General features: G+C 45.0%; 39 protein-coding genes and 2 tRNA genes. 26 read left to right on the forward strand and 15 right to left on the reverse strand.

The features are described 5' to 3' along the window. Positions 1-535: 535 nt before the first annotated feature. From AS194_RS04980 to AS194_RS05015, 9 genes are all read left to right on the forward strand, one after another. Complete coding sequence (locus AS194_RS04980) at positions 536-1,768, forward strand: acetate/propionate family kinase (RefSeq protein WP_058024373.1); 1,233 nt, start codon at positions 536-538, stop codon at positions 1,766-1,768. 134 nt (positions 1,769-1,902) lie between these two features. Further along, positions 1,903-4,050, forward strand: a complete 2,148-nt coding sequence (gene pta / locus AS194_RS04985) for a phosphate acetyltransferase (RefSeq protein ID WP_058024374.1) — start codon at positions 1,903-1,905, stop codon at positions 4,048-4,050. A gap of 359 nt (positions 4,051-4,409) precedes the next feature. Next, positions 4,410-5,330: a nicotinate-nicotinamide nucleotide adenylyltransferase gene (locus AS194_RS04990; protein ID WP_058024375.1), complete on the forward strand. Its 921-nt coding sequence runs from the start codon at positions 4,410-4,412 to the stop codon at positions 5,328-5,330. Positions 5,331-5,461: 131 nt separating this feature from the next. Continuing rightward, entirely contained in the window at positions 5,462-5,875 is a 414-nt protein-coding gene (gene rsfS / locus AS194_RS04995) for a ribosome silencing factor (protein WP_058024376.1), read from the forward strand. A gap of 210 nt (positions 5,876-6,085) precedes the next feature. Then, a complete protein-coding gene (locus AS194_RS05000; protein WP_152978603.1) occupies positions 6,086-6,835 on the forward strand; it encodes an MOSC domain-containing protein in 750 nt (249 codons plus the stop codon). A 98-nt stretch (positions 6,836-6,933) separates the two neighbouring features. Then, complete coding sequence (locus tag AS194_RS05005) at positions 6,934-7,809, forward strand: N-acetylmuramoyl-L-alanine amidase (protein WP_058024377.1); 876 nt, start codon at positions 6,934-6,936, stop codon at positions 7,807-7,809. Between the two features lie 171 nt (positions 7,810-7,980). Further along, positions 7,981-8,727 (forward strand): pyridoxine 5'-phosphate synthase, encoded by a 747-nt coding sequence (locus AS194_RS05010; protein ID WP_058024378.1) that lies wholly within the window; start codon positions 7,981-7,983, stop codon positions 8,725-8,727. A 235-nt stretch (positions 8,728-8,962) separates the two neighbouring features. Further along, positions 8,963-9,097, forward strand: coding sequence for a hypothetical protein (locus AS194_RS13485; protein WP_256713940.1), 135 nt, complete (start codon positions 8,963-8,965; stop codon positions 9,095-9,097). Positions 9,098-9,218: 121 nt separating this feature from the next. Then, entirely contained in the window at positions 9,219-9,407 is a 189-nt protein-coding gene (locus tag AS194_RS05015) for a hypothetical protein (protein WP_058024379.1), read from the forward strand. 150 nt (positions 9,408-9,557) lie between these two features. Here AS194_RS05015 and AS194_RS05020 read toward each other — a convergent pair whose 3' ends face one another. The 4 genes from AS194_RS05020 to purL all read right to left on the reverse strand — a co-directional run bounded on the left by AS194_RS05020 (position 9,558) and on the right by purL (position 15,231). Next, on the reverse strand, positions 9,558-10,004 hold the full coding sequence (locus AS194_RS05020; protein WP_058024380.1) for a hypothetical protein: 447 nt from the start codon (positions 10,002-10,004) through the stop codon (positions 9,558-9,560). Between the two features lie 455 nt (positions 10,005-10,459). Next, positions 10,460-10,741 (reverse strand): NadS family protein, encoded by a 282-nt coding sequence (gene nadS / locus AS194_RS05025; RefSeq protein ID WP_058024381.1) that lies wholly within the window; start codon positions 10,739-10,741, stop codon positions 10,460-10,462. Next, complete coding sequence (locus AS194_RS05030; protein WP_025643795.1) at positions 10,731-11,066, reverse strand: type II toxin-antitoxin system RelE/ParE family toxin; 336 nt, start codon at positions 11,064-11,066, stop codon at positions 10,731-10,733. Before AS194_RS05030 ends, nadS begins: the two co-directional genes overlap by 11 nt. Before the next feature lie 151 nt (positions 11,067-11,217). Beyond that, positions 11,218-15,231 (reverse strand): phosphoribosylformylglycinamidine synthase, encoded by a 4,014-nt coding sequence (gene purL / locus AS194_RS05035; protein ID WP_058024382.1) that lies wholly within the window; start codon positions 15,229-15,231, stop codon positions 11,218-11,220. 442 nt (positions 15,232-15,673) lie between these two features. Between purL and AS194_RS05040 the strand changes: the two genes are divergently transcribed. Continuing rightward, positions 15,674-16,168 carry a pyridoxamine 5'-phosphate oxidase family protein gene (locus tag AS194_RS05040; protein WP_058024383.1) on the forward strand — a complete coding sequence of 165 codons (495 nt, stop codon included), beginning with the start codon at positions 15,674-15,676 and terminating at the stop codon, positions 16,166-16,168. A gap of 345 nt (positions 16,169-16,513) precedes the next feature. Continuing rightward, positions 16,514-17,011, forward strand: coding sequence for a pyridoxamine 5'-phosphate oxidase family protein (locus AS194_RS05045; RefSeq protein WP_058024384.1), 498 nt, complete (start codon positions 16,514-16,516; stop codon positions 17,009-17,011). A 106-nt stretch (positions 17,012-17,117) separates the two neighbouring features. Here the strand turns inward: AS194_RS05045 and pgsA are convergent, their stop codons facing one another. The 3 genes from pgsA to acs all read right to left on the reverse strand — a co-directional run bounded on the left by pgsA (position 17,118) and on the right by acs (position 21,956). Beyond that, positions 17,118-17,798, reverse strand: a complete 681-nt coding sequence (gene pgsA / locus AS194_RS05050; RefSeq protein WP_058024385.1) for a CDP-diacylglycerol--glycerol-3-phosphate 3-phosphatidyltransferase — start codon at positions 17,796-17,798, stop codon at positions 17,118-17,120. Positions 17,799-18,560: 762 nt separating this feature from the next. Then, entirely contained in the window at positions 18,561-19,718 is a 1,158-nt protein-coding gene (locus AS194_RS05055) for an NAD(P)/FAD-dependent oxidoreductase (protein WP_058024386.1), read from the reverse strand. Positions 19,719-19,994: 276 nt separating this feature from the next. Next, the gene (gene acs / locus AS194_RS05060) at positions 19,995-21,956 is read right to left on the reverse strand and encodes an acetate--CoA ligase (RefSeq protein ID WP_058024387.1); all 1,962 of its coding nucleotides are present in this window, start codon (positions 21,954-21,956) and stop codon (positions 19,995-19,997) included. Positions 21,957-22,393: 437 nt separating this feature from the next. On the opposite strand from acs, the gene AS194_RS05065 reads away from it, so the two are divergent. Beyond that, positions 22,394-23,677, forward strand: a complete 1,284-nt coding sequence (locus tag AS194_RS05065) for an NAD(P)/FAD-dependent oxidoreductase (RefSeq protein ID WP_058024388.1) — start codon at positions 22,394-22,396, stop codon at positions 23,675-23,677. An 88-nt stretch (positions 23,678-23,765) separates the two neighbouring features. Further along, the gene (locus AS194_RS05070; protein ID WP_413771706.1) at positions 23,766-24,809 is read left to right on the forward strand and encodes a pirin family protein; all 1,044 of its coding nucleotides are present in this window, start codon (positions 23,766-23,768) and stop codon (positions 24,807-24,809) included. Between the two features lie 106 nt (positions 24,810-24,915). Here AS194_RS05070 and AS194_RS05075 read toward each other — a convergent pair whose 3' ends face one another. Together AS194_RS05075 and AS194_RS05080 are read right to left on the reverse strand one after the other, a co-directional pair. Beyond that, positions 24,916-26,019, reverse strand: coding sequence for an alkene reductase (locus AS194_RS05075; protein ID WP_058024390.1), 1,104 nt, complete (start codon positions 26,017-26,019; stop codon positions 24,916-24,918). A gap of 241 nt (positions 26,020-26,260) precedes the next feature. Then, complete coding sequence (locus AS194_RS05080) at positions 26,261-27,190, reverse strand: DMT family transporter (RefSeq protein WP_058024391.1); 930 nt, start codon at positions 27,188-27,190, stop codon at positions 26,261-26,263. A 604-nt stretch (positions 27,191-27,794) separates the two neighbouring features. Here AS194_RS05080 and AS194_RS05085 point away from each other — a divergent pair. Both AS194_RS05085 and AS194_RS05090 read left to right on the forward strand, forming a co-directional pair. Then, positions 27,795-28,208: a hypothetical protein gene (locus tag AS194_RS05085; RefSeq protein WP_152978604.1), complete on the forward strand. Its 414-nt coding sequence runs from the start codon at positions 27,795-27,797 to the stop codon at positions 28,206-28,208. A gap of 247 nt (positions 28,209-28,455) precedes the next feature. Further along, entirely contained in the window at positions 28,456-28,695 is a 240-nt protein-coding gene (locus AS194_RS05090) for a hypothetical protein (RefSeq protein ID WP_058024393.1), read from the forward strand. A 95-nt stretch (positions 28,696-28,790) separates the two neighbouring features. On the opposite strand, the gene AS194_RS05095 is transcribed toward AS194_RS05090, so the two are convergent. Continuing rightward, on the reverse strand, positions 28,791-29,108 hold the full coding sequence (locus AS194_RS05095) for a hypothetical protein (protein ID WP_058024394.1): 318 nt from the start codon (positions 29,106-29,108) through the stop codon (positions 28,791-28,793). A gap of 79 nt (positions 29,109-29,187) precedes the next feature. On the opposite strand from AS194_RS05095, the gene AS194_RS05100 reads away from it, so the two are divergent. Both AS194_RS05100 and AS194_RS05105 read left to right on the forward strand, forming a co-directional pair. Next, positions 29,188-30,192: a lipoate--protein ligase gene (locus AS194_RS05100; protein ID WP_058024395.1), complete on the forward strand. Its 1,005-nt coding sequence runs from the start codon at positions 29,188-29,190 to the stop codon at positions 30,190-30,192. Between the two features lie 104 nt (positions 30,193-30,296). Then, positions 30,297-30,860, forward strand: coding sequence for a hypothetical protein (locus AS194_RS05105; protein ID WP_058024396.1), 564 nt, complete (start codon positions 30,297-30,299; stop codon positions 30,858-30,860). 174 nt (positions 30,861-31,034) lie between these two features. Here AS194_RS05105 and AS194_RS05110 read toward each other — a convergent pair whose 3' ends face one another. Continuing rightward, entirely contained in the window at positions 31,035-33,170 is a 2,136-nt protein-coding gene (locus AS194_RS05110; protein WP_058024397.1) for an NADPH-dependent 2,4-dienoyl-CoA reductase, read from the reverse strand. A gap of 393 nt (positions 33,171-33,563) precedes the next feature. On the opposite strand from AS194_RS05110, the gene AS194_RS05115 reads away from it, so the two are divergent. Then, complete coding sequence (locus AS194_RS05115) at positions 33,564-35,228, forward strand: AMP-binding protein (protein WP_058024398.1); 1,665 nt, start codon at positions 33,564-33,566, stop codon at positions 35,226-35,228. A gap of 207 nt (positions 35,229-35,435) precedes the next feature. On the opposite strand, the gene AS194_RS05120 is transcribed toward AS194_RS05115, so the two are convergent. The 4 genes from AS194_RS05120 to hemA form a co-directional block, all read right to left on the reverse strand. After that, entirely contained in the window at positions 35,436-35,855 is a 420-nt protein-coding gene (locus AS194_RS05120; protein ID WP_058024399.1) for a DUF6691 family protein, read from the reverse strand. Positions 35,856-35,950: 95 nt separating this feature from the next. After that, a complete protein-coding gene (locus AS194_RS05125; RefSeq protein WP_058024400.1) occupies positions 35,951-36,388 on the reverse strand; it encodes a YeeE/YedE family protein in 438 nt (145 codons plus the stop codon). Between the two features lie 195 nt (positions 36,389-36,583). After that, on the reverse strand, positions 36,584-37,720 hold the full coding sequence (locus AS194_RS05130; protein ID WP_058024401.1) for an aminotransferase class V-fold PLP-dependent enzyme: 1,137 nt from the start codon (positions 37,718-37,720) through the stop codon (positions 36,584-36,586). A 516-nt stretch (positions 37,721-38,236) separates the two neighbouring features. Beyond that, complete coding sequence (gene hemA / locus AS194_RS05135) at positions 38,237-39,628, reverse strand: glutamyl-tRNA reductase (RefSeq protein WP_058024402.1); 1,392 nt, start codon at positions 39,626-39,628, stop codon at positions 38,237-38,239. A 551-nt stretch (positions 39,629-40,179) separates the two neighbouring features. Here hemA and AS194_RS05140 point away from each other — a divergent pair. From AS194_RS05140 to AS194_RS05175, 8 genes are all read left to right on the forward strand, one after another. Then, positions 40,180-42,117 (forward strand): tetratricopeptide repeat protein, encoded by a 1,938-nt coding sequence (locus AS194_RS05140; protein ID WP_058024403.1) that lies wholly within the window; start codon positions 40,180-40,182, stop codon positions 42,115-42,117. Positions 42,118-42,295: 178 nt separating this feature from the next. Next, complete coding sequence (gene lolB / locus AS194_RS05145; RefSeq protein ID WP_058024404.1) at positions 42,296-42,928, forward strand: lipoprotein insertase outer membrane protein LolB; 633 nt, start codon at positions 42,296-42,298, stop codon at positions 42,926-42,928. Between the two features lie 90 nt (positions 42,929-43,018). After that, positions 43,019-43,981, forward strand: coding sequence for a 4-(cytidine 5'-diphospho)-2-C-methyl-D-erythritol kinase (gene ispE, locus AS194_RS05150; RefSeq protein ID WP_058024405.1), 963 nt, complete (start codon positions 43,019-43,021; stop codon positions 43,979-43,981). Between the two features lies 1 nt (position 43,982). After that, the gene (locus AS194_RS05155; RefSeq protein WP_152978605.1) at positions 43,983-44,561 is read left to right on the forward strand and encodes a hypothetical protein; all 579 of its coding nucleotides are present in this window, start codon (positions 43,983-43,985) and stop codon (positions 44,559-44,561) included. Between the two features lie 171 nt (positions 44,562-44,732). Continuing rightward, positions 44,733-44,808 (forward strand) — tRNA-Gln (locus tag AS194_RS05160). A 239-nt stretch (positions 44,809-45,047) separates the two neighbouring features. Beyond that, positions 45,048-45,123 (forward strand) — tRNA-Gln (locus tag AS194_RS05165). Positions 45,124-45,233: 110 nt separating this feature from the next. Beyond that, positions 45,234-46,181 carry a ribose-phosphate pyrophosphokinase gene (locus AS194_RS05170; RefSeq protein ID WP_057758042.1) on the forward strand — a complete coding sequence of 316 codons (948 nt, stop codon included), beginning with the start codon at positions 45,234-45,236 and terminating at the stop codon, positions 46,179-46,181. A 407-nt stretch (positions 46,182-46,588) separates the two neighbouring features. Next, the gene (locus AS194_RS05175) at positions 46,589-47,278 is read left to right on the forward strand and encodes a 50S ribosomal protein L25/general stress protein Ctc (protein ID WP_058024407.1); all 690 of its coding nucleotides are present in this window, start codon (positions 46,589-46,591) and stop codon (positions 47,276-47,278) included. Positions 47,279-47,404: the final 126 nt, after the last annotated feature.

A 47,404-nucleotide genomic window follows, 5' to 3' on the forward strand; every position in this document is an offset into this window, starting at 1 on the left:
TCCCTATGACAGCATGAATAATGTCCATTACACCTAATTTGCGCATAAAAACATGTCTGATAGGAATTTGGACAATATTTCTTACAATTTTTGATATTCATAAGGTAGCTCTACAACAGCCAATAATCAATGGCTAAAGTACCTAGGAGCCACTAGCTATAACAGATGTACCAATATTTTGAACGCTTGATAGACACCAATTTTAAACCTTACCATTATCGCGGTATAGCTACAAAAATATGTTACATTATACCGCGTCCTTACGGCTATGATGAGGCTCAGGCCTACGATTCAGCGGTACTGCTATATAGTAATAAGATACAACCATCAGCCTCAGTATGACTAAGATCGATCATATACTTGTTTGATAGATCAGCATGGATATGGCTAATTTTGTGTTAAATACGATCAATCTATCATCACCTTAATATGAGCACGATGCGATGTCAGTGTCGTTTTTATCATAGTAATCTGACGATATGATGATTTTCGACCTACAAAAACCCACCTATAAAAACCAATCTAAGGATAGAGTATGAGCGCCAGCCTGACCACCACTTTTGATGATAAGAACTCTGAAACATCAACCCTGACCAGCCCAACCTTGGTTTTAAACTGCGGCTCGTCTTCCATCAAATACGCGTTGATTAGTGATGACAACTCTACTCGTATCACCGGTCTTGCCGAAAACCTAGGTCTCGATACCGCCCGTATTAAGCACACGACCTTAAACGGTGAAAAACTTGAAATCTCTATTCCTGGTGGTCGCCACAAGCTGGCGCTACAAAAAATCCTTGAGCTACTAGAGCAGTACCACTTCATCGCCGTTGGGCACCGCGTGGTACATGGTGGCCGCGAATACTCCAAAGCCGTTCGCGTTGATGAGCATGCGTTAGAAGAAGTGAAGCGTCTCAAAATATTAGCTCCGCTACACAACCCTGCAAATGCACTGGGGATCGAAGCGGTTCAGGCGATCTATCCTGATATGCCGCAAGTGGTGGTGTTTGACACCGCTTTTCACCAAACCATGCCGCCCGTTGCTTTTCGCTATGCGCTACCAAAATATCTATACGAAGAACATAAAATCCGTCGCTATGGCTTCCATGGCACATCACATGCTTACGTCTCAGAACGCACCAGCCAAATCACTGAGGCAAAAGGGCCACATGGCTGGCTAACAGCACATCTAGGCAATGGTTGCTCAGCCGCCGCAGTATACGATGGCAAAAGTCTCGATACCAGCATGGGTCTGACCCCACTTGAGGGCCTTATGATGGGTACGCGTAGTGGCGATGTGGATCCTAGCTTGCACATGCACCTGAAGCGTCAGCTCGGTATGAGCTTAGAAGAGACCGACAAAATGCTTAATAATGACAGCGGTCTACTTGGTATCTCAGGACTGTCTAACGACTTGCGTACCATCGAGCAAGCAGCCAGTGAAGGTCACGAAGATGCGCAGCTCGCTATCGAGATGTTCTGCTATCGTGCTGGTAAATATCTGGCCAGCCTTAGCTGTGCGCTACCAGAGTTTACCGGTATTGTCTTTACTGGCGGTATCGGTGAGAACTCCGACATTACACGTAACAAAATCCTGGCAGTGATGCGTCATTTCGGTATCAAAATAGATGCTGACAAAAATGCCAGTTTGGTTCGTGGTAAAGAAGGCAGCTTCCACGCAGATGACAGCAGTATCGAGTTATGGGTCGTCCCAACTGATGAAGAGTGCCGTATTGCTCAAGAGACTCGTCAGGCATTGAATTTAATATAAGCGTGAGCGTGTTTGATACGCCATATCTATATAATTAACATTTGCTATAAGGCTATGGCGTACATACTCAGCACATTGCTCATTCTGCCAAGGATGAATTGAACTTAATAATAAAATAAACCGTAGGATACACTATGCAGACCATTTTACTTGTTCCCATTAGCCGCGGTATCGGTGTGACATCAGCCGCGCTTGGACTGATTCGCGCCTTTGATTATAACGGTATCAAAGCGGGCTTTATGAAGCCGTTTTTGCAAGACGATACACTAGATAAGCAGCACAGCTTAGACAGCTCAAGCGCATTGACCATGCATGCCTTTGGTCTAAAGCCGCCCAAATCGATCAGCCGTCAGCACGTCGAGCGGATGTTGGGCGATGGCAACCTTGATGATTTAATGGAAGAAGTGATTGCCAATTATCACACAATAGATGATGGCCCTGACGTCATCATCTGTGAAGGTCTGGTGCCGACCACTGAGACCTCTTACGCCTCACAAATCAACCGCGCCCTCGCCCATGCTTTAGATGCCAAGATCATATTTGTTGGTGCCGCTGATATCGGTCAACCAGCGGCGTTGGCGGACAAGCTTGATGTGCATGCGCGCGAGTTCGGCGGTGTCATGGATGCACGTACATTAGGCGTGATATTGATGCGGGTACAAGACGTGCCTAATACCTTTGAAAATCAACCAGTCGCTCCGGGTGAGGCGGTCGTCAGCTTAGATCCAACCTTTTTGCAAGAAGTGCAGCGTCTATCGCCTTCGTTCAATACCGACGCGTTTCGCCTCATCGGCGTGGTGCCCTTTAGCGATTCGTTGTCTGTACCGCGCACTTGGGACATTGCCACTGAGCTTGATGCCACTTGGCTTAACGTTGGTGAAGCAAAAACACGTCGTATCAATCGCATCAGTCTAACGGCGCGCTCAGTCGCTCGTGTCAATCAAGTGTTCAAACGTGGTACGTTGATGGTGGTCCCTGGTGACCGCGATGACTTGCTACTGGCCGCAGGATTGGCCTGTATCAATGGTATTCCACTGGCAGGATTGGTCTTGACAGGTGGTATCCTACCAGGCGAGACCGTAACGGAGCTGTGGCAGTCGGCGCTCAAAACGGGCATCCCTATCATGAGCGTCGAGAGTGACAGCTATCAAACGGTACAGAGCCTTGTCCATATGAGCTCAGAGATTCCAAGTGATGACACTGAGCGTGCGGAAGAAGTAGCGCGTTACGTAGCAGCGCATTTGGATTTGAGCTGGATTAAAGAATACTTTAGCCGTAATCATGAACCGCGCTTGTCCCCATCGGCTTTTCGCCATCAGTTGGTCAAAAAATCACAGCACGCTAAAAAACGTATCGTATTGCCAGAAGGTTCTGAACCACGTACCGTCGAAGCGGCCTGTATCTGTCAGAGCCGCGGTATCGCTGATTGCGTACTGCTCGCAAAACGCAGCGAAGTAGAACAAGTCGCCAAAAATCGCGATTTGACGTTGCCAGAAGGTCTAGAAATCATCGACCCTGACACCCTTGATATGAGCAAATATATCGCTGCTGTCGTTGAGCGCCGTAAAGGCAAGACTGGCGCAGACGTCGCCGCTGAATATCTAAAAGATACGGTGTATCTTGGCACCATCATGCTACAGCTAGATGAGGTCGACGGTCTGGTTTCAGGTGCGATTCATACCACTGCCAATACCGTACGCCCAGCGTTTCAATTAATCAAAACCGCGCCGCAGTACTCGCTCGTATCGTCCGTGTTCTTTATGCTGTTGCCTGAGCAAGTGGTTGTCTATGGTGACTGTGCGATCAATCCTGATCCGAATGCTGAAGAGTTGGCAGAAATTGCCATTCAATCGGCACAGTCTGCTGCTGCCTTTGGTATCGATCCAAAAGTCGCGATGATCAGCTATTCTACGGGCTCATCAGGCGCAGGCGCGGATGTCGAAAAAGTCGCTCGTGCCACCCAAATCGTCCGTGAGCGTGCGCCGAACCTCAAAGTCGACGGCCCACTACAATATGATGCCGCCTCGGTCATGAGTGTGGGTAAACAAAAAGCGCCTGACTCTCCTGTCGCAGGTCAAGCCAACGTCTTTATTTTCCCTGATCTCAATACTGGTAACACCACGTATAAAGCGGTGCAGCGTAGCGCCAATGTCATCAGCGTTGGACCGATGCTGCAAGGTTTGAATAAGCCAGTCAATGACTTATCGCGTGGCGCACTCGTTGATGATATCGTCTATACCATCGCGCTAACTGCTATCCAAGCGTATAGCGATTTGATTTAATCGCTATACGATTTGCCAATCAAAGTCCGTTATACCGCCGACTATCATCATGATGGTCGGTTTTTTATTGGTGCTGTGGTGGTATAGTCAAAGTATCTCAAAAACGATACGGTACTGCTAATATCAATTTTTGCAGCCTCTGTCTGCGCAGGCACAGCAAGCAAAAAAATTGATTTAACAGTGCATAATGTAGCGGTATTAATTTCCACTAACTATAGGTGGTGATAGATAGTGATGACAGATACTCGCCCGCCCTCTACAATAGCGCTATGATTCAGTTAATGTAAAAAGGTTAGCGGATAAAAGAGTAAGGTGTATTGATACCAACAGATACTTCATCTCTTTTTACGCATTTATTTATGTCAAATACGAGCAATAACTCTCACGAAAAGATCTCTGCCCCTGCCATCCGTGCCTATCTTGGCGGCTCGTTTGATCCGGTACATAATGGTCACCTAGAAGTGGCTCTACACGTCTATCAGGACTTGTTGCCAATCGCAAAGCAGCAAAACCGCCCCTTGCACGTTTCATTATTACCCAATGCGCGCTCGCCATTTAAAACGCAGAGCACTGACCCTAAACACCGCTTAGCCATGCTAAAGCTGGCAGTACAAGACACACCGATACAAATCAATGAGCTTGAGCTATGGCAAACGCCGCCTGTCTATACAATCGACACTGTACGCGCACTCAGACAGCAGTACCCTCATGATAGTTTAATATTTATCATGGGTATGGACAGCGCGCGCAGTTTGGATAAATGGAAAGACGGGTTAGGACTCACTGATTATGTCAATCTGTGGGTGTTTAATCGTGAGGATAGCGATCACATTAATGATGGAATTTCTGACAACGCTACATTCTTTGAAAAAAATATAGCAACTTCGCAATATCTGGCAACCTTGCAATCGCAACTGCCGCTACCTTTACAATCACATGTAACCGACTCACCGATTGAGCTATTCACTCCAATTGCTCGATGCTTGGTAGATAGCTTAGAAACAGATGGCACTGACTTGAAAAGCGCTATGAAAGGACGCATTTATATAGATACGCGACCGATCACTGCCGTATCAAGCACGCAAATACGCGAACAACTACACATATTGGCGACTGAAACAAATAAAATGCCCGTCACTGACAGGCAAATCGCATCTATCGCAGCAATAAATGATATTATGAGCAATACTCACCCCAATTCATTAGCTAAATGGCTCAATCCTGCCGTTTATCACTATATTATCGCCCATCAGCTATATTCTGCTGCTCAATTCCGTTAAAATCGCCTTATCTATGTCATTTTTCCTATCCTGTCTCTATACGTGACTGACGACATATGATCAGTCGAATCAGACAAATTGACGTTTTACCCCTTTATTTTTAATAGTTACGATTGAAGAGATTAAAATTTATGATCAACACCATGACCGAAGAACGCTTAACCGTGTGCTTAAACATTATACAAAGCGCGCTAGATGATATGAAAGCAAAGAACATCACTGTAATGAATGTAGAAGACTTAACTGACGTCACCGAGCGTATCGTCATCGCTGATGGTACCTCAAAACGTCATGTACGCGCGATGGCGGATAGCGTCGGCGCTGAAGCCAAACAAGCGGGCTTTATGCCGCTTGGCCGTGAAGGCGGTATCGACTCTGACTGGACGTTGATTGACTTGGGCGCGGTTGTCGTTCATATCATGACCCCGCAAGCGCGTGAGTTCTATGACTTAGAAGGCCTATGGTCATCACCGGATCAGTTGGCTGAGCTGGTCGCCACACCGCGTGAAAAGAAAACCGCTGGTCGTCGCAACAAGAACAAATAAGATTATTGGGTACAATCATCGCGTCATACTAAAAGCATAAGACCAAAAGACCAGAATCGTTATTCTGGTCTTTTTTTGTGCCGATATTTAGACATATCTGTCATGATAAACAGCCATTGGAATGGATAATTGTCGGATAGATTGCTATCATCCTTACCACTATTGCTGCGCAAATTTTGTCCTGCGCTCGCCTACTATTAAGGATTGCCCATGTCTGCTACTCACCGCTCAAACCCTGAGATTAACCTACCCTTGCATGTGGCAAACTTAGTATGTGTCCGCGCGGGCAAAGCCATGCCGTTCACTCGTGAAGAAATGAGCGCCATCGATAAAGCGCCTATTACAGCACCCGTCGCCGTCAATTTTATGGGATTGACCACTGACGAGCAAGCCGACCGCAAACATCATGGCGGCCCGCTCAAAGCCGTGCATCAACTGCCAGCGGCCACTTATGAAAAAATCAATACAGAGTTTGACCTAAAAGTACGTGTCGGTACGCTCGGAGAAAACCTTACCACTGAAGCCGTTGATGGCTTGCCTGAGATGGATGAGTCTAACGTCTGTATTGGCGACGTTTATCAGTATGGTGGGCAGTATGGCGACGACAAAATAAACGGTGAAGATAGCGTGCAGCTGCGCATCGTGCAGCCGCGCCGCCCGTGCTACAAAATCAATGACCAAATCGGCCAATTTACCAAAGTGCCCAACATCGCCGCATGGGTCAGTAAGAAAGGTATCTCAGGCTGGTATTTTCAAGTGGTGCGTGATGGCATCATTAACGCTGATTTGCCAGTCTACTTGATAGAACGTCCTTATCCATTTGCCACGCTTGAGACACTTTGGCAGTTGTCTCATTCAAAAGAAAAGTTTGACGCTGAGGTGATTGAGCCGTGGCTCGCGATTGAGTGTTTGGAGGCGAGTTGGAAAAAGGTGTTGGCAAAAAAAATTAAAAGAGGCTGAATACAATCAGCAAAATCTCTAGACATCATCTGATAATAATAGGTGCTTAAAATATAAGTGGACAGCGACATATACCCTTTATCTACACAGAGCATTTCATGGTAAAAAACATCTTCTTAGCACTTGGCTTAACTCTGCCTTTGATTGGCTGCGTGACCACGACCTCACCAGTCGCAACGACCAAAAATTATAGCGTCGATAGCGATACCTATCAATCGACTGGCAAAAGCCAGCGTATCAAAACCATTGTCCTACACTACACAGTCTCAGATAATGAGCGCTCAATCAAAACATTGACCACGGGTAATGTGAGCGCGCATTACTTAATCTTGGACAAGAACGATGATAAAATTTATAACCTCGTGCCAGAGTCTGAGCGCGCGTGGCATGCAGGCGAAGGTGGCTTTTCAGGTCGAACCATCCTCAATGATACGTCTATTGGCATCGAAATCGTCAATGCAGGAATCAAGCCTGAATATCGAGACGCGCTAAAGAATGGCGATATGGATTACCATCCTTATGAGCATTATGTGGCGTTTGATGGATTGCAGATTAAAAAGGTCGCACAACTGGTGCAAGATATCGCTAGACGTTATGACATCTCACCCAAAAACATCATCGGTCATGCAGATATGGCACCCTCGCGCAAGATCGACCCCGGTGCAAAATTCCCGTGGGAGCGACTGTATTTCGATTACGGTATCGGCGCTTGGTATAATGAAGCGGACAAGCAAGAAATTATGAATCGGCGTACCTTGGTCGCGCCAAGCGTGCAGGAGATCAAGCAAGCTTTTCGCAAATACGGCTATCAAATCAATAATAGCGACGAGTGGGACAAGCCTAGCCGCGATGTCATCTATGCGTTTCAGCTGCATTTCAGACCGCAGCAGCCAACCGGTAATATGGATAGCGAGACCTATGCGATATTGCAGGCGCTCAATATGAAGTATGCTAGTCGCGATGATTTTTATTAAAGCGATACAAATATAGGCAGTTTAAAAAGATAACTGGCGCGACTGGCATGAATTTTTCGCAGCCTCTGTCAGCGTAGACACAGCCCGCCAGAAAATTCATACCAGTCAAGCGTGATAACATAAGGTCTATGTTTTATTATCGGACATAACAACAATGAAAAAGGACATATTATGAGCACCCTATTTAGTGTCAATTTGAATAAACTCGCCTTAATCAGAAACTCTCGCGGCACAGATTATCCCAATCTGCTGTACTTTGTAAAAAAGCTCATTGATCTGGGTGTCAAAGGCTTTACTGTGCATCCGCGACCTGATGAGCGTCATATCAGATACCAAGATGTCTATGATATCAGTGCCTTTTTAAAAGATTACAAAGACATTGAGTTCAATATCGAAGGCAACCCGAACGAGCAGTTTTTATCCTTGATTCGCGAGGTCAAACCGCATCAATGTACCCTCGTGCCCGACAGCGAAGACCAACTGACCTCCGATCATGGCTTTGATATCATCAAACATAAAGACATGCTGTCAGCGCTGAGTCATGAGCTACAAGGGTTTGGTACACGCTGCGCGGTATTTATCGATCCTGATATCGAGCAGATTAAAGCCGTCATTGACAGCGATGTGCAAACGATAGAGATGTATACCGAGGAATGGGCGCGCGCCTACAGTAACGGTAAGAACGATAATAATATTGATTTCAATGAGGTCAAGCAACGCTTTAGCGACTGTATCACCCTTGCCAGTGACAACGGGATTCGCGTCAATGCTGGTCATGATTTGAATTTAGACAATTTAGCCGATTTGCTAGGCCTTGGTCATATCGCTGAGGTGTCGATTGGTCATGCCTTTACTATTGAATCGCTAGAGCAAGGCATGGATAACGTCGTGCGTCAGTATTTAGACATCTGTGCTTAACTCGCATCAATAAGCAAATAATTTGGCTCTATCAACAAACCCTAAGCAAACGCCAATAATAGTAAAAAAGGACTCTTTATGTATCAAGCCTTTCAAAAATATCTATAACAAGAAATCAGCGATATCCGCGACGCAGGGCTGTATAAAAACGAGCGCGTTATCACCTCTCCGCAAGATGCGCTCATCACGATAGCCGATCGACGATGGGCGTGAGATATGGGAGACGTGGTATCAGATGGAGCAAATGCTGATTAGCGGTATTGATCTGTCGCCAATCATTACCCATCGCATGCACATTGATGAGTTTCAAGAAGGCTTTGATATCATGGAAAGTGGGCAATGCGGTAAGGTAATCTTAAGCTGGGATTGATTTTGGTAATTTAGTATTTGAAAAGTCGTGGTTAGGGTTTACATTGTCACGACCTATAAAACGAACGGTACTGATTTCAGTGCCGTTTTCTATGTGGTAAAAATCATACGAGGGATAAACTATGAGCGATTCTGAAGCAGATAAACTTGAAAAGTATTTAGCAGAAAAAGCCAAGCAAGATCAGGAAGAAGAACAAGAGCCTAAGCCGCTTTCCGCCTATGATGCTTGCGTGCTAAAGGAAAGTGCTAAGATTCATGAGTTGATTGCTGAGGCTCAGAGAAAGGGTAAAGAGCTGTCAGAAGATAAATAATCATATAACATCATGCTTTGAATCAAAACTCTGATTGAAGCATATTTATTCAACATAAATCAACTCTTCTTCAGACCCATAATAACCCATTGTAGTTAATAAATTATACGACTAACTATCTGTTCGAGCTACTTTAGTCTCACTTATTTCTCAAAAATCTTCATGTAATCTATAATAGTTCTGGTCAAACTCTTCTATAGAATAGCCTAATCCTGCTGATGTATCAAAAGAATAAGGTGTTATTTCGTCTTTTATAATGATTGTTGGTTTGTCGAAAGATAGACGTAATCCTAGCTCAAACATGACATTTGGATTTCTACCGCTTATATCGCAAACTATCATCGGATTATCATATAAGTTCTGAACAATACGTTTGTGAATAACGCCTATATCATCCGCATCACTCACCAATCTAGCTTCAAAATTAGCTTCTTTAATAGCAGATTCTATTATCCTTTTGACATCTTTCCAATGAGATTCAGGATAGCCTTCCATACTTGCAATAGGCATTACAATGCCACATTTTTTCGGTAAATTATCATCTAATTTTTCGTGTGGCTTGTTTTCGACTTTATTCGGTTCAGATTGATTGTCCATTCTAACCTCCAAAGAAAACAATGAGTTCGTAGGGTGCGTCCAGCGCACCAATAATACTAAAATTAAAGTTTAGACTAATTTATCATAAAACGGTCATTCAGGAGCGCGTTTTAGCCCTGATTGCAGCGGATATACTTGGTTGGTCACTGGGCTGCGGAGGCTTGGCTAGAGGTGGTCGCTCGAATGTTGGAACGCCTCTAGCCTTAGCCACGGCCCCAGTGAACGACCAAGATAGTAGCGAAAAGCAGGATTAGCTCCCAATAGAACCAAAACACAAAAAAGGTGAGCATTACGCCCACCTTTTTTATATCTACAATAATATTCTAAACCAACTTAGCCTATCTAAACCAAGCACAAGCGTTACGGAACATACGCATCCATGCGTCATCGCTTTCACACACATCCATAATCCCACCGAGTGCGTGACCAAGATAAGATTGACTGTTTTTGATCAATTAAGCTTCGGTAATTAACTCAGGCTTTTTATTCAATAAGCGCATTAATGTGACGGCAGCCCCTGTTGGGTTTCTAGTACCTTGCTCCCAATTTTGTAAGGTACGCGAACTGATATTAAGTTTATCGGCAAACTGCTGCTGCGATAGCCCTGTCTTAGTTCTTATTTCCTTAATACTAGGCACGTCATGGGTAAACTGGCGGCTAGGCTGAGCCTGTCCTTTAGCAATCGCCAATGCTTGATTTAGTGATGTAGATAAATCATCGTAAAACTCATTGCTCATGGCTATACACCTCTTTAATTTGTTGAGTCAGTTTGTATAAACCAGACTTCTCTTCGCTTGATAGAGAGGCTTGTTTATTCTTCGGATAAGCGAGCAGCATAAAAAATATGCCTTGACTATTCACAAAATAATAGATAATCCGAATACCGCCACTCTTACCTTGGTTAAGTGCCCATCTGGTTTTTCGAACGCCCCCTGTACCTTGAATCAAATCACCTTGTTCTGGATTATTGATTAGATTTTCCTGTAGCTCTTTATAAGCTTCATCATCTAATAGTTTCAGTACTTGCTTAGTAAATATTGGCGTTTCGATGAAATGTAACATTCAATATCCTTTATCTTTATGTCTTATTATATACGTCATTGAAGTACTTATCTATATGTTTTTTCTGGATCTAATTAAGCTAAATATCATAAACACAAAAAAGGTGAGCCAAAGCCCACCTTTCTTATTATCTAAACTAATTCAAATTATCTTAACGCAACCAAGCACGAGCGTTACGGAACATACGCATCCACGCGCCGTCTTCATCCCATTCTTCTGGTTTCCAGCTATGGTTATACGCTTTTAGGTTACGCTCAGGATGCGGCATCATGATAGTGACGCGACCGTCGGTGCTACACAGACCTGTGACACCGCCGAGCGAACCGTTTGGATTGAGCGGATACGTCTCAGTTGGATGACCTTGGCTATCGACATAACGCATCGCAAGCTGACCGTGTTTTGCCATACCGTCGATCTCGGTATTATCTAGTGTGGCATAGCCTTCACCATGCGCGACAGCGATAGGTAAGATACTATCTTGCATGCCTTTGAATAAGATGGACTTGGTGCGCTCAACTTTGACGTTGACCGTACGCGCTTCAAAACGCGCGGATTTATTAGCGACGAAGCGTGGGAAGTTTTCCGCACCTGGGATCAGGTCTTTTAACTGCGCCATCATCTGACAGCCGTTACAGACACCTAATGAGAAGGTATCAGGACGGGCAAAGAAGCGGACAAACTGCATGCGTAGCTCGTCATGGAACAAGATAGAGTTCGCCCAGCCAGAGCCAGCGCCCAGTACGTCACCATAACTAAAGCCACCACAAGCGACCAGACCGTCGAAATCACGTAGATTGATGCGACCACTCAGTAGATCGCTCATATGTACATCGACCGCTTCAAAGCCAGCTTGGGTAAAGCCTGCTGCCATCTCTGTCTGACCGTTGACACCTTGCTCGCGGAGGATGGCGACTCTTGGTTGGCTGTTATTAGCATCAGCGCGGCTGTTTACATAAGGCGCTTCCACTTTTTGATTCAGATCAAAGTTTGGCGCCGCGATCAGGCCTTTATGGCTCGCGTCGCTAATCAAGTCATACTCTTGCTGTACGCACGCTGGGTTATCACGGCGACGCGCGATTTGATAGCTGACCTGCGTCCACGCTTGCTGCAATTCAGTACGGCTAAAGCGTAAGGTATCGTCACCCATGTGCAAAGGCGTTTGGATTAATAGGTTGTCTTCTTCTGAGCTTTGACCAACGAGACTAAGCATATCGCTGACGTTAAATTCTTCTGCCAACTGCATGAGCGCTGCGACGTTTTCTGGCAATACTTGGATGACTGCGCCCAGCTCCTCACTGAACAGTTGACCGAGTAGGTTGTCATCATCTAACGACAGCTTGATACCTTGACGGCTGGTGAACTGCATCTCTGCGATGGTCGCTAATAGACCGCCATCACCGATATCGTGATAAGCGCTGATAACGCCTTGCGCGTTGCCCGCTTGGACAAAGTTAAAGAAGTCGATCAAATCACTTGGCTGCGCTAGATCTGGGCAGTCGTTACCGAGTTGGCTCAGCGTTTGTGCGAGGATGGAGCCGCCTAGACGCAATTTGCCTTTTGACAAGTCAATACGGTAGAACGCGCTGTCACCATTGATTAGCTCAGGGGTTAGCGTTTTTGCTACATCAACCACAGGAGCAAACGCAGTGACGACCAAGCTCATTGGCGAGACGACTGATTTGTCAGCGCCCTCTTCATCAGTCCAGTTAGCACGCATAGATAGCGAGTCTTTACCAACTGGGATGGCGATACCGAGTGCTGGGCACAGCTCTTCGCCAACGGCGTGTACCGCATCGAATAGTGCCGCATCTTCTGCATCATCACCGCATGCTGCCATCCAGTTCGCTGACATGGTGATATCAGACAACTGAGCGATACGCGCGCCCGCGATGTTAGTAATCGCTTCGCCGACTGCCAGACGCGCAGAGGCTTTTGGATTGATAAGGGCAACAGGTGTACGCTCGCCGACACTCATGGCTTCACCAGTCATCGGCTGACCATCTAGCGCCACTAAGCCCGACGCCGTCACCGCGCAATCTGATACAGGCACTTGATAGCGACCCACATACTGATCACGCACGACCATACCGGTGATAGAGCGATCACCAATGCTAATCAAGAATGATTTGCTAGCTACCGTTGGGTGACGCAATACATCGGTAATTGACTCGGCTAGATTAACTTCACCAAGCTCTAATGCTGGTAACGTGCTATCAGTACGCTCAAAGCTGCGTTGCATTTTTGGTGTACCACCGAGCAGCACTTGCATCGGCATATCGACTGGTTGCTCAGCTAATAGCTCGTCATCAACGATGAGCTGACGGATATCCGTCGCCTCACCCAAGATGGCATATGGACAGCGCTCACGGGTACAGATCGCATCGAACTGATCTTTGCTCTCTGGGCGAATAGCAAGGACATAACGCTCTTGCGCCTCATTTGACCAGATCGCCATCGGTGACATGCCCGCTTCTAACGATGGGATCTTACGCAAGTTCAGATGCGCGCCCATCTCATGGTCGTTGACCAGCTCAGGCATGGCGTTTGACAGACCGCCCGCGCCGACATCATGAATAGAGACGATGGGGTTGCCGTCTTGACTATCATTGCTCACTTCAATGTCGTTGCCGGCAAGCGCCCAGCAGCGATCGATGACTTCCTGACAGCGACGCTCCATCTCAGCATTGTCGCGCTGGACTGAAGCAAAATCCAAACCTTCATCAAGCTCGCCACTATCGACCGATGAGGCCGCGCCGCCGCCTAGACCGATTTGCATTGCAGGGCCACCCAGAACGATGAGCAAATCGCCTTTTTTAATCGCATTTTTTTCAATCAAGTTGCGTTTGATGTTGCCGTAACCACCTGCCAGCATGATTGGCTTGTGGTAGCCGCGCATCTCGCTACCGTCCTTTGCCGCAGAGGTATCTAGCTGAAAACTACGGAAATAACCGCATAGGTTCGGACGACCAAACTCGTTTGAGAAGTTGGCGCTACCTAATGGGGCATCAAGCATAATCTCAAGGCTGGTTGCCATACGATCTGGCGTACCATACGCTTGCGTGCTCAGCTGACCTGACTGCTCCCACTTCTCGGACAGCTCTGGGATATGTAGATGCGACACGTGGAAACCGGCTAGACCCGCTTTTGGCTTACCGCCGCGACCTGTTGCACCTTCGTCACGAATCTCACCGCCAGAACCCGTTGCTGCACCTGAATACGGAGCAATTGCCGTTGGGTGATTGTGCGTCTCAACTTTCATCAAGATATCGATGTCTTCTTGATGAAATCCATAAGGATGGATTGAATTGGCATCCATCGCGTCCGTTGGGATAGGATAAAAACGCATACCATCAGACCCAGCCATCACAGCGGCGTTGTCTTTATAGGCTGATAAGATACCTTGAGGATTAGACTGATAGGTGTTTTTGATCATTTGGAATAGTGATTTTGGCTGCACCTCACCATCAACGGTCCACTGGGCATTAAAGATCTTATGACGGCAATGCTCTGAGTTTGCCTGTGCAAACATCATCAGCTCAACGTCGGTTGGATTGCGACCTAATTCATTGACATACGCATTCATTAAATAGTCGATATCTTCGCTGGATAACGCAAAACCGAACTCGGTATTGGCGGACTCTAGCGCTGACTGACCTTGTCCGATCACATCGATATGATTCAGTGATGCTGGTGCTTGATCGTCAAACAATTTGCTGACATCGCTCAAGTCATAAACCAAGCTCTGAGTCATACGGTCAAACAATAACTGCTCAGCGTCTGCTGGTAGTTTTTCGCCTGCGTCACCGTCTGTTTTTTCATCGAGGGTTAACGTATAAACAACGACACGCTCAACACGGTTTATTTTGATTTCACAGTTATTAAAGATATCGGTGGCTTTACTCGCCCATGGTGAGATAGTGCCAAAGCGCGGCGCCACGATCACTTGCAGTTGGTTGTCTTGTGGCGTGGTAAGCGCAATCGCTTCTTTAATCCCAAACAAGTCTAAGGATTTTTTGTGCTCATCACCGCTCAATTCGCGTGAGAGTACATACACTTGCTGAGTACTTATTTGACTAACATTTAGCTCGGTTTTTTGCTGGAATTGACTGATGAGTTGCTGCGTCTGAAAATCGGTAAGAAACGGTTGTCCGGCGATGGTCATCATAAAGGCATAATCCGTAAGATCAAGGCATCTCTGCCATGCTAAGTAAATGGTCTGGGTATTATAACAAGAAGACCTATAATAAGCAGGTCTAAACCAAGATAAATTGCTGATAAGTTGTCTTCTGTCAGCATCACATGTGTGCTAAATGCCAAGTCTAATTGACCTATTGTCTACTATAGTTTTGCTTCGATACTTCTTAGATTCCATTTTAGACCTCATTATTTTAATGCCTTATATCACAGTTTTTACCTAACCCTCATACTCCTTACAAACACTCACATCGCATTACTGGGCACCTATATAAATGCAAAGGCATAACTCGGTATTCTAGTTCCAGTTGTTAAGGCGATGTTTTTAAAAGATGAATTACATCTACCTTGAATAAAAATGATTACTACAAATAATTAACCACCTAATCACTATAAAGAAAAGGAAATCCTCTATGAATAAGCAAGAACAAATCGACAAAATTCAAGACGTTATTAAAGATGTAAAATTTGCAATGTTAAGCACCGTCAATAGTAAAGGTGACGTACATGCGTGGCCAATGACAACCAGCGAAGCGAGTATCGGTGGTAAAGAGATTTGGTTCATCGGTGACAAAACATCAGATGTGGTCAAAGACATTCAGAACAACCAAAAAATTGGTTTGTCTTATGCTTCTAAAGATGAAAAAGACTATGTCTCTGTCAGCGCCAATGCTGAGTTACCAACAGATAAAAACAAATTAGAAGAACTATGGTCACCAGTCTACAATGCGTTTTTTGAACATGGTAAAGAAGATCCAAACGTACAGTTAATCAAGGTCGTTCCACATGGCGTTGAGTGCTGGCTAGGTGGTAGCTCTACTATCAATATGTTTAAAATGGCAGCAGCAGCCCTACAAGATGGCAAAACGGCAGAAGACATCGGCGAGCAATTTGAAGTATCGCTATAGTTTAGAAGCCATATATAACTTCATTTGGCTCGGATAAGCCTACGGTTACTGAGTCCCCCAAAACGTCAATATGCCTCGGTTTATTGGCGTTTTTTATTGCCTTATCTTTGGTAAGGTTATTTTTAGACAGTATTCTTTGATTGATAAATCATCTACTGAATAAAATCACGCAGATAATTACAAACTTTCACAGGGTATTACAGACCAGCTGTATCGTTCTATTAGGTGATATCGCTATATTGATAACTGTTAATAGGCGTCATTGACCACCTTATCAGTACTCTAGATCACTCTTACCGAATAATAATTTTTACTCCAAATTTTAAATAGTAAAGGATAACTACGATGAGCAAGCAACAACAAATGGACACCATCCAAGCCATGGTAAAAGACATCAAATATACGATGATGACCACGCGCACCAGTGAGAACCATCTTCACTCATGCCCCATGAATACCACCGAGACCAGTATTGGTGCCAAAGAAATTTGGTTTATCGGTCACAGCCCTTGTGAGACCATCGATAACATCAAAAACGATCCACAAGTCAATTTGGCCTATGTCAGCCAAGACAACAAACAATATCTGTCTATCACTGGTAAAGCGGAGCTGGTAGATGATAAAGACAAGTTAGATGAGCTTTGGTCAATGACTTATAACGCTTACTTTGAAAAAGGTAAAGAAGACCCAAATGTACAGCTGATCAAGGTCGTCCCTCATGGTGCTGAATACTGGGCAAATGGGAATGCGATTACTAGCGCTGTCAAATTGACAGCAGCGGCAGTGACAGATAATGCCATTGAAAAGAGCTTGGGTGAGAATTTTTCGATAGAGCTGTCATGATTTAGCAGAGCTTTAACGACTTAATAATTAACAGCTTTCAATAAAAAACGCCAGTCGCATGAGCCACTGGCGTTTTTTATGCAGGTTATGATTGTTTGTCTTACTATTAGCCACTTTGCTTTAGGTACGGCCACGCAGCTTTGAGATAAATCATCATCGACCATAGTGTCAATATCACCGCGGCCACCATCAGCGCATAACCGATTGTCTCAAGCGACTCCCAGTTTAATAACAGTACTGTAATCGCTATCATCTGAAAGGTCGTTTTTAATTTGCCCACATAGGACACAGCGACACTGGTTCGGTTGCCAAGCTCTGCCATCCACTCGCGCAATGCGGATACAGCGATCTCACGTGAGATGATGACGATCGCAGCGATTGCCATAATGATATTGGGATGCCATTGCACCAAAACGATCAAGGCCGCCGCCACCATCAGCTTGTCAGCAACTGGGTCCAAAAAGCGCCCAAACGCTGACATGACATTCAGCTTACGAGCAAAGTAACCATCTAGCCAATCGGTAATTGCTGCAATAATAAAGACGCTGGTTAATAATAAATGGCGCAATAGGCTATCGCTAAACTCACTCATCCCCACTCGCGCAATGACGTTGTCTGAGATTGCAGGCATACCGATGCCCATAGCAGGTGGCCAATACGCAATCGCAACAAATAACGGAATCATCAAGATACGAGCAATCGTAAGATTATTGGGCAAGTTAAAAATACTTTTAGTATTTTGCGAACTTGACGGCTCCTGCGTATGCAAATGCGTGCTCTCAGTCATGGCAAACCCAGTTTAATATAGACATAATAATGGCAGATAGCTTAGCATTTTTCCGGCAAGCCGTCATGCCATCTCTGCAGCGATTGAGTCATCAAAGGTATCAACATGATGTCTCTTGTCATATCGATATAATTTCTTGAAAGCATTGAGTGCTTTTATCGAGATTAATAGTAAAAAACACTAAGACGTTACCATTGATCTAATAGCGTATTACTTAGGTAGCTTGGTATATCACTGACTACTTAAATAGCTTGCTAGCCAAATAAAATCTTAATGCATTGATCATAAAATCTAGTATTTTTATAACGTAATATACTGTAACCAAAACAGCCAAATAGCAGTCAGTCGGGTTATGATAGCAACTGTCACAAAACACTTGTACACTTAAATATGTAAGCAAATATATGTACCTATTGTATTGGTTATTATTGCCCTAATAAATGAGTGTATAGAAAGCCGATAACTATAATAAATCACGACCACGGAACTTGTGATCAATCTGCACAGCCCGTTTTCCTCAGCCCACAGCACCTCCTCTGTGGGCCTTTTTTTGCCTTTTTGCTGATACGATACACTCTAAAAATGTCATAGCGCTACTGGGATGAATTTTGCGCAGCCTCTGGGAACGCAGCACGCAAGTAAAATTCATACCAGTAGCGCGTTTAAATCCATAACAGTTTTACATTCAGCTAACTATATAATAAAAAGTATCTTTGAATCTTATTTGTAAACCAGCGCTGCTGACAGACCATCACAGCACCGTTATCTTTTCTTACAGATCGCCCCAACGGTTTGCTGTGCTACCTGATAGCAGCTTTCGATATTACCGTGTGCGCACCAGTCACCACTGACAATCCACTGTCTGGTTTCATCGACTAAGATACCTAGCTCTTTAGTATCTGTATCTATTATAGTAGCCGCATAGCGCCAGCGATGACAATCTGTTTGGCTTGGAGCACTATCTTTGTCCCAGTTTAAGGCTTGCTGCGCTGCCATTAATAACGTGGCTTTGACTGTCTCCAAATCATCATCGACGTGGACTTGTGACCAGTCATTACGCGCATGAATGGTGATGCTTGGTAATAGTTCATCACGAGCGGGTTTATGATGCTCAATAAATATTCTATCGAGTACCTCACTATTTAAATAAGCAACATCCCACTGCGGTGCTGTTTGAGAGTTCACTGTTTCAGGTAATTCTTGGGCATTGTCCCAACCGAGCATCAACGTATAGCAGGCCTGCATCTGCGGCTGGGTGATGTTAACTTGCTGACTAAATCCACTGTCTGCCATCAGCTCTACTGCCTGACCGTTTGGTGCAGTACAAACGACCCAATCAAACCAACCGAGGCTCTCCCCTGTCCCATCAAATAGCTCAGTTTTTTTATCATCTGAGTGAGTGGTATGCTCATCCAGCGGAGCCACACGCGTCTTAAACACTATGTTTGTATGCCTGAGCCCAGCGGCTAACTCACGTCCCCAACTGCTCATTTTTGGTGTGCTGATATAGCGCGCATGCACGGTATCCCATTGCTCTTTACTTTGGATATCGGGCGATTGGCCATTATCATTCGCGGGCGTGAGCTCGACCACATTGGCACACCATGGCTGTAGCAGCCCTGTCTCTAGCCAAGGGGCGATAAACTGCTGAAAACTATCAGTCTTTGCCGTAAAGAACTGTGCCCCAAATGCCCATTGCCAGTTTTTACCTGTGTCACTGTTGGTACGATAGCGCGTCGCTAACCGGCCAACACTACGCGACTTTTCAAAAATAGTGATTTGCGGTGTATTGGATAGATTGTGTGTCTGATTTGAGGCGCGTTCTAGTAGTGTCGCGGTTAGCAGTCCTGTCAGACCACCACCAATGATCGCGATTTTTGGTGAAGATTTATCCGTTGAGAGCAAAGTATGATCAGTCATAATGACAGGAAACCTTATCGAGTATTTATGAGTCGCTACCACATCTAAATGCTCAGACGAGCTGGTAGATATCAGTGACCTAAGTGATCAGTGATAAGCGATAGTCGTCAGGTTAATTGATTATTGACATTGAACCTCTAAAGCACCGCAATATCAATATCGTCTGCGTAAAAAAGCCATGCTATTCACGATAACATGGCTTTTATTTGACGTTGCTGAACGGATATCAAAGTTGAAATAGCACCGTTCGCGTGCCCGATAGACGGGCTAACGCAACTACTCTCCGCGGCTCGCTTTGACTTCTTCTACCAAATCATTAATCACTGAGCTATCGGCCAGCGTAGATAAGTCGCCCAATCCGACATATTGTCCTTCTGCCAGCTTACGTAAGATGCGACGCATAATCTTTCCTGAGCGAGTCTTTGGTAGCGCATCCACCATATAAATAGCATCTAAGGTCGCAATCGGCCCAATCTCGGCACGCACATGACGTTTTAGCTCCGCCTTTAGATCGTCTGTTTTTTCTTCGCCAGACTTTAGAATGATAAAGGCACAGATACCTGTCCCGCGAATCTCATGCGGCATACCAACAATCGCGGCCTCGGCAGTAGCCGGATGAGCAACCAATGCACTCTCAATCTCTGCCGTACCCAAGCGATGCCCTGAGACGTTTAGCACGTCATCCACGCGGCCTGTGATCCAATAATGTCCGTCTTCATCACGCTGCGCACCATCACCTGTGAAGTAATAGCCGGGATAATCGCTAAAATAGGTTTTCAAAAAGCGCGGATGGTCATTGTAGATCGTACGCATTTGCCCAGGCCAGCCACTACTGATGACCAAATTACCTTCGGCAGCGCCTTCCATGATTGCGCCTTCAGCATTGACGACTTCAGGTTTAATACCATATAGCGGCGTCATCGCGGCACCCGGCTTGAGATCGACCGCTCCCGGAATCGGTGCCATCAAAATACCGCCTGTCTCCGTTTGCCACCACGTATCGACAATGGGGCACTTGCTGTCACCAACGACATGATAGTACCAATCCCACGCTTCTGGGTTGATTGGCTCACCGACTGAACCCAGCAAACGCAGGCTTGAGCGATCTGACTCACGTACAAAGGCATCACCCTCTTTCATCATCGCTCGAATCGCCGTTGGGGCGGTGTATAAAATGGTCACGTCGTGCTTGTCGATGATATGTCCGATACGTGCCCATGTTGGATACTCTGGCACCCCTTCAAAAATGACTGTCGTGGTGCCATTGGCGAGCGGTGCATATGTTGAGTAGGTATGACCTGTGATCCAGCCCACATCTGCGGTACACCAATAAACGTCATCTTCTTTGACATCAAAGACATCACGGAAGGTAGACAAGGCATAAGTGATATAACCCCCTGTGGTATGCACAACGCCTTTGGGTTTACCCGTTGAGCCAGAGGTATACAGTAAGAATAATGGATCTTCGGCATTCATCACTTCAGGCTCACAGATCTCTGATTGCCCATCAACGAGATTGTGATACCAGACATCGCGGCGACCACTCATTGGGATAGAGTTGCCTGTGCGGTGGACGACGATGACTTTTTCGACACTGTCAGTCCCATCCATCTCAAGAGCATGATCGACATTGGCTTTGAGCGGTGTATGTTTGCCGCCACGTAAACCTTCATCAGCCGTAATAACGACTTTTGAGCGACTGTCTATCAAACGATTGCCCAGACTCTCAGCAGAAAACCCACCAAATACCACAGAATGCACCGCACCAATACGCGCACATGCCAGCATTGAAACCATGGCTTCTGGTATCATCGGCATATATAACGTGACACGATCGCCTTTGCCAACGCCAAGCTTGCGTAGCGAGTTGCCCAGACGACAGACTGCTTCATGTAATTCTTTAAAAGAAATAATCTTGTGTAGTGAAGGGTGATCCCCTTCCCAAATAATAGCTGGCTTGTATGGATCTTTTTCGAGGTGACGATCAAGACAGTTGACGGAAATATTCAGCTCACCATCTTCAAACCATTTAATATTAAAATTGTCTAAGTCATAATTAACATTGCTGACTTTGGTCGGTTTTTTTATCCAGTCGAGCAGCTCAGCACGCTTCGCCCAAAACGCATCATTTGCTTCGGTTGATTCAATAGATTGATTGTAGTCTTCGAGATACTTTTCAGGGGTGGTATTGGCAGCAGCCATAAACTCGGCTGAGATTGGAAATGATTTCTGGGTCATAGTATTGTTCCTTTTAATTATCATGACTTACATAGAAAGTCGTCTATAACGACTAACCATGCAGGCAATAAGAGTCATCTTCCATAATGCGTGACACTCAGCGATAGTTTGACAAATAAGCGTGTCGGTTGCAAGACATCATCAGCCAATCATAACAATTTCGCTGTACATCTGTATACTTGGTGATTGATAGCAGCGGTTATTGAAGAATTATTAGTAAGGATTATTGCAACATCGCAATCAAGAGTGCTCTTGATATGCAGATGCCATGTCACAGTTCATCGGATATCACATTTAAACCTTGTAACCTCAAATGAAATATGGACAATAGCTACCCTACCGATACTGCTTTAGACAACACCGCCGATCTGTATTATTAACACATACAATTGGTTTTGTTATCACCTTTTTTTAAATGATTGTTTTACGAGACCGCAATGACTAATCACCACAATGCACAACCCTCTACTCACTATGACGTCATCATCGTCGGCGCTGGCGCTTCAGGATTATATTGTGCGCTCACCGCAGGTCGCCGTGGTCGTCGCGTTTTGGTCATAGATCACGCCAATAAAGCAGGCAAAAAGATTTTGATGTCAGGTGGTGGCCGCTGCAACTTTACCAATTACTTCGTCGAGCCTGAGCATTTTATCGGTGCCAATCCTCACTTTTGTAAGTCGGCACTGAGTCGCTATCCAAGCTGGGAGTTTATCGGCATGGTAGAGGCGCATCAGATTCCCTACCATGAGCGTGAACACGGGCAGCTATTTTGTGATGATTCTGCCCAAGATATCCTCACTATGCTCCTTGATGAATGTACGGCTGTCGGTGTGCAAATCAAGCTCAATACCCAAATCAATCATGTACAGACGACTGACCATGATAAAGCAAAACGGTTTGAGCTAATAACCAGCAAAAAGCTTGGCAAAAAAGACGTCGCAAGCGAAAGTCAATCGTCACAGACGCGCTATCGTTGTGAGTCGTTAGTGGTGGCAACTGGTGGTTTGTCTATTCCAACGATGGGCGCAAGCGGCATTGGCTACGAGCTAGCGCAGCAGTTTGGTCATACCTTGATAGCAACGGATGCCAGTCTTGTACCATTTACCTTCACGGACAAAACAGGCGAGCTGATTCGTAGCTTAGCAGGCATCAGCCTACCAGTCATTGCCAGTAACGAGCGTATCTCTTTTAAACTGCCTGTACTGTTTACCCATCGCGGGCTCTCTGGCCCTGCCATGCTCCAGCTATCGAACTATTGGCACAGTGGTGAGACGATTAGCATTAACCTACTGCCCGATGTAGATGTCACCGATATTTTACTCACCCGCAAAAAGTCACACCCACGCCAACTGATCCGTACTGTATTGGCAGAAAATACAGACAACGCACTACCCAAAAAACTATTGGCAGCACTACAAACCCAGCTGTGGGACGATATCAAAGATACTGAGCTTGCCAATATCAAAGATGAGCGACTGAGTGAGCTTGGCGCTACTCTCAACGGCTGGCAGCTCAAGCCCTCTGGTACTGAAGGCTACCGTACGGCTGAGGTCACCCGCGGCGGCGTAAAAACCGATGAGGTATCCTCAAAGACCATGCAAAGCAATCTACAAGATGGCTTGTATTTCATCGGCGAAGTGCTCGATGTAACAGGCTGGCTTGGTGGTTATAATTTTCAGTGGGCATGGGCCAGTGGTTTTGTCAGTGGCGAGGTCGTTTAAGAAGCAATCGCATTTGATAGCATAAAATAAACACGACATAAGTTCATTTTATTATGAAATTGCGGTATAATATTAATTGATATGACTTATGCTAGATAGAATTGCGAGGTACTCGATGCGTCCAATCAAACAGATTCATGGTGATAAAGCACCACATTGGGTCGGTGACGGATTTTTTGTGAAAACATTGATCAATTATGTCGATGACCAACCAGACTTCAATTACAGTCATACCGATCCATTTTTACTATTTGATTATGGCGAGCCGACGACATTTGCACCAAATCCTGATTATCAGACGCAGCCACATGGCATTGGCAAACACCCTCATAAAGGTTTTGAGACCGTCACCCTCGCGTACTCAGGTGAGATCAGTCATGCTGACTCAATCGGTGGGCGTGGGGATATTTTGGAAGGCGATGTGCAATGGATGACCGCTGGTCGCGGCATTCTACACGAAGAGTTTCATTCAGAAAGCTTTGGGCAGCGCGGTGGTGTGTTTAGTATGGTGCAAATGTGGGTCAATCTGCCAAGCGCGCACAAGCTGACTGATCCTAAATATCAATTTATCAAACGTGCTGAGATGCCTATTATCGAGTTAATGGACAGTCGCGATGCCGACTCTCAAGATAATCTTACTAAAGATGCTGTTGCTCAAAGCGCTGACAAACAAACGGTCATCGGTCAAGTTGCCATCATTGCAGGCGACTGGCACGGCGTCACAGGTAATGCGGTAACCTTTACGCCAGTTAACCTATGGGATATCGCGCTGCATACCGCAGGCACAACGATACTCGAAGTACCTAGCACGCACAATACGTTACTGCTCGTACAAGAAGGCCGAGTACTGGTCAATGGCACATCTATCAGTGCAGGCAATCTGATTCAGTTTGTCGCACCCACAAAGACATCCATAGGTGCTATCTCTACAAGCGCGTCTATGCTAGACACTGATACGATTGAGCTGACTTATACTAGCGCTGATAACGAACATGCTCCTGCCAAACTACTGTTGTTAAGTGGTGAGCCTATCGGAGAGCCTATCGCAGGTCACGGCCCCTTTGTGATGAATACCCAAGATGAGCTACGACAAACGTTCCGTGATTATCAAACAGGCAATTTTGGATATTAATCAAAATAAATGCGTAAAAAAAAGCCCTCTAACTATCGATAGTCAAAGGGCTTTTTTATAACGCGTTTGTCTGCCTATTCAGTGATACTGACGGATGGATAATTGCTTACACTTCATTCATAAACGGATAATCAGTGTAGCCAACCGTGCTGCCACCATAGAAGCTCTCTGGATGCTGCTCGTTGAGCGGTGCGCCCTCTTGAATACGTTCAGCGAGATCAGGGTTGGCAATATAATCACGACCGAATGCTACCGCATCGATATAGCCTGCTTTGATGTTCTTCTCAGCTTTGTCCGCATCATAGCCACCCGCCGCGATGATGGTCTGATCGAACGCATCACGGACACGCTGACGGAACTCATCGCTATACGGCGTACCACCTGCCCAATCTGGCTCTGACAGATGCAAATACATTAGACCACGCTTATTGATTTGTTCAATCAGCCAAATGTTATCGTCTTCTTCGTAGCCTCCCTCAACATTGTTGAATGTGCCCAGTGGCGAGATACGAATACCAATATGATCTGCATCCCAAGCATCCACACATGCATCGATAACATCTAAGGTCAGACGCGCGCGGTTTTCGCGGCTGCCACCGTATTCATCGTCACGCTGATTGGTATGCTCAGCCCAAAACTGATGCAGCAAATAACCATGCGCGCCATGAATCTCAATACCATCAAACCCTGCCTCCTGCGCGCACTTGGTTGCATGCGCAAAGTCAGTAACCACTTGCTGAATCTCATCAAGACTGGCTGGGCGCGGCGGCGTGGCATCCGCGCGAATGGCTTGGTTGTCACTATCACGCAATGAGGTACGGATACCTACATCGACATCTGAGGCTGAAATTGGCGCACGGCGTTCAGGTTGTACGCTTTCATGTGAGACAAGTCCTGTGTGCCATAGCTGGACGACGATCTTGCCACCTTTAGCGTGGACATTGTCAACGATGGCTTTCCATGCAGTGACTTGATCTTGAGTATGTAGCCCTGGTGCGCCTGCATAGCCTTTTGCTTGAAACGATACTTGCGTCGCTTCAGTGATGACAAGGCCCGCCCCTGCACGCTGCGAGTAGTACTCTGCTGCCCATGTGATAGGGACATCGCCTGGCTCAACGGCACGCAGACGTGTCAGTGGGGCCATCATAATGCGGTTTTTTAGCGTTTGTGTGCCCATTTTTACAGGCTCAAATAAAATATCGTGTGCCATAATCTGTCCTATTGGTTATTGTTGCTATCTATGATCTTTAGTTATAGCAACCATCATTCATACTAATTATTATCGAATGCTGTTTAGAAAAACTTATAATATCATTAGTAAATCTACGTTTAGCGCCTACCTTTATAGGGGACAGATTTCATTATTCCAAGCAATATTTACAAACAGATACAGTAATATTCACCTATATAAATCTTCGTATTTGTTTACTACGAAGACTGTTTACTAAGCCTTAAATACTGTTCGTCTGGGTCTTGTCTTTTGGCTTTAGCATTTTCTTAATTGATAGCTCTAATGACAGATATGTGCCGATCAATATCACAATCGAACCAATGATAGCTTGTATATTTAGCGCCTCGCCAAGCAATAGATAGCCCAAAATAATCGCAAAAATTGGAATGACTAACGTGATACTCGTGGCACGCGTTGGCCCAATATTTTTGATCAACTGATTCATAAAAATGAGGGCAATGGCGGTCGAAAATACGCCGATACATATTACAGACACCCATGCCTTTATGCTGATTGCCTGACCATAAGGGAACTCAGTAAAAGCCACCGGCAGCATAATGATGCTACCGATAATGAGCGAGCCTGCGGTGATAGCGACTGGCGATACTTCGTACAGATAGTTTTTAGTGATGTTGGCCCCAAGCGCATAACCTACACAAGCTAATAGCGCGTAGCCCATCGGCAATAGACCTTCGACCAATCCTTTGCCTGGCTCACCGCCACCAAATAAGCTTTCGCTCATCAGTATGATTACCCCAATCACCCCGATCACCAAACCAAGTGCTTGTTTTTTCGATAGCCTATCCTTAAAGAAGACGCGAGCGATAAAGCCGCTCATCATCGGTACGGAAGCGTTTAGTACGGCGAGTACGCCTGCATTCACTGACTGTGCAGAAAAAGAGAACAATACAAATGGCAATGCGGCGGAGAATAAACCAACCAGCGACAGCATTTTCCAGTGCTGTTTGATACCGTCTCTGTTTTTCTTTTTTAGCAGTACAAATACGAGCATGACCAGTCCGGCAAATAACACGCGCAGACTGGCAAAAGCCAATGACCCAAACTCAGGCACGCCAACCCGATAAAACACAAAGGAGAGCGACCACATAAAAGAGAGCGTCACAAAGATGATGAGGTCACGGTTGGTCATTAGGTAATCCTATTAAGTGCTTAGACTGCATTTGCCAACTCGTGTCGGTCATAACCGTCTGATATGTGGTGGAGGTTAATGTGCTAATAAGGCACTATGATGGTAAATCTATAACCACCTTGTATATTGCTTTTTATAGGTGTTATCGCGCATACTTATGGATTAACCTGTCTTATTTAAAGCCATTTCACGATGTCTAGCTTTTCTATATCTTAGATAATTGGGTAAAATACTTTATCGAGCGAAAAACCAGTAGACGCTGCTACCCTAAAATTTGTCTACTTTAGCCTATTCTAGCGCTTTATTATTTATATACTGGCAAACTCCAAAGTCACTCTTGAGTCATTACTCTCATCAGTATGTATAAGAATAGAACCTATCTTGATATCGAAGCTTTCTAACAATAAGACTCATCGATAGATAATCTTAATAATATCAAAGTATAACCAATACCATCTAATCAGTAGGAGTTTTCCTTAAAAATATAATAATTGATATTTGTTTGCTAATTTTTTACTATCTAGAGGTATTGGCTCGTATCTGGCGATACAAAAATAGATGACAAATATGATTAGTAAGATTTATAAATTATTGAGGAATGATTATGAAAAGGATAGCGTTATGCATCAGTGCTATGTCAGTTGCAACGGCAGGATTTTGCGGCGTCGGTCAATATTCAGATGCGACTATTTGCTATATCTATAAGCAAGACACATTACAAAAAAAGCTGACTTGTCGATACGATGTCGTTGAGGGCGCGGCGATGAGTTATAGTTTTAGGCAAGTCTCTTATACCTTGCCAGGATTTGGCAAAATGGCCACATCTAATCAAGCAAACTATAATGACCGTAATGAGGTGACTGGATGGACGACCACCGTCAATGATGAGCCAGCCATTATCAGATATCGCGCGCCATCTAGCAAAAAAGTAGTCAGTCAAACATATGCAGAGTCGGGTAAGGAGGTTCTACAATGTTATTTGAGCACAACCTCGCAGTGGGAGATTTGCTCTGAGTAATTATTATCTCGCGTGGCCTAAAAGACCGAATGTTTAACTACAGGCTGAGCTTAGGTTCAGCTTTTTATCACCTATAGCAAACACAAACCGAGACTGCTTCTAGTAAAGTAAAGAAAATACTTTTATTCGGAACGCTTTGAGTAGAGCTCGTGACACAATACAGAAAAAATAGTTTGCTAGACTAGCCTCGTCATAACAAACGTTTAAGGTTATGGCGAGCATGTAAAGACGTCAATTTATCAAATCCATGGGGTTAGGCGCAGCCACAGTCAGTGCCACAGCAGCAATGAGCGGCTGTCAAACCCTCGCCAAGCAGCCAAAACTGCCTACTACCGTCACACAAGCGGGACACTTTGACAATATCATCGTCGGTAGCGGTTACGGCGGCGCGTTAATCCCCGGTAACGCTGGCGTCAATCCGTATGTGTTTATCACCGGACTTGCTGAGCGGAATATGGCGAGGGTTTTAAAAGAAGATTTTGGGTAGGTTTATAATAATTAGTTATACATAAACGTTCTTAAATGCTAGTTAGATGATGGGTTACGCTCGGGCTAACCCACTCTACGCGCTACACTTCAAAATTATTGATTAGCTATTAAACTACCTATTTTATCTTTTATTTCAATAAATTTATTATTCTCTACAACTCTCTCATCAAAATCCTCTCTCCAAATATAAAAATCTGAAAAGCTACCGTTACCGTTATTCATAAAGCTATAGGTGTTACCTATACTTTTAATAGTGTCTTTTATCTTTTCATTATTCTCTAATGAATAATTTATTTGATTCAATATTGAGTTAATACCTCTTATCCAATTATTCTCATTCTCTTGAATTAGAATATCTCGTATTTGAGTAAAAAGGTCAGCTAATCTTGCTAATTTATCTAAGTCGCTCATGTTAGAATTCCTATAGATATTGAATAATATGTAAACATTATATGTGAAAGCCTACTACACATAATAAAAAGGATAAATAATGAAACTACGCATCCTAAAATCCGCCGTGACCAACCCGTGGTTTAACCTTGCGACCGAAGACTGGATATTTAATACCCTTGATCCTGAGTCGCACACGCTTTTCCTATGGCGCAATAGCGAGACCGTGGTCATCGGACGCTCGCAAAATCCGTGGGTAGAATGCAAAATCGATAAGATGGAAGCCGACGATGTGTTTTTGGCACGGCGGCAAAGCGGCGGCGGCGCGGTGTTTCATGACTTGGGCAATACCAACTTTACCTTTTTGTCACCCAAGGCCGACTACGACCAAGATGCTAACTTCACTATTATCGTCAATGCGCTAAAAAAACTCGGTATCGATGCTGAGAAGTCCGGACGTAATGACATGCAAGTCGGCGATAAGAAAATATCAGGCAGCGCCTTTAAGCATGCGTCTGACCGTAGCTTTCATCATGGGACACTGCTAGTCAATGCCAATATGCAAAAGCTTGGCGACTATCTCAATCCGCATCCCTTAAAGCTCAAAGCAAAAGGCATCAAATCGGTACGTGCGCGCGTAGCAAACTTGGTAGAATTCAATGATGCTATCAATCATGAGACGTTGTCTGAGGCGATTATCGAGGCGTTTTATGAGTATTACGGAGAAACTGCGCCAGTTGAGCAGTTGGATGAAGCCAGCCTTGCCAAGCAGCCGGCGCTAAACGCTTACTATCAACAGATGGCGGACTGGGATTGGCGCTTTGGCAAGACGCCTGAGTTTAGCCATCATATCGAGACGCGCTTTGAGTGGGGCATAATGGATGTGCATATGGATGTGAAGCAAGCGGTGATTTCAGAGGTTGTCATCTTCTCTGATGCGTTAAATGTCGAGCTGATTGATTTGCTTAAAGAGACATTGACGGGTGTGAAATATAACAAGAAAGAGATTCAAGATGCGCTTGCTGAGCTAGCAAAAACGCAACTTGAATTGGTGGCGCAGATTAATGATTTTGAAGGGTGGTTGGTTGGAGAGATGAATGCTTGAGCTTGTAGTCTGCTGATATCTTGATCTTATATGTCTTTGCATCTCACTTAGCATTTTAGAGGTAGCTATTTAAAGTTAATCCGTTAAAAAAGGTGGAGTGACTCATGGAACAAATCGCCATTATTTTCTTTGCACTGAATTCTTTTTTGGGGATGGAAGACAATACTATTTCAGCCGATAAAACGACTGTGACGGTATACCCTCGACGCCAAATAATAGAAATCACTCAACAAGACTTATTTGCTATTGTCCATTCGGATACAGATGCAACCTACGTCAAACGACAGTGGGCTAGCGTATCGGCTCACTCACAGCAGGGTACTGGCTGGGCAAAAGCATTAGCGCCTTTCCCGAGTAAAACGATAACGCTAGTAACGGTTAATAACCAAGTTCAGCCACAGCTAACGCTAAGTTATAACGATGAGAAAGATTTGCGTGCGATAGGTATCTGGTATAACGCTGATAAAAATCATTTCTCTATCAACCATGTGCCCCAAGATAATCTGCAAACGACAGAGGGTGAATTAATAGGAAAATATTGGGTGTTTAACGCAGATCAGCCTTTTAGCTTTACCCTTGAGCCGTTCAAAGCGCTACCTCAGATATACCAGAATCTTAAAAAACCGTTAACACAAATACTGGCTAAAGACGATGCTCTAGTACAATAGCCTCTCACTAACATCGCTCTACGCTTAAAGCCCTTTTCATTAAAATAATTACGATACTAGACTGAAAAATAAAACTAAATAAATAATGCACTAACAACCACATTTTCCAAAGCAAAAAAAGCAGCAAGATAATCTATCTTGCTGCTTTTACATTTAACTCAAGCTATCTAACTTTTAGATTTCTGCCGCAACCTCTGCCCCATCACGAATCGCACGTTTGGCATCTAGCTCAGCGGCGAGCTTAGCACCGCCAATCAAATGATACTGCGCGTCTGGCGCATCACCAACGTTTGGCATCAGACTGGCAACTGACTCTTGACCAGCACAGACGACGACGCTATCGACACGGAGTAGCTGGCTTTGACCTTGAGAGTTGGTGACCCAAATACCTTCGTTGGTGATTTTGTCGTACTGTACGCCAGCGACTTGGATGACGCCATGTGATTTGATATGGGCGCGATGTACCCAGCCCGAGGTTTTGTTGAGGCCACTACCAAGACGACCCTTGCTACGCTGCATCAGATAGACCTGACGAATGGGCTTAATCGCTTTAGGTCTGACCAGTCCGCCATCACTTTGATAATCGGTATCGTTGGTTACGCCCCATTCCTCGCGCCACTCGCTGATGGACTGCGGTTCAGGGCGATAATCTGGATCTTTTAGACCTTCAGGGCCGATCTCATCCAGCGATTGTCCGTGATTGGCAGTCAGATATTCACTAACATCAAAACCAATACCGCCAGCACCGATGACCGCCACGGTGTTGCCCACGGCTTTTTCACCAGAGAGCAATTCAGCGTAGCTGATGACTTGTGGCAGATCAGCCCCTTCAAGCTTACCTGCGAGACTTCTAGGTACAACGCCAGTGGCGACGATAACATGATGGAACTTGGCTTTTTCCAGCATGTCTTTATCTACAAAAGTATTGAGTTTAATCTCGACGCCTAAGTGCTCAAGCTCGTTGATATAGTAGCGAACAGTCTCAAAGAACTCTTCTTTACCCGGGATGACTTTGGCGTAGTTGAACTGTCCACCCAACACATCTTTGGCTTCAAACAAGGTCACTTCATGACCACGTAAGGCGGCGACATGAGCGGCCGACATACCAGCGACCCCGCCACCGATGACGGCGACTTTTTTCGGTTTTTTCGCTTTTTTGTAGACCAGCTCAGTCTCATAACAGGCTTGTGGATTGACCAGACAAGTCGAGCGTTTGTTTTCAAAGGTATGGTCGAGACACGCTTGGTTACAGGCGATACAGGTGTTAATGCGATCTGTCTGACCGTTTTTGGCTTTGTTGACCCAGTTTGCATCCGCCAAGAATGGACGCGCCATTTGAATCACATCTGCCTGACCATCAGCGATGATTTTTTCTGCGGTATCTGGCATGTTGATGCGGTTGGCCGCCATCATTGGGATATTGATGTGTTTTTTGATCTCAGCGGTGAAATCAACGAAAGCGGCGCGTGGTACGCTGGTGACGATCGTCGGGACACGCGCTTCATGCCAGCCGATGCCCGTATTCATGATAGTCACGCCCGCTTCTTCTAGCGCTTTTGCCACGGTGATGACTTCATCCATGACGTTGCCATCTTTGACCAAGTCGATGACTGACAAGCGGAATAGGATAATAAAATCTTCACCAACGGCTTCGCGAACAGCTTTGACCACATCGACGGCAAACTTCATCCGACCATTGATATCGCCGCCGTATTGATCGCTACGCTGATTGACGTGGCGCGATAAAAACTGATTGAGTAAGTAGCCCTCAGAGCCCATGATTTCGACACCGTCATAGCCCGCTTGCTTGGCAAGACGCGCTGAGCGGGCATAGTCTTTGACTGTCTGCTCGATGTTTTTAATGCTCATCTTGCGCGGTTTAAACGGCGAGATTGGGGATTTGATTGGGCTGGAGGATACCGCAAAAGGATGATAGCCATAGCGACCACTGTGCAATATCTGCATGATGATTTTGCTGTCATGCTTATGCACAGCACGAGTGACCCGCTGGTGATTGATGACGTCAGCTTTGCTATTCATCGTGCCGCCAGCAGGTAGTAGCCAACCTTCGCGGTTCGGTGAGATACCGCCTGTGATCATCATTGCCACGCCGCCCTTGGCACGTTCTGCAAAATACGCCGCCAGCTTACCATAATTATAAAAACGGTCTTCAAGCCCCGTATGCATAGAGCCCATGACCATGCGATTTTTTAGCGTGGTAAAACCCAAGTCCAATGGCTCAAATAAATGCGGATAATATTCGTTAGTGCTGGCAGTTTCGATCGTATTGGCAGAACGGCTGGCGGTCATATCATTTTCCTTATGAATGTTTTTTTTGGACTATTTTGCAGAACAGACATACTATAAGATTTAGCGTTACTGGTATCGTAACACACCGCTATTATCACTAGCTATGCAGACAAACGACTGATGAGTGAGCACTATTTGGTGACGATCAGAATACGATCGTGAAGTGTGCCAATCATCACACGGGCTGGTGGCGTATCGTTAGGTTATTACGATAAAACCCGATCCAGTGTTGACTATGTTTTTTTATAATCAGAGAACTATTTTATCACTCTCTCCTCACCGCCCATTAGACTAATCGATAAACATCGACTATTCTAATCCCTTTCTGTGTTAAATTAAGGTGCTGCGTTACCCTATTGACGCGTTATAAAAATACGATAAAGGATTATCATCATGACAGATTTTCATACTGGCCTCGGCAAAAACGCCGCCAATTATCAACCGCTCACCCCTATTGATTTTATTATCCGTAGCGCTCAGGTTTATCCTGATAAGACTGCGATCATTTATGATGACCTTGCACACAACAATCTCACTCAGACATGGCAACAGACTTATACGCGCTGCCGTCAATTGGCGGATGGCTTACGCAAACTGGGTATTGATAAAAACGATACGGTCGCCGTCATGCTGCCAAACACGCCAGCGATGGTCGAATGCGCCTTTGGCGTACCCATGTCAGGCGGCGTACTCTGTACATTGAACACGCGCCTTGATATCAACGCCCTGACCTTTTGTTTGCAGCATTCAGAGGCCAAGGTTCTTATCTTGGATAGCGAGTTTGCGGAGCACGCTGAGATTATCGATGAGACCTTCCCAAACCTCATTGTCATTCACGCGACCGATCATGCTATCGATGTCGAGCCGTTTGGACAGATGAGCTATGAAGCATTGGTTGCCAGTTCAGACAGCTTGGATAATTGGGAGCTGCCAGCGGATGAATGGGATGCCATTGCCCTGAACTACACCTCTGGCACAACAGGCAAACCAAAAGGCGTCGTTTATCATCATCGCGGTGCTACGCTCAATGCGGTGTCGAATATTTTGGATTGGGATATGCCAAAGCATCCAATGTATCTGTGGACGTTGCCGCTGTTCCATTGTAACGGTTGGTGCTTCCCGTGGAGCATCGCTGAGCGCGCTGGGGTCAATGTCTGCTTGCGTAAGATTGATGCGGATTTGATATTGCAGCTGATTGCCAAGCATCAAGTGACCCATTACTGCTCTGCGCCCGTCGTCCATAATATGATTGCTGGCGGCAAACCTGAGTATAAGGAAGCCATTACGCATACCGTCAAAGGCTGGGTCGCTGGGGCACCGCCATCTGAAACCATGCTGGCAGCAATGGAAGCGATGGGCTTTGATATCTCTCACGTCTACGGTCTCACTGAAGTCTATGGGCCAGTGACCGTTTGCGCTGAGCAAGAAGAATGGAGTGATCTTGATGTCGCTACCCGCGCCCAAAAAAAATCACGTCAAGGCGTGACCTCACACTTAATGACAGGGTTTGAGGTATTTAAACAAGGCACGACTGAGCCAGTCGCCGCCGATGGCGAAGAGATGGGTGAGCTGGCACTACGTGGCAATATGGTGATGAAAGGCTATCTAAAAAACCGCAAAGCCACTGAAGAAGCATTCACTGATGGTTGGTTCCGCACGGGGGATTTGGGTGTCAAATACCCTGACGGCTACATCAAAATTATGGACAGGCTTAAAGACATTATCATCTCAGGCGGTGAGAATATCTCTAGTATCGAGGTCGAAAATGTCTTATACAAGCTCCCTGCCATTGAGAGCTGTGCGGTCGTCGCCGCGCCACATGATAAATGGGGCGAAGTGCCCGTCGCCTTTATCGAGATTCATGAGGGCAGCACCTTGCAACGCGATACGGTAATGGCGCATTGTAGTCAGCACTTAGCAGGCTTTAAAGTGCCAAAATATATTGTCTTTGCCGAAATTCCAAAGACCAGTACGGGAAAAGTACAAAAGTTTGAGCTACGCCAAGCAGCCAAATCGTTGGCGCACGAAACGTCAAAAGTTACTGCTAGTGCTAAGTGATCTGACAATACATTAAATCCTGTCATCAACTAACATTCATAAAAAAGGTCAATCACATACACGTGGCTGACCTTTTTTCGAGTGCTAGCCTATTTATACTATAGTTGGCTCAATATAATTTGGAGACAAGGAAGCCAAGTAAAAGTACTACAAATAGTAGACTAAGCGAGGCTGACACCGTATCCAATTTATAGAGAACTAACTATATCAGCCAATTTTTGGCTCAAACCACTGATAGACCAGCATCCCTACGACCATCGCAGGGATAAACACATACGCTTGCCACTGACCCGTCCCGAGCAAGACGATGCCTGGCCCCGGGCAAATACCGACCAGCCCCCAGCCGATACCAAACAACATGGCTCCGATAATCAATTGTTTGGTGATGACGGTTTTGCTTGGCATATCAATGGGTGTGCCAACCCAGCTACTTTGTTGACGTTTGGCCAATAGCACACCAAAAAATGCAACGACCAAACCACCACCCATCACCAGTGCAAGGGAGATATCCCACGCGCCAAATAGGTCTAAAAACCCTTGCACCTTTTCAGGGTCGGTCATACCTGACACCAGCAGCCCAAACCCAAACAGTAACCCTGCCAGCAATCCGATTATATTTTTTAGCATCGTCGTCTCTCGCTATTATTATCTTCTATTAACTCTTATATGTTGTGCGCACTTTAGTGCTACTAGCAATCTCATAGCAATCTGCCATTGAGCATTTACAGTAGCCCTAGTACATGCCGACCGATATACACGGTCACAATGCCAAACAGCATAAAGGTCACGGTCGCGACCAGTGAGCGTGGAGACAGACGTGCATTACCGCAGATACCATGCCCACTGGTACAACCTGAGCCAAGACGCGTGCCGAAGCCAACCAGCAGTCCTGCGACGATCAATAGCGGCAAAGAAGTACTAATCTCTACGTTAGGTAGCGGTCTTGCCAGCCTGTACAGCACGGGCGATATGACCAAACCCAGTATAAACAGTATCTGCCACATCTCTACACGCTTGGGTTTTAGCAAGCTTGAAAAAATGCCACTGATACCCGCTATACGGCCGATACCGAGCAGCAAAATAACCGTCGCCACCCCTAGCATCAGACCACCGACTAAAGAGATCGGTGTAAATGCTTGCCAGTCTATTTGTATACTCATAACAGATTACCCATTCAAGTGTATTAAGTATTTGCTTAATATCTATTTATTAAAAAACATTATATTATAAAATATAATAAAAGGGTAAAAAAATACTGAGTCGTTGGTATTATCCTACGGCTCAGTACTTTATGATGATAAAAGTGCTCTTACAAAGACGTTCATATCCACTTATAAGAACACTTAATCATTGACCTACTGGCTTAACACTTCATCCAGTGCCGCCTCAAAACGCGTGACCGTACCGTCGATATCGGTCAGCTTGTCCAGACCAAATAGACCCAAACGGAACGTCTTGAAGCTGTCAGGCTCACCTACTTTTAAGGGTACACCAGCGGCGATTTGCACACCCGCTGCCGCAAAAGCGCTGCCTTTATGCATATCATCACGATCGGTATAAGACACGACAACGCCAGGCGCTTGAAAGCCTTTAGCCGCAACGCTCTCGATGCCTTTGGCTTCTAGTACTTCGCGAATACGTTTGCCAAGCGTCCACTGCGCCTCACATAGCTTATCAAAACCAACCGCTTTGGCTTCATTTACCGCATCACGGAACTGGCGTAAGCTGTCTGTCGGCATCGTCGCGTGGTAGGCATGACCGCCATTTTCGTAGGCGCGCATGATGTTCAGCCATTGCTTTAGATCAATACTGAAGCTATCAGACTCTGTGCTTTCTACTTTTTTGACCGCCGCCTCGCTTAGCATGACAAGACCAGCGCCTGGTGTACTGCTCCAGCCTTTTTGCGGGGCGCTGATAAGCACATCGATACCCAAGTTTTTCATGTCTAACCAGACACAGCCTGACGCGATACAGTCGATAACCAACAATCCACCGACGCTATGCACAGCCGCGCTCAACGCTTTGATATAGTCATCTGACAAAATCATCCCTGATGAGGTTTCCACATGCGGGGCAAATACCACTGCTGGCTGCTCTTCTTTGATTTTAGCTACCGCCGTGTCGATATCGACTGGTGCAAACGGCTTTGGTGACTCACTATCTTCGGTACGATTGGCTGTGAGCACGGTAGACGATTTGGCAATTTTGCCTTTTTCTAAAATCTGCGTCCAACGATAACTAAACCAACCATTACGAATGATGAGGCAATCTTCGTCATTTGCCAGTTGGCGAGCGACCGCTTCCATACCATAAGTACCAGAACCCGGTACGATCACCACGGCATCCGCGTTGTAGACAGATTTTAGATCACTAGATAAGTCATTCATCACTTGCTGAAAGGCTTTTGACATATGGTTTAGCGCACGATCAGTGTAGACCACTGAATACTCTAATAAGCCGTTTGGATCGATATCTTGACGTAATGCAGGCATGGAACACTCCTAGTATATGATTAGATGATGACTGTTTCTTAATTTTTTGGACCTTATTTTTATACCCTAATATAGGGATAGGAAATAATATAGATACTAATATCGTTAAGTACCATAGATGATTGGTATCAACCGAATACTCATATCGAACAAAAATGAAGAAGATATAGGATAGACAAGATAACCCTTTAACCCAGCGCTACTGTCTTTGATGATGAGGTCATGTGTTGTTTTGATATCAATGCTTCAGATTCATGATATGCAAACGCACTGATTCTAATACACATTAATGAGGGCTATAAACATGGGGCGAAACTATTTCTAGTCACGTTATAGTCACAACATGAGCGAATCTCATCACCCTATGTTAAGCCAAACTGTCTTGACCCAAATCATCCATAAGATTTGATAGTAGCACTGATACTAGAGGTTGACAACGATACGCTCAGGCACTGATATGGCTTGCGCGATTAGAGTTTTATTGGTAAGTGTTCGTTGATCGACGCTGTGAGAACATCAGCGCCCGCGATGGGCATCCTGTAGCCCAGACACTACAAAATCTAGCAAATCGCTATCACCTTCGCGGGCCGCTTTACGCATGAGCTTGGATGGTGCGTGCGTCAGTGTTTGAGTCAGGCGCCGTGACAGCTCAATAAGAATGTCTTCTGGACTGATATCTTCTTGTTGCAGCTTAGCAATGGACTCATGCAGTAGCTTATCTACTTGATTTTGAGTACAGGTACGATACTGCTGGATGTCTTTACCCACTTGACGAACTTGGAAGCGGCGATCTATTTCAACGACCAATTGACTGACTAAAAGTTCCGCATCGACCGCCGCTTGCCGACGCTGCTCAATATTGCCAGCAATCACATGCTGCAAATCATCGACAGAATACAGATAGACATCATCCATGCGACTGATGGTTGAGTCAATATCACGTGGTACGGCCAAATCTATCATCAACATTGGCTGATAACGGCGACGCTTAAGCGCTTGCATGGTCATGGTTTTATCAATCAATAAATCCATACTACCACTACAGCTGCTGACAATATCGGCGTCTGCCAGCACTTGCGGCAAATCTTGCAAGGGTCTGACGTCTATGCGGCGATTGGGACTACGCAGTTCAGCCGCCAATGCCTCAGCACGCTCAGGATTACGATTACAAATAATCACTCGCCCAACGCCAAGTCCTGCGATATGGGTGGCAACCAAACGATTCATCTCACCTGCCGCGACGACCAATAGCGTACGACTCGGCAAGTCATCAAATATCTGCGTGACCAATTTGGCCGCCGCAAAACTCAGCGATACCGCTTGTGCACCCACTTGCGTCTCATTACGTACTCGTTTAGCAGCGGCAAATACTTGATCAACGATCCAACCGAGCTGATTGCTCAATACTTTTTGCTCTTGTGCCAAATGCACAGAGCGCTTGATTTGACCAAGTATTTGCGGCTCACCCAGTATCATAGAATCCAGCCCCGCTGCGACTCTTAGCCAGTGGGTCAATGCGTGCGTGTCGCGGTGCACATAGAGATAAGGATCGATATCTACGAGTGGCAGCTGTTTGAATTCAGCAAGCCACGTCTTAATCTTGAGGATATGAGCGCTGATCATGCTTGATGTGACATGAGCACTGCTACTAAAATCATTATGAGAGATGGCGTGGTCTGTCTGCTCATTGACTGCCGAGCTTGATGCGTGTGAGTGGTGCGGGGTCAACGTATGGGGCACAAGCGCATAAATCTCAGTACGGTTGCAAGTAGAGACAATCACACTGCCATCCGTGAAGGATTCTATTTGCTCAAGCGCGACATTCACATCGTCACCCACCAGCGCCAAGCGCTCTCGCAGAGCGACTGGTGCAGTTTTGTGATTGACCCCAATGACCACTAATCTCATTATTGATAGACCATAAACATGACGCTCAGCTGCCCACTCACGCTATCTTATTATTTTTAAAAGACAGTTTTTGACGACAGCGCTGAAAGGAAGACCCTAAAAACCGCTTATTATATCATTATTGCCAGCGTTAATTAACACTCACCCGCCGATGATAGCGATATCTCTGTATCTGGTCGCAAATGTAACAAATCAACTACCGATATGATTGATAAAATCAATGGATGTGTTTTGGCAAATAGTCGCTAAGACCACCATAAATCATTCGCTTAGTCTCGCCTAACTTGTTATATTTTCACAGTATTCTGGTCAATATAGCTATTTGTATAAAAGTTCTAGCAAAATAACTCATGCTTAAAACAAGTATCCGTCATAGCGTATCAATAGAATGATGATTGCTCAGATATGAGTAACACGGATGCTATTGTTTATACTGTTCATCTGCTCTTATAATATTTGTCATGGGTACTCGTTACCACTATTTGATTTGAAATGATTAAAATAAAATTGCCTCAGCTATGTAGGTAAACCATGGGCGAACACTACTATCTATGATGTTTTTTGGATCATTATCTAGATCACAACCTCTTTATAACGAGCAATCTAGCCTCCGCGCTTTATTGCAGGTCGTTATTGATCGTTTGTGCCAGCGTTATAAGCTAGCGTTGTCATTGGCCGTCTGTTTATGCCTTGCCGTACCTGCGCATGCCAGCCATGCTGATACAGAATTGGCCGCAAAAACGCCACCAGCAGCAGTCATTACTAGCGATAACGGGGCAAATAATAATGCTACTTCTAGCACCTCTATCAGCACGACTGTTCATAAAAACAGCCAAATGACAGATAGCGTAACTAACATTGATGGTCTAGCGCCAGCCAGCCTATGGCAGCCTGAACTCAACGAACCCAGTTTATATGCTCTATTAGATGCAGAGTTTGCTGCGGATCGTGATGACAAACAACGCGCGATTACGATCTATAAGCAACAATCTTTTAAAGAAGATGCCACAGCGGTATTTGAGAGGGCACTAACTCTATCATTGCGTAATGAAAGGGTTGAGGATTCATTAGCCTTTGCGAAATCATGGCAAGACCAGAATCCTGATCATGTACCTGCTTGGTTTTATGTGGCGCATTTGGCACTACGGGCACACGACTATATCTTAGCTGGCGAGACCTTAAACCGCATCTTGCGTTACGATCCGCGTGCAGATTTGAGCGAAATCCTTATCGGTATTTATCCCAATAATGACGATGACAAACGCGAGCTGCTTGCCGCTTTGCAGCCACTAGATAGTGAGCAAAATGCTTCACTGTCCGTATTAAAAGCTGGTTTACTTTACCAATTTAATGAGCCCGAAATCGCTATCGTACATATTAACCGCGCGCTAGAGCGCCAGCCTGATTATGTGCCTTTTATCACCCTAAAGGCTGATATTTTGCGCAAAATCGTTACAGCAGAAACCGTGGTCAACTATATAAGCCAAGCACGCTTGCGCAATCCTGATAGCAAAAGTTTGTACCTGTACGAGATTCGCTACTTATTAGACTTAAAACAAAGCGAGCAAGCTTGGAAACTATTGCTTGAGGCCCACAGCCGCTTTAACGATGATGCCGAGATTACCTTGCTAGCAGCATTAGTGAGCTTGGATATCGAAGAATATGCGAGTGCGGATGATCTACTCAATATGCTTGCCAAAAACCCCGCTTACCTTGACCAAGCTTATTACTATCTCGGTATCAGTGCTGAGCGCCAGCAGCAGTTTGATAAAGCCAAATACTATCTCAATGCTGTGATGCAAGAAGACTTAGTATTAGAAGCACGTCGAAAAGTGGTCGCATTTGAATTGCTCAATGACGACGTCGACGCCGCCATTGCTACTTTAGAAAAGCTACGTAAAGACTTTACGGTGTTCGCCCCTGACACCTTTGTGATGCAAGCCGATATTTTGTGGCAGCAAAATGAATCAGAAGAAGCCTTACGTCTATTGACGCGGGCCGCTCGTAAATATCCTGATAATGAGATGTTACTCTTTGCCCGTGTCCAACTGTTAGATGACAAAAGCGACTATGTCGTCAAACGTACACTCCTTAATCATTTGCAGGCGCTCGATCCTACCAATTTATCCTATCAGCTCAGTTATGCACAGTTGCTATTGGCCAACGAGCGTAACTCTGAGCAAGGCTTGGCCTTGGCGACCGACATCATCCAAATTCGTTATGATGATCCGCGCTATGATAATGACCTTCATCTGCAAGCTCTCAATGTATTGGCGGGTAATGCACTGGCCAAAGAAAACTATAAGCAAGTCATCGACTATCTACAAACGCCTTACGATGTGCTCCCAACCCTGCGCTCAGGCACTCTATTACTGCGTGCTTATCAGGGTCTCGGCAATAACGAAAAAGTCGAAGCACTACTCGCAGATTTGCAACAGCGTTTCTCCTTTGGACAACATAATATCAATGACAGCATACAGCTATATTGATATTGGTTTTTCAAAATAACTGTTGCGGCATGATGCCATTAGGCTTGACACGTCACAAAGCACTTATCAATTACAAGGGACGTATAAGAAGCTAACAGCCGTGCATAACTGAGCAACAAATAGCCCTTAAGCTAATATCTTTGTTAACCTGTCCATTTTCCCATTTTGAGAGCATATTATGTCAGCATCAACGATGTCTTATAAACCAAATAAACTGGCTTTGCTTACTGCGATAGCGACTACAATGGTGATCACCTCTGGCTGTCAGTCTCTAAAAACTGCCAATACTAGCCATCAATCAGGCACCATGATACAAGGTCAAAACGCAGATCAGCCCAAAAAGCTAGAGAGCTTTAACATCACAGGTAAGATTGGCGTGACCACACCTGCTAATGACACCTCAGGCACCCAAGGTGGTAGTGCGTTTTATGCGTGGGGACAAGAAAACGATCGTTTTGCTATTGAACTCATCGGCGCGCTCGGCATTGGCAAAACCAACATTGAGTACAACGGTCAAACGGCCACCTTGGTCAGTGAAAAGACAGGCACACTGACCGCCGATGATCCTGAGGAACTATTACAAAAAGCCACTGGCTGGCAAGCGCCTATCTCGCAAATGCCTTATTGGATCTCTGGTCGCCCCGCGCCTTCAGATAGCGATCCGCAGCTAGATGCTCAAAACCGCTTAATCAGCTCAGTCAATGGCGACTGGAGTGCTAGCTTTACTTATAAAGGGAATGACAAGCTCCCTAGTAAAATCAGCGCTGTACAACCACAGGGCAATAAAGTGGTGATGACGATTAATCACTAATTCGTTACTACTATTCCATCACCACTGAAAAATTAGCCCCTATTGCTCATTATCATAATCGTTTATGAATGTACTTTATGATGAAAAAACATGATTGAAAACATAGCCGAAGCATCTGATTCTACTATTACGCGTTTGTCACCTGCAAAAATCAATCTATTTTTGCACATTACAGGCAAGCGTGCTGATGGCTATCATGATTTGCAAACCGTATTTCGCTTGCTCGATTGGGGCGATTATTTGCATTTTTCACTCATGGATGATGCTGTGATACCAACGGCTGATAATAAAGCAGATGCCGATACCCTCTGTCATCAGCTATTGGTATTAGAGGGTGCAGAGACAATCACGACTAATATAGAAGACAACTTAATTTTTAAAGCGGCGCGCGCATTGCTCGCTTTTGCCATACAGTCAAACACGCTGCCCGAGCAGTTAGCACCAATTACTATCAGGTTAGATAAGCATTTGCCCATGGGTGCAGGATTGGGTGGTGGCTCATCCAATGCCGCAACGACTATGCTAGTGCTCAATGAGCTTTGGCAGCTTAACTTTACTCGCGATGAGCTGATAAAAATTGGTACAAAGGTAGGCGCAGACGTGCCAATCTTTATCTTTGGTCAAGATGCCATTGCGATGGGTATTGGCGAGGAATTAACTGCCATCAATTTACCTGACCAGCAGTATTTAGTCTTAACGCCTGATGCGCATGTCAATACCGCTACCCTATTTGCTCATCCCAAACTACAGCGAGATATCGCTCCTCTATCGATTGATACGATTAAAAATCAATCCAATGATTATGTTCAAAATTTGAATACGCCTTATCACAATGTCTTTACGCCAGTGGTAGCGAGCCTCGCTCCTGCTGTTGCAGAGGCTCTATATTATTTGCAAGGGTTAGAGACGCAAGCACTGGGCACAGCACGCATGACTGGCTCTGGTAGCGCCGTGTTTTTACCTCTAGATGCGAGTATTTCCAGTAATAAAAAGCTATTGGCAAAGTGGGTTGAAGAGGCGCCTTGTGCAGGGTATGTGGTGGGGAGTTTTTAACGTGAATACTTTATATCTAAAAAAATGCTCAATAACAAGTACGGCCTTTGTTTGCTTATCATTAAGTCTAACTGGGTGTACATCGTTACCTAAGTCTTATGATGAACCTAATTCCAAGCGTTTGTCTGATAATGTAATTTTACCATCGCAGCTAGGAATTGAATTAAAAGATAACTCTCAGAATATATCTACTTCTGAGCAGCACCGTAAAACCAGTTCACCTGCTGAACTATTTACTTACGCACCGGCTCTTTCAATGCGCGAAATCAATTTTGTTTTGAAAGGCAAATACGTTATAAAAGATAACTGCTTATACTTTGTTCAGAACGATGATAAGTATCTTAGTCCTATTTTTTATCCAGATAGAGCCATTCTGTTTGAGGATGAAAATTCTATTTCTTTAAAGGGGACCAAGGTTAAACTGGGTGAGGAAGTTCTTACGAGTGGCAAAATTAAAGACCGTATAGGAAGTTATTTTTTGCAAAAAGGTGATACCGTTATCGAAGATACTGAAAATACAGCGTGTCTAACAGAGCCTGCGGTATTTATGAGTGGTAGAGTAGTAAATCCTCAAATATAGACATATATATTGCACTATCAACTTGCGATTCAAAAGCTTGGTGAAACTTTTTATTTAATACATTTATACCGATACAACTCACCTTGCCTAGCTGAATTTTGAATAAATACCAGAAAAAGGCGCAAATGACTTGCAAAATCTGAAAATTTACTTATAATAGGTCGCCACAATAGGGGTATAGCCAAGTTGGTAAGGCATCAGGTTTTGATCCTGACATCCGTTGGTTCGAGTCCAGCTACCCCTGCCATTTTTTAGTACGAAGTGTTAGACATACATTTAGTATAAGCGGTTTATAGACAACCTCTTATGCTATTGTCATTGACAACGTTATCCCAGTTTCGGTATAGTTCGCAATGAACACCGCTAGGGAAAGGTTATGTTTTAGGCGGCTCAATCGTTTATAAGATAACTGACAGGTCGTGACACCATTCTAAGAATGACTATTAGTCGCTATTAGCTTTCGGTTGTTCATAGCCTAGACATTACAGGGGTATAGCCAAGTTGGTAAGGCATCAGGTTTTGATCCTGACATCCGTTGGTTCGAGTCCAGCTACCCCTGCCATTTTTTACTGTAATAGTAGTCTTCAATCTTTTTCACCACTCTTTTCTTAATTTGAGCAGTTTGTCACTGCTTAGCGGTCGCTGCTTGAGTCAATCAATAGGACTTCTGTCATGCCTTATTTGGCGATTTTTACGGGCAATGCCCACCCAGAATTAGCAAAAACCGTAGCCGATCATCTTCATATACCTCTTGGTAAAGCTGACATCACGCGTTTTTCTGATGGCGAAATTGCCGTGGAAATCAAAGAACACGTACGTGGTAAAGACGTGTTTATCATGCAGCCTACTTGTGCACCGACCAACGACAACTTGATGGAAATCATGATGATGGCTGACGCTTTGCGTCGCTCTAGTGCTGGCCGTATCACAGCTGTCATGCCATATTTTGGTTATGCTCGTCAGGATCGTCGCCCGCGCTCAGCGCGTGTACCTATCTCGGCTAAAGTCGTCGCTGACATGTTAAACATCGTCAGTATCGATCGCGTAATGACGGTTGATTTGCACTCAGATCAGATTCAGGGTTTCTTTGACATTCCTGTAGACAATATTTATGGTACGCCAGTACTCCTAAACGACCTACAAAAACAAGATTATGACAATATCATGGTGGTCTCACCCGATGTTGGCGGTGTGGTCCGTGCCCGTGCGATGGCCAAGCAATTAGGCGATACCGATATGGCGATTATTGACAAGCGCCGTGCTCGTGCCAATGAGTCACAAGTGATGCACATCATCGGTGATGTCCGTGACCGTGACTGCGTCATCGTTGATGATATGGTCGATACGGCTGGTACATTATGTAAAGCCGCCGAAGCACTAAAAGAAAATGGTGCACGCCGCGTCTTAGCATACATTACTCACCCTGTTCTATCGGGTAATGCACTCAAAAACATCAGCGAATCTGCGCTAGACGAAGTTGTAGTCACGGATACGATTCCATTATCTGCTGAAGCAAAAGCCTGTAGCAAAATCCGTCAGGTCAGTATCGCGCCAATGCTTGCTGAAAGCTTACGCCGCATTAATAATGAAGAATCTATTAGTGCGATGTTTGATGCCTAATGCTAGACAGTCATTGCTATAAATTTTAATAGTATTATAGTGACAATAAAGATGTAGTCATAAAAATAATAGCGTCAAGTATCAGTACTTGGCGCTATTTTTATGTAGGTACTTTGCGTAGGTCTTTATTATTACTACAAAATCCCGTATAATGCGCGCCTGTGCTGACCTTTTGTTTTATTCAATCAGGCCAGCATTATCAAAAGTGCTGATCATGCTGAATAATAATGGCTATTGTGGTAATTTTTACTATAAAAATCATTGTTATAAGCAAATGGCTAACATCGATAGTTGTGTCATTTATACGCAACGATAGATATTAGCTCTCATCACGTATTAGTGGATTGGTCGCAAATCCACTTTTTTATGACCAGACACTTCATCATTCTTTTTATAGGATTATATCCATGAGCAATAATCATTTTGAACTAAACGCTACTGATCGTTCTGCTGAAATCCAAGGTAAAGGTGCGAGCCGCCGCCTACGTAAGCAGAACCTAGTTCCTGCTATCATCTATGGTGGTGGTGAGCAGCCAACAGCGATCTCTATCAAAATCAACGAGCTAGTAAAAGCACTTGAGTTTGAAGCATTCTTTTCACACATCTTGACCATCAATGTTGACGGTACCGAGCATCAAGCTGTTATCAAAGACTTGCAGCGTCATCCTGCTAAAGGCTTCCCAATGCATGCGGACTTCCAGCGCGTTGTAAAAGGTCAAAAAATCCACATGAACGTTCCTGTGCATTTTGTTGGTCGTGAAGAAGCGCCAGGTACTGCTGCTGCTGGTGTACTATCTACCCTAGTATCTGATATCGAAGTTATCTGCTTACCATCACAGTTACCTGAATATCTAGAAGTAGATGTATCTGGTATGGAAATCGGTGATTTGTTCCGTCTATCAGACATCAAACTTCCTGAAGGCGTTGTGATTCATGAGCTTGAGCTAGAAGACGGCCATGACCGCACTATCGTTAACATGCAGCCACCAACGGTTGAAGAAGTTGACGAAGATGCTGACGACGTTGATGCTGATGAAGTACCAGCAACTGAGCAAAACGACGGCGCTGATGCTGAAGAAAGCAACGACGACGAGTAATATACTATGTCTAGGTAGCACTTTATTTTGTGCTACTTAGTAACAGACTCGTTTAGTTAAGAAGACAGCAGGTGATTTGAAATCTCCTGCTGTTTTTGTAAGTAGGGCGTGTTGAACATTCGACCA

Origin of the sequence: Psychrobacter piscatorii, assembly GCF_001444505.1 — a bacterium.
GTDB classification, from domain to species: Bacteria; Pseudomonadota; Gammaproteobacteria; order Pseudomonadales; family Moraxellaceae; genus Psychrobacter; species Psychrobacter piscatorii_B.

Excerpts from the sequence above, each read along its gene's own strand:
- AS194_RS04980 (WP_058024373.1), top strand. The coding sequence starts at position 536 with ATGAGCGCCAGCCTGACCACCACTTTTGATGATAAGAACTCTGAAACA.
- pta (WP_058024374.1), top strand. The coding sequence starts at position 1,903 with ATGCAGACCATTTTACTTGTTCCCATTAGCCGCGGTATCGGTGTGACA.
- AS194_RS04990 (WP_058024375.1), top strand. The coding sequence starts at position 4,410 with ATGTCAAATACGAGCAATAACTCTCACGAAAAGATCTCTGCCCCTGCC.
- rsfS (WP_058024376.1), top strand. The coding sequence starts at position 5,462 with ATGATCAACACCATGACCGAAGAACGCTTAACCGTGTGCTTAAACATT.
- AS194_RS05000 (WP_152978603.1), top strand. The coding sequence starts at position 6,086 with ATGTCTGCTACTCACCGCTCAAACCCTGAGATTAACCTACCCTTGCAT.
- AS194_RS05005 (WP_058024377.1), top strand. The coding sequence starts at position 6,934 with ATGGTAAAAAACATCTTCTTAGCACTTGGCTTAACTCTGCCTTTGATT.
- AS194_RS05010 (WP_058024378.1), top strand. The coding sequence starts at position 7,981 with ATGAGCACCCTATTTAGTGTCAATTTGAATAAACTCGCCTTAATCAGA.
- AS194_RS13485 (WP_256713940.1), top strand. The coding sequence starts at position 8,963 with ATGGAGCAAATGCTGATTAGCGGTATTGATCTGTCGCCAATCATTACC.
- AS194_RS05015 (WP_058024379.1), top strand. The coding sequence starts at position 9,219 with ATGAGCGATTCTGAAGCAGATAAACTTGAAAAGTATTTAGCAGAAAAA.
- AS194_RS05020 (WP_058024380.1), bottom strand. The coding sequence starts at position 10,004 with ATGGACAATCAATCTGAACCGAATAAAGTCGAAAACAAGCCACACGAA.
- nadS (WP_058024381.1), bottom strand. The coding sequence starts at position 10,741 with ATGAGCAATGAGTTTTACGATGATTTATCTACATCACTAAATCAAGCA.
- AS194_RS05030 (WP_025643795.1), bottom strand. The coding sequence starts at position 11,066 with ATGTTACATTTCATCGAAACGCCAATATTTACTAAGCAAGTACTGAAA.
- purL (WP_058024382.1), bottom strand. The coding sequence starts at position 15,231 with ATGATGACCATCGCCGGACAACCGTTTCTTACCGATTTTCAGACGCAG.
- AS194_RS05040 (WP_058024383.1), top strand. The coding sequence starts at position 15,674 with ATGAATAAGCAAGAACAAATCGACAAAATTCAAGACGTTATTAAAGAT.
- AS194_RS05045 (WP_058024384.1), top strand. The coding sequence starts at position 16,514 with ATGAGCAAGCAACAACAAATGGACACCATCCAAGCCATGGTAAAAGAC.
- pgsA (WP_058024385.1), bottom strand. The coding sequence starts at position 17,798 with ATGACTGAGAGCACGCATTTGCATACGCAGGAGCCGTCAAGTTCGCAA.
- AS194_RS05055 (WP_058024386.1), bottom strand. The coding sequence starts at position 19,718 with ATGACTGATCATACTTTGCTCTCAACGGATAAATCTTCACCAAAAATC.
- acs (WP_058024387.1), bottom strand. The coding sequence starts at position 21,956 with ATGACCCAGAAATCATTTCCAATCTCAGCCGAGTTTATGGCTGCTGCC.
- AS194_RS05065 (WP_058024388.1), top strand. The coding sequence starts at position 22,394 with ATGACTAATCACCACAATGCACAACCCTCTACTCACTATGACGTCATC.
- AS194_RS05070 (WP_413771706.1), top strand. The coding sequence starts at position 23,766 with ATGCTAGATAGAATTGCGAGGTACTCGATGCGTCCAATCAAACAGATT.
- AS194_RS05075 (WP_058024390.1), bottom strand. The coding sequence starts at position 26,019 with ATGGCACACGATATTTTATTTGAGCCTGTAAAAATGGGCACACAAACG.
- AS194_RS05080 (WP_058024391.1), bottom strand. The coding sequence starts at position 27,190 with ATGACCAACCGTGACCTCATCATCTTTGTGACGCTCTCTTTTATGTGG.
- AS194_RS05085 (WP_152978604.1), top strand. The coding sequence starts at position 27,795 with ATGAAAAGGATAGCGTTATGCATCAGTGCTATGTCAGTTGCAACGGCA.
- AS194_RS05090 (WP_058024393.1), top strand. The coding sequence starts at position 28,456 with ATGGGGTTAGGCGCAGCCACAGTCAGTGCCACAGCAGCAATGAGCGGC.
- AS194_RS05095 (WP_058024394.1), bottom strand. The coding sequence starts at position 29,108 with ATGAGCGACTTAGATAAATTAGCAAGATTAGCTGACCTTTTTACTCAA.
- AS194_RS05100 (WP_058024395.1), top strand. The coding sequence starts at position 29,188 with ATGAAACTACGCATCCTAAAATCCGCCGTGACCAACCCGTGGTTTAAC.
- AS194_RS05105 (WP_058024396.1), top strand. The coding sequence starts at position 30,297 with ATGGAACAAATCGCCATTATTTTCTTTGCACTGAATTCTTTTTTGGGG.
- AS194_RS05110 (WP_058024397.1), bottom strand. The coding sequence starts at position 33,170 with ATGACCGCCAGCCGTTCTGCCAATACGATCGAAACTGCCAGCACTAAC.
- AS194_RS05115 (WP_058024398.1), top strand. The coding sequence starts at position 33,564 with ATGACAGATTTTCATACTGGCCTCGGCAAAAACGCCGCCAATTATCAA.
- AS194_RS05120 (WP_058024399.1), bottom strand. The coding sequence starts at position 35,855 with ATGCTAAAAAATATAATCGGATTGCTGGCAGGGTTACTGTTTGGGTTT.
- AS194_RS05125 (WP_058024400.1), bottom strand. The coding sequence starts at position 36,388 with ATGAGTATACAAATAGACTGGCAAGCATTTACACCGATCTCTTTAGTC.
- AS194_RS05130 (WP_058024401.1), bottom strand. The coding sequence starts at position 37,720 with ATGCCTGCATTACGTCAAGATATCGATCCAAACGGCTTATTAGAGTAT.
- hemA (WP_058024402.1), bottom strand. The coding sequence starts at position 39,628 with ATGAGATTAGTGGTCATTGGGGTCAATCACAAAACTGCACCAGTCGCT.
- AS194_RS05140 (WP_058024403.1), top strand. The coding sequence starts at position 40,180 with ATGATGTTTTTTGGATCATTATCTAGATCACAACCTCTTTATAACGAG.
- lolB (WP_058024404.1), top strand. The coding sequence starts at position 42,296 with ATGTCAGCATCAACGATGTCTTATAAACCAAATAAACTGGCTTTGCTT.
- ispE (WP_058024405.1), top strand. The coding sequence starts at position 43,019 with ATGATTGAAAACATAGCCGAAGCATCTGATTCTACTATTACGCGTTTG.
- AS194_RS05170 (WP_057758042.1), top strand. The coding sequence starts at position 45,234 with ATGCCTTATTTGGCGATTTTTACGGGCAATGCCCACCCAGAATTAGCA.
- AS194_RS05175 (WP_058024407.1), top strand. The coding sequence starts at position 46,589 with ATGAGCAATAATCATTTTGAACTAAACGCTACTGATCGTTCTGCTGAA.